The organism is Rheinheimera sp. 1928-s (assembly GCF_029269265.1).
Classification (GTDB): Bacteria; Pseudomonadota; Gammaproteobacteria; order Enterobacterales; family Alteromonadaceae; genus Pararheinheimera.
Window position 1 is genome coordinate 518,116 of the sequence record NZ_JARIXP010000003.1, and the last position, 57,671, is coordinate 575,786.

Sequence of the window (57,671 nt, forward strand, 5' to 3'; positions counted from 1 at the left end):
ATCTATATATATGATCCAAGCAGCAGGGAACATACCAGACTAGCCAGTCTGCCTTTTCCACTGATCCTGCTTGGGTTAGATTGGAGCAACGATCAGTCCAGTCTGATTTTGCCCGGTGGTGATGGCATATTGCAGCTAAAGGTGGCAGATAAAACAAAGAGCCTGTTGAAGTTTCCTGAAGGCGTTATCGTAGGCGAGTTAACTCTGCTTGCTGAAGATCAGGCCTATATCTCCAGCTTCACTGCAGGCAGCGCCTCGCAAAATGCGATGCAACTTATTAAAATTGAACAGCCTTTCAACGCGGCGAAGCGGAAAATCACCGTGCTCAGTGATACCGAGGGTAGCACGGCAGATTTGGCGGTATCCCCTATAGATAGCAGCAGCTATGCTTTTTCTGCCAATTGGACAGGCAGTTGGCAGCTATGGATGAACAACAAGGGGCAAAATGTTCAATTGACTGAACTTACGCCTGATGACAAACGGCTTAGCGGTATCAATTGGTCAGGTGATGGTCGCTATATAGCCTTTAATAAACAGGGCAATTTGCATTTATACGATACGCAGCGCCAGCAATTGATCAACAAACTGGAAAGTAATGATGTTGGTCAGGCGGTTTGGCTACCGGATAATAGCGGTTTGGTGCTAACCCGGCTGCAAGGCAATAGCCAGAATCTATGGCAACTGGATTTAGTCAGCAACGAGTTAACTCAATTGACGTTTTCAGCCGGAACTTTTGCACAGTTCGATGCCCAAGGCCAATTGCACTATCACCGTGATGGCAAGCTGTTACGTTATGTTGATGGCGGTAAAAATGACATCGAACTCAAGACCAACGCAGACACTAACTTTATGGCGCTTTGGTTGTTGCAGGGTCAGAAGCAATACCGTTTTGGTATGCTAGGGCATCTGGAACTGCATGATATAGTCACAGGCGAAACACAAAGCAGCCAACTGCCTTATCAGTTATTGGCAATACACCCTGATCCACATAATCCAGACCAGCTTTACGCCACAGTCTTTGTCACGCCAGAGCTGGCGCTGGAATTTATTCAGTGGAAACCCAAGCGCTGATACTTATCTTTCTTAAAGGGCTGTAGCTATTGCATGCAGCCACACATCCTGGGCTTTTTAGTGTCTAATTGTGATTGTTGTGTCGTTTAACGATACCTGGTGACAAGCCAGTAGAAAAGCCTAGCATAGGGTATTACTCATTACGCAAAGCTTTGATCGGATCACCCAACAACACCCTTCGCAATGGCACAAAGCTACACAGCAGGGTGGCAAAGGCCAGCAGCAGCAAAACCGCAAAAACCAGCCGCCAGTCAGCTTGATACATTAGCTCAGGCTGAATCCGGCTTATTCCTGTTACAAAATAAAAGCAAGAAAACCCCAGTAGCAGCGCCGCCGCCAGCGGTTGGACTAGCTTTAGCAAGTTATCACGTAGCAACTGATTGATACTGGCCCCCATCGCCATCTCTACACCCAACTGATAGCGACGTGCCTGCACCAGATAGCTAACAATACCTGCCACTCCAGCCAGCACAGTGAGTAAACTCATCAGGGCCAAGATGGCCGATAACGCAGCAGCCAAGCGGTGGGCCAGTGAAAAATGGGCAAATGCGGCCTTTAACGTGGTCAACTCCTGCAAATCCAGCCTTGGGTCTTGCTGTCGCAACAGCTCCAGCACGGCGGTATCAGTCAGTACGGCTCCCGGGCTTAGCTTCAGCAAATAACTGTATTCACGACGGCCATTGTTTTCAACCGGGTAAAACACTTCATCAACTTCAAAATCGGGGGCTCCAGGAAAGTTAGTATTAGCCACCACGCCTATAATTTGCCGCTGTATGCTGTTGTCACTCAAAGCTATGCTTTGCCCCAAAGCGGGTTTTCCGTTCAATCGGGCGATGCGATCAGCCAAGCGCTGGTTTACGATCACAGGATGATGCTCCAGCCCGACCTGCTCAGCGCTAAAGTCCTGCCCCGAAAGCTCTAATCCATACAATTGAAAGTATCCTGGCAACACTCCAATTTGTCGTGCTGCAGAGATCACCTCTCCTTGTGTATTACTGATCCTGTCCTGATTGCGTACCCTTGGTACCCTTGGTTCAGAAACAGGCGTCACCTGTTGCACTTGTGGTAAGGCGGCCAGACTTTGCAATAATGCTCGATGGTAATTTTGTTGCTGCTCACTATTGTCTACATCTGCATAATTCACCGTCAAAGACCAAAGGTCTGTGGAATTCAATCCGGTTGGACGACTAGCTTCAGACCAGGCAGCTGCAAATACGTGTACAGTTGCCAGCAATACCAACAGAGATAACAACAACTGCACACCAATTAAACTGTGAGCTGTTCCCTGACGCAGCTGTTTCCCAGCGCCTTTACCACTGCTTTGCAAACTAGCCATTAGCTGCCTCTCCCGCACTCCGCTGAGCTCAATCCAGCTAAACAGCAACGCAATACCCAGCAACACTAGGATGGTGAGAAATAACATAAAACCATCTATCCGCAGTACGCTAAGCCGCGGTAGTTGCTCTGCAGCAACCTCGGTAATCACACCAAAGCTCAACGATGTCAGTAACAGTGAAACTATGCCTGCGCCGGCTAACAAAGTCGCATTATGGCGAAACACCTGATAAAACATTTGTTTTTTACTAGCACCAAAGGCATAGCAGACTGCCAGTGGCTGCAACCGCTTTACTGCTCTAGCCAATTGCATACTACATAAATTGACCAAAGCAATCAGGGTGAGTAGTGATACACCGGCCAACAGCATCAATACCAGACGACCAGAATCGCCCTGAATTTGCTGACGTAACGGCACTGCCTTGCCGCTATAATCAAACATATGCTGTAAATCCGGATGACGTTCGGCCGACGCCTGCTTCATTAGTTTCGAGACTTCAGTAGTGGCTTGTTGCTGGTTCACACCGGTTTTTAAGCGGCCCAAAGCGGAAAAGTTTGCGTTGTAGCCGTCAATGCCACGAATATTAACTGTCTCATCCATATCCAAAGGTAGCCAGATCGCTTGATGAGCTTCATGAAAGCCAGGTAATTCCAACTCCTGCTTAAGTACCCCGATTACCGTAAATTGACGCTGATTGAGCTGAATACTCTGTCCGACAATATCACTGCGGCCTTGATAATACTGTTGCCATACCGCCTGACTTAGTATCGCCGAGGGTTGCTTATTCCCCACCTGTTCCTGCTCATTAAATAGCCTGCCTACTAATGGTTCAACCCCCATAACTTCAAAAATATTATGGGCCCCCAAAAGCACCTGAACCTCGGGCCGCTGCGGTAAATCTACCAGTTGGTACTCTGTTTGAAGGCCAAAATATACGGCCATCTGTTCCAGCAACTGACTTTTTTGCTGCAAATCAAACAATCCCTGAATATGAGTTTGTTGATGCAAGGCTCCCTGATAATTCAACTCGCCACCTATATAATAAAGTTCAGTATCTTTTTTATAAGGTAGAGACGCAAAGAAGGTGATGTTAACCAGACTCAACACACTAAACAGTAAAGTTAGAGTGAACACCAGGCTCAGTACCACAGTGATATAGTATTGCCGGGCATGGTAGATAGTACGCCAGATCATTTGCCAATTCATGCAACCTGCTCCAGCTGTTCTGCCGAAACTACCTGGCCATCCAGTAAATGAATTTGCCGATGTGCCATAGTGGCATAACGCGGGTCATGCGTGACCAGACAAATGGTGGTTCCCTGAGCATGCAATTCGGCCAGCAAAGCCATCACCGCATCGCCATTTTTTGAATCAAGGTTACCGGTTGGCTCGTCGACCAGCATAATACCCGAATCAGCGGCAAGAGCCCGAGCTATGGACACCCGCTGCTGTTGTCCGCCTGACAATTGATTGGGGAAAAGAGCAGCTTTATCGGATAAGCCAACTTTTTCCAGACACTGTAGCGCCCTTGCCTGACGCTGTTTGAGGCTATCCCCTCGATATTTGAGCGGCAAGGCGACATTATCCAGCACAGTGTATTCGTCTATCAGGTTAAAAGCCTGGAATACAAAACCAATGCGGCGACTACGCATCTGTGCCCGCTGCTCGGCGTTCATATCAGAGACCAGTAAGCCGTCGATATAGTATTCACCGCTATCGGCGGTATCAAGTAAACCTAAAATATTCAATAAGGTCGATTTGCCGCAACCAGACGGACCACAAATAGCGACATATTCGCCTTCATGCACACTAAAACTAACACCGTTAAGCACTGTTTGCTGCTGCTGACCAGATTGAAAGCTTTTTTTAAGGTGTTTGACTTTAAGTACATCGGTTTTCATCATTTCAATCCTTATTGAGTCAATTTTAGTTGCGCAACAGAGTTTTCAATCTGAAGGTCACTGACAATAATACGGTCACCGGGCGCCAAGCCCGATATCACTTCGATTTGCTGACCAGAGGCCTTGCCAAACTGCACAGGCACCTTAGTTGCAACTTGAAAAGTATCTACCTTAAATAACTCTATTTCCGCATCCTCAGCCACTCCAACTGGCCGGTCGACAAAGTTTACCTGCCCACGGCTTTGTCCACGGATCCGGGCATCCACCATCTGCATAGGGCGGATATCCGCACTTAAATTTTCCGGTAATAGAATATCTACCTGAACTGCACCATCTACGACCACCGGATCAATCCGCAATACCTGCCCGGTCACAATGCCATGCCGGGTATCCACTTCGGCACCAGCTCCTGGCTGTAATAAACGTACTTGCATTTGTGGTACTTTCACTTCCGCGATAAGCGGCGATAAGCTGCCAACCAGTGCCAGTTCTTCACCAATATTTACACTCTGTCCCAAACTGACAGGTAAGCGTTGTAACACGCCAGCAAGCCCTGCTCGCACCACAAGCAGCTGCTGTTGGTAAGTGGCATTACTAAACTCAGCTTCAGCTTGTTGAATTTCTTCTTGCAGGATCAGCAAATGTTCCTGATGCACTTCTTGCAAGGTATCAAACTTTTGTTGCTCTAATTGGTAACGTTCTTTCAGTTGCTCAGCTTTGGCTCTACTGCGTCTGGCATCCATTGCCGAAATAATACCTGCGTCAGCCAGCGGCGCTTCAGCCTCGACTTGTAGCCCAGCAAGTTCAGCTTCAGATTTAAATTCGGACAAACGTGAACGCTGATCCAATAGTTCGCGTTGCTGTTCCAATGACAGTTTACGACCGTTGGTTTTTTTATTGTGAACATTGGCCATAGCCTGTTGCACAGCTATTTCCAGTGTCGGGTTTTTTAACGTCAGAATAATGCTATCAGGCTCAACGACCGCACCAGGGCGCAACTTGATTTCATCCACCGTCGCTGCGCTGCTGGCAGTGATCATACGTTGGTTCTGCGACTGCAAAATGCCATAGCCAGTAACCCTTTGGGTAAAGTCGCCGCTTTGTACTGTAGCAATGCTGACAGACGACAAACTCATGTATTGCATGCCTCCAGCAAAACCAATACTCCAACCGCTGATTAAAAGCAGTACCGATATCAGCCCAATGGCACTATAAACCAGTGTGCTCAGATTTTTTTTCATAATTCATCCTATCTTCATGCTCTTGCCATAGTGGCAATCAACTCGGTTAAATCAATAACCCGATCTGCCGCCGCAATAGTCTCTTTGCGGTGCGCAACACTGATACGCGTCATGTTTTTTTGTTTCAGGTACTGATTTACACGTTGTTCGCTCACGCTATCCAGATGGCTAGTAGCTTCATCCAAGAATAAAATTCTGGGTTGGGTATAAAATGCACGAGCCAACAGGATGCGCTGTTTTTGCCCGCCAGATAGCGCACTTCCCAGATCCCCCACCTGAGTATGTAAGCCCATGGGCATAGCCTGTATTTCATCCCAGATTGCAGCACCTTTAAGAGCTTCTTTCACTAACTCAAGATTGGGGGAAGGCTCAAAAAAAGTGATGTTTTCCAGTAAAGAACCGTTGAGCAGTTGGTCATTTTGCATCACTGTTGCACAGCATTGGCGAAATTGGCGGAACCCTAATGATTTAACTGGCATGCCATCCAGCAACAAGTCGCCTTGCTGTGGCTGTATTAATCCAGTCATGATTTTTAACAGTGTGGATTTACCTAAACCTGAGCGCCCAATTATCGCAACGGACTCACCAGCCTCCACCCTAAAACTGAGCGCCTGATACAGCCAGGGGGTACTGTCGCTGTAACGAAAATGCAGATTTCGCACTTCCAGAGCACCAATTATCTGTTCTGATTTCAGCGCTACTCTGACTTGATCCTGTTCCGGCACCTGCATAACGATATCGGACATACGACGCAAATAGGTGCCCGCAATCCGAAAACGGAAGATGTTATCAACTAAAGACTGGGCACTATCAGCAAATTGCTGGCGGTAGGCCAAATAGGCCAGAAACATACCCAGGCTAAGCGCTCCTTCAATAATAAAAGAGGCGCTAATCATCACAATAATCAAATATTCAATTCGGCCAAGTGCGTTCTGGGTAACATCACTGGCAATGGTGACTTTCTCTCGTTGGATACTGGAATTTAGTGTATCGGCATAAAGGTTCATCCAACTTGATAGACGGTTATTTTCTTTCGCAAAGCTTTTTATCGGCATAATGGCCCGAATAGTTTCAATAAAATGGCTATTTTCCTTGGCGTGTTTACTAAGCTGCTGCTCCAGGTGCTCATTTTCTTTGTTGGTCAGGAAAAATCTAATCAAATACAGTGCAACCAGAAAGCCAACCGAAACCAGTGCGAGAGTCTTGTTGTAGTAAAACATGATGGTCAGAGTTGTGATGCTCAATAGTCCATCGACTATAGCCGTAATAAAGCCTCTGCTAATCATGCGCTGAACTTCATTAAATGCTTCGAATCTGGACTTGATATCCCCTACATGGCGACTTTCAAAAAAACTGAGCGGCAAATGCAAAAGATGGCGTTGAATATTGGCTTTGACCTGAAAGCTCAGGTTCTTATCCAAATACATTATGGCGGCCGAACGAATAACCTGGGCCAACACAGACAACATCAACACCAATGAAAAACCGATAAAAACCGACCAGAGCATACTGGTTTGGCCTGAGTTAATCCCTTTATCTATAACAACCCGAATGTAATAGGGAGATATCAGTAATAACCCCTGCAACAACAGCGCAATGACCAGAATTTTTCCGAGCGATGCCCACAAGCCATCCACTTTACCTATAAAGTGGCGCAGCGGTATACGAATCCGTTCATCTTTGCGCGCAAAATCACTCGATGGGACCAGTTCAATGACTATACCAGTGAAGGATTCAGAGACCTGATTCCAATCCAGATTTAAGCGTCCTTTTGCCGGATCATGAATAGTGATCCCTTTGCTGCTCACTTTCGCAAGCGTGACAAAGTGATTAAAGTTCCAGTGCAGAATTGCCGGCTTTTTGACTTTTGCCAGTTGCCCGAGATCAAGTTTCAGTACTCGTGCAGACAGGCCTAATTCATCGGCAATATTAACGATTTGTTTTACCGTAACCCCATGTAAACCAGCTGGGTATTTCTGCCGCATAGCGAGCATATTCGTTTTAAATCCATGGTAGCAAGCCACCATGGCAATACAGGTAATTCCACACTCAGCCACTTCACTTTGCAGATAAACTGGCAGTTGCTGGCTTCTGAATTGAATATAATCAGAAATAAGCATAACTAGCCCTCCTTGATCAGTGCAAAGAAGTTATTACGCTTCACATTGAGCTCAAGCCGAACGTCTGCGGATGGATGAAGCACGCTAGGCTCATAAGGTAGCTGAAGCTGTATCCCCACATTAATTCTGCCTTGCTGAAAAGGTCCGATAACAGAGTGAACTTTTCCCCTGGCCCACAGTGACCCGGCCCGCAGATTTACAACTTGCCCGGGTTGTATCTGATTAGGCTTAGTTCCTGTTAACGAGAAAAAAAACAAATGATCGTCATTAATTCGCAATACTTTGGCAATGGTTTGAAAAGCCAGGGCAGTAGAGCCTGAGTTCACCATCGCAAAGTAGGTACCAGACTCACTACTTTTTAACAAATCAACTTGCTCAAGCTGGCTTTTAGAATCGAAAGAGCGTACTTGCACTATCACTTGTTCACGATTTATGCGACTGCCATCCATATTCAAATGACGTTCCACAACCACAGGTACAGGAGAAACAATAGGAAAATAGTTTGATTCATGAGCTTCCAAGTTTAACTGCTCACGACTGACAAAGGGAAAGACCAAAGCGAAAAAAATCAGCAGACCAAAAGCAATAAACATAATGACTATCGACTTATCCAGCATATGTGACTGCTGAATAACAGATTTGCCAAACTCTTGCGTTTGGTACTGATGGCGCAATGCCTCTTTACGAAATAATTTCAGATAAGACATCATAAGCCTTCTAATGCATTCAATACCGCCACGTTTGGGCCAATCATTGACATCATCAGCCATTCGGTGACCCACTCAGACATTACAACTGTCTGAGTGCGCAAAGCATTTATGTTGTGACTAAAATTTTGCAGGTTCATCATTCAGTTCAATGTAAACATCGTCCGGATTCAGCAACCCCCCCACAATCTTATCCAGCTCATCCAAAGCAGTGACTTCAATGAAGCCTTCTGCTGTGACGGTTGCGGCTAGAGGCTCGTCCAAAGCTATATAATTTTTCATGCTGCACCTCGTATACAAGTTTTGCCAGTCAGACTATGGATGCGAACCACTAGATATCACCATCACTGCGCTGTTCTTTTTTTATCACCAAAAAATAACCATGAAAAATCATATAGTATTCATGTAGTTATGAATGAGTTGTTGCCTGTTTGCGCTACCTGTTTTTTGCATACTGTTAGTCAGATGAAAATTCACAGTCCGCTCTGTAATACTGAGAATCCGGCTGATTTCCCATGAGGTTTTGCCATGAGCAGCCCAGTGAATACATTCAAGCTCACGAGGAGTCAGACGTACTTCAACGTCAGATTCTTTTTCATTTAAACGTCGATAAGTGTCGTAAACGTAAGTGGCTACAATTTGCCAAAACCAACCCAGTTTCTCGGCAAACTTTGGCTCAACGTTTTGACTGGTAAACCCCAGAATCAGACATGCATGATCTGGACGGGAAGTGACAATAGGGATCAGCAGGCTGGCTTGTGGCAACGTTACTTTGGTCAATTTCTTTGAGCCGGACCAGGATGGTTTATAACAATGCAGGCATACCTGTTTAAGTGCTGGTAAGGTAAGCTTTTGTTTGAGTCCATCTGGCAATGATCCTATATAGGCGGTGCTGTCTCGATGAACAATAAAGCAACACCAGTCTATATGAGGCAGTTCTGAGAATTGAATCAAATAACGTTCTAACTGGATCAGTGTTTCTACCTGATCCAGTTCAGCCAAAGTTTGCTCAAAGAAACTCATAGCGCCTCCCTGAACCATTAATCAATTTCACAGCTACTGGTCAATTTACACCAGGACAATGGCGAAACAGTTTCACTCTCAGACTTACTCTCAGCCATCAATGCTGAAGGAAATATGAGTACGAGCGCAATGATAATAACTTTCATGAAATTCCCCTTTAATAGTAGTTAAGTCAGGGAAATTTTGAATGGGAAACCGTGCGGGTGAAATAACGAGAATCTAATTTTACTGTGGTTAATTTATCACTACTTTATAAGGTAACCGGATAAATCAATGCCACTAAGACTTGTCATTCGTGTCCCTCTACTACTGTAAAGCACACGACTCCCATTTTGATTAATCGCAAAACGAGGTCGCATTTTTTCGTAAGGAAAACTGGCTTGACGAAACTCGCCACTGACAAAATCCAGTTGATTTAACCACGTAGATACAAAATCAAAATCGCTCCAAATCAAGGACTGATTTTTGACATACCAGCGACTAATAAATTCGGTATTAATGCTATATCCGAGAGCATGAACCTGACGAAACCCGGTGTCTAACTGATGTAACGCACCGTTTTCAGTCACAGCAATAAAGCCATGGCTGTATTCTCTGGCAGACCTATAGCCTATCGCGAGTCTTTTGCTACGCTGACTAGCACGGTCAAATTGATGCAATTCCCAATCTCCCACGATCAATTGGCCAAAATAGACACTTTGACCATCCGATGAAAACGCAGCCTGGCTGTCCAGAAGACTTTTCGATGAAGATACGATCTCCACAGAACTTTTGGATACATTCACCACTAGCAGTTGCTCTCCCACATGTAATAACAAGATCCCCTGTTCAGGATGAATATCCAGTAACTCGAGCTTCTTATGGGTGCTAAAAAGAGTTTCTTTATTACCACTGCTTTGATCATACTTCACCAGCATACGTTTATTCTGATCACTGACAACTGCATAATAGATATGGTCATGTTCAGCATAACTCATCATGAGCGTCCCACTGACGGCGTTAACAATCCGTCCTTCGGACAATTCAGGGGTAAGAATCAGCTCACGAAATACTGGCTCAACAGCATCTGAATTACGCAGTAAATACAGTCTGTTATCTGAATTGGCAATTGAGAAATCCGTAATCAGATCTTCGCCCTGCTCCAACAAAATCTGTTCACTGCCCGACGATAAGCTAACGACACTAAGTTGCTGTTCATCCAGTTTCATCAACGAATTACCGTTCAGCCATTCCAATCGACCAACACGGGCCTGTGTGGCTTTTGAATACACTGTACGCTGCGATCTTACCTCTTGAATTTCCAGCCAATATTCCTGACCACTGCGCAAAATAGCACTTGCTAGCCACTGACCATCCGGGGAATGTACTGAATGATAAATGTGATCCAGAGCGCTGCTGCGAGCTTGCACCCGTTCTAAAGTATTTGACTGACTTTGCCAGCGGTATAGCATGGCTGTTCCTTGCTCTGCGTCCATTGCATTAATAAACCACTCTCCCTGTTGTTGACCAGGGCTTACCCGGAAAATCATGAAAAAGTTGACAAGAGGCTGTTCGCTTACAACGCGCTTATTCTCATCGAGCACTAAAAGATAGACCGAAGAGTTGCCCACCACTTCATCGACAACAAAAAGTGAGTTGTCATTATTAAACTCCAGCATTGATGGTTGCTGTGCACTGGTAGACAAAAGGTGAATATCTTTGGTTTTGCGGTTTTTCAGATAAATTTGCCAAGGTTCACTCTGGTTTAAACGACCAATAAAAGCAAGGTATCGCCCATCCGGAGAGACTGTCAGCCCCTTTTTCTCGCCAGATATGGTCGTAATCACCTGACTGGGTAGATGCCAAAGCTCAGAAATATCAGATTCAGGTTTTCCTCTTGGAGAAACAAACAATAAGAGAAGGATCAAAACACCAAAAACAACAAAGCAAGCTATAGTGAGGATTTTGGCGGGCTGAAAAGCAATAGGCTCGAGCTGTTCCGGCCTTGCGGTATAACCACCTGACACTTCAGCCATCCCCTCTATCATAGTAGTAGCGATCAACTTCGGATGTTCTGGGCTGACAAAATCCGTATATTCACTGATATAGCAAACCAACTTATAGCCACGTTTTGACAGTGATTTAATGTATTTGGGGTCAGCGACATTCGTATCGTCAAATAGGTTTCTGAGTTTTTTGATCGTTCCTCTGACAGCAGTATCACTGACTACACGACCAGACCAGACATGTTCATGTAATTCCTGCAGGCTGATGTAACGATCCCGATGCAAATACAAGTAAGCAAGCAGCTCCAATACCTGAGGTTCGGCTTCTAACTCTTTTTCGCCAGAAAACAAAAAGTTGCTACTGGTATCGAAAATAAACTCACCAAGAATAACCTTAGACATACACCCAAAATAGCCACAAAAAACCTAATGGCATTATTGTCTGTAAAAACTTACAGGGCAAGGGAATTATCCGTAGTAGGTAAAATTGTAAAAGTTTAGTTTATATTCAGAGTTTTACGTCGTTTAGGGCGGTCTGCTACATAGCTTAGAAAACGGCGGTGAAACAGAGTAAGGCAAAGGAGTTGCCTGTTTTCTAGCTGATTGCTGGTTAGTTAGCTTGTGCACACTGCCGTAACCAAGCCGACTGAGCTACAAGCATTTGTTGGATGGTTTCTTTATAACGGTAGGCATGCCGTTCTTTATTCAGTAATAACAACTTGGCAGGCACGTGATGCGCTTGTAATGCCTGAAACATCATTTCAGATTGTAATGGAGCTGTACCAGGGTTTTCATCAGCCAAACCGTGGATCAGCAATACAGGGGTTTTTATCTTATCCGCATGGAAAAATGGGGATAGTTGCTGATACAAATCAGGTACCTGCCACAAGGTTCGTTTTTCTCCCTGAAAACCCAAAGGCGTCAGCGATCGATTGTAAGCACCACTTCGTGCTATTGCACAGCGAAAATTAGTACGTTCTGTCAGCAAGCTTAAAACACTAAAAGCACCATAAGAGTGTCCCATCAATACCAGCCGGGTAGTATCAATACGGCCAGTCTGTTCCAGGGTTTTAATCAAAGACGACATGTTCAGTTGCTGCTGCTGCATAAAAGTATCATTTGGTTCTTGCCCGTCCTGGCGGACTATAGGGATCTGACTTGCATCCACAACCGCATAGCCATCTAGTAGTGCAATCTGAGGTCCTTGCGGATCAAGAAGCTGAAATCCAAAGTGTTGTGATGGTTTTGCTTGTTGCTGATGACTATGATACTCACGAGGGTATAGCCAAATCACTGCGGGTAACAACTCATCATTCTGCTTTTTCGGCAGATACAGCTGACTGTACAACTGCACACCGTCACCACGTTTAAATTCCAGTAATACAGGCTTTGGCGCTGAAACCAAATCATCGGAATGCCAATCATATAAAGGTTTTTCGTCGTCGTTGTTATGGTGTATTTGCAAAGATGGAGCTCTCTCAGGCGTCTCGGCAACAAGCATCAGCCATTCTTTCTCGCCCGTTATTCTGAGATAAACGGGTGTTCTTTGTTGATCAGTGCTGTCGTTTTTAAAAGCAACGCTCTGTTCAGACGCCTTTATGCCTTGCCTGACCACATAAACCCCATCCCCCCAGCGATGCTGGCCCTCAGCTTGAAAATACACCTCCTGCCGCTGATTACTGATGAGTTCAATTCTTCCATCCGGTAACAACTGGGTAAGCAGATCGCCGGGGAATTCAGCAAGATTGGTGTAATCGTATTGAGTCAATAGACTTTCTTTCTGCTCTGCTGTGTTAAGTTGCAGGCTCCAGTACCTAAGTTGCTTTTGACCTGCATGAAAATCGCTATACACAAGCCGACCTTCCTTTGTCAGATAGAATTGATGTAAACGCCAGTTTGTTTTAAAAAGTTCTGTTGCTCCTTTTGTAAATGGAGCTTCAAAAGACATCACGGCATCACGATATCTTGCATCAACTTTATTCCCCTGCGGTTCAACGCTCTCCACCCAAATCACTGTAGCAGGTTGATCCGGCCGCCACTGCACAAGACGAGCGCCTTCGGCGGCAGCATCTGGCTCCCTTGCCCGCTGTCGATCCGTCAGCAGCTTTGGCAAGACTGCTTTTACCTCTCCGGTTAAAATGTCGACAACCTGATACTCTCGAGCCAACCGATTGATGCGGATCCCAGGTTGTACTTCATCCGCAAGATGCTGAACCAGTAGATACCGCCCATTCGGGGAAACACTGATGGCCTCCAATAAAAGCTTTGACGTCAAGGAGCGTACTTCCCCATTTTTATGCAGCAGAACAGCTTGTTGACTCAGCAACGCTTTAAAGTTCTGTCGGGCTAACTCCGTATCAAGTGTATTTCGATAGATCCGCGTCTGAACTGACTGACTCTCCGAACTTTGCAGCGTAGCAGCTGGCGGTTTTGCTGCATTGATAGAAAGCATGCGGCTGTGCCGAAGAATGATGCTCTGGCTATCAGGCATCCATACGATGGAAGGAGAATCTAATTGTCCTGATACCCCAATATCCGACCAAGGCTCAAGCTTTTGCTGAGATATATCAAAGCGCCAGATATCCAGCACTTTGTCACTCACGCCAATTAAAGCAAAGCTTTCAGAGTCGGGGGCCCAACGCACATCACGAACTGTCTGCTCTGGCAGTGACAAGTCTTTGCTATGACCGGTACTGATATGAATTAATTGTACTGTGTTGATTAGAGTGTTGCTGGCTTCCAAGGGTCGATCCAGGTAAAACTCTCGGCCTAAGAACTCTATTCGCTCCGAATTACTTTCGTCGTTAATGGATGGGTACTTGTTACCATTTGCCAGAACAAGCCACTGTCGATCCGGCGATAACCGCATCAAATCTGGTCCGACACTTTTCATCAGGCGCTGGTAATCAAATAGCAACTGATCTGATGTCTGGCCGGCCTCTTCTTGCGCTGTTAGAGGCAAGACACTGAGGGCTATACATACAAACAAAATATGGCAGGTAATCATCTGCACATCGGGCCATCTAAGTGGCATTTATGCCTCCAATAACACAGGTCGTTATCTCCAGCTCTAAAGTAGTTCAATGGATACCTGTTCTGGTTATCAGGCCAAACCTCAGCTTGAGCCCCTAGTTTCTTTAAGTGTTAATGATGCAAAGGACCCATATATTTATCATTGAACGAGGCAGGGCTGCTCGCGCCCTGCCTTTTAACCTGAACCCAGCATAATTAACTCGCTTAAAAACGAACTATGTTCTGACCGAATACACAAATGTCTTAGGACCAGCTGGTGCTTTGTCTAGCCACAGCGAGCTATAGCCAGACAAAACAACACAGAGAGGTAAAAAAAGATGCAAATTCAGTGACGCAGCCTATTCCGAATTCAGATTTTCCAGCAAAATGCCTTACTCAATCTGCTGGTTTTCTTTATAGCTGCCACAAGCGAAACCGATACATTCTGAATCGTCAGCCTGCTCTGGATTCGTACCACCTGATATTTCATCCAGCAACTCAGGTGAAACCTCATCTGGAGTAGCAGAAGCTTTCTTTTTAGTCAGATCTTTAAATTCAGTCATATTTAACCTCATAAATAAATTGATACTTGGTTTTTTATTAAACCAGTTGGACCACGTTCCGCAGAAACTCTGCGACTTGTCTTTACAACAAGATGTTTAACAACGACTCAGAAAACTATCTGCGTGTTTAACTGAGCCAGATTTTGTTATAGGATTGTTTGTGTCATGCAAAAACATTACGAAACAACCAGCATATCTTCTCTGGTTTTTATATATGCTTCTGCCACACTGGCTCTGAATCTTTTCCCGTATCCATCACAATAGTTAGAATGCAAAGTACCGGTCTTTTCTGACGCATAAACGGCACAACCGCCGCCACAATGCAGAGCATAACGACATTGTGAGCAAACAGAATTTGATACAACACTTCTTGAGCGCCAATTTTTTTCCTGCTCATTGAAAAACATTAACCCGGCATATTTATCAACAGTACCAATTCGAATGTTTTTATCTCCTGTTTTTTCCCAACAGGCATAAATGTCCGCAAGTGCATCAAAAAGATACATTCTGTCATGTGCTGCGCAGTAATTAGTCTTAATACCTGAGGATGCTTTCTCTGGATTCTTAAATATACCTATGGCTTGATTTCTCATTTTGTCGCCATCAACTGAAAACAATGCGGTCTGCGGATGCTGGACGCGCATCGTCTCCATTTCTTTATTTAGCTTTAATGTAGTCATACATTGCTCTTTATCAGTATTGTCATTAAGAGCATGTATGGGTGCCAGATAAGCACCAAAATTGGCTTTTTCATGCCATTTTTTAGAATGAATGAAAGAAGATAATTCAGGTAAATCATTAATGTTTCCGTAGTCAACATTGACACGAACATTAATAAAAACCCCTTTTGACAAGGCTAAATCAATATTACTGGCAATTTTAGCGAAACTTCCTGAACCATCCGGATAGATCCGCCTTTTATCATGCTCTTCAGGTTTACCATCTAAAGTAATCTGAATTTCGCTGATGCCATCCTTACCTAGCAAATCATGGTAAAACTCAAGTTCAGTGCCGTTGCTTGTTGCTGAAAAGCTGGCCGAACTCAGTGTTTTCGCTTTATCCATAATGTAACTAATGATGTCACGGTTCGCTTTTAAAAGCGGCTCACCACCAAAGAACGAGATATGCCTGTGCTGTCTTTCTTCCGATAATTCAAAACCATGTTTTTCTTCAATCAGCGGCATACTGGCAAAGATACGATCCACTGTTTCCTTATCCATCAACTTCAAGAATTTTTTAAAGCTCGGTTCTTTTCTCATGTGATCCTGAAAGCAATATGGGCAGCGCAGATTGCAATCATAGGTGGGCATAAAAAGGTAACGAGGCATATTCATAGATGATTTACGCCGCTTTACCTCAACATAACGTTTAAAGAAGGCCAACTCCTCATCGCTTGTTCTTTTTGTTAAAAAACCATAGTGCACAAGCTGCTGAAAGGTTTCGTCTGTCGGTTTTTCTGGCTCGCCCTGGAACTCAAAATCATCTTGCCACTCTCCGTACAACGGGCGAGGCGGGCGCTTAAGTTCAAGTTTCCTTAGGTATGCAGCCACCTTTTTAGATACCAATATTCTATGCCCCAGATAACCATGAACAAGAATCATAGCCTCATCGTTATCCGGCAAGTCGACATAAATAGTGTATTGGCTTGTTCGATGAGCACTCAATGATGGACCATATGAAGGCTGTTCCTTTAAAACTGCACCATCAGCCGGCAGATCGTTTTGGTCAGATAATCTAAAAATCTGAATGACATTTTCCATGCTGCACCTACTTGAACTATTTTCTAATACAAGACGGATAGAGTGTTTTGTTTATTAAACAAGTCACTCCGTCCTGACCTTTGCTATATTCTGACCTTTGCCATTTACCTAAAAAAACAACACACAGATTTCACATAATCGGCACAAAGTTCCATTAACCACAAGATTTATAGTTTTTCGGTTGATCGTCAACCTGCAAAATATGACAGGTAATCGGCTTAGTACCTCCAGGCTCCATTGACTGCGTCCGCTTTCAATACTATCGAGTCGACAATTAGAAAAGTGATGGAGATAGGCTAGGCACTGTGGATTTAAGCTGCAGCTTTAAAGGATTGGCTTACCTGCTACTTTCTACAGGTTTTGACTTTGGAAAATTTGGTTAGACTGATATTTATGTCTAAATACCAACAATCCGGAGTCGCCATGAGAATTCTTATTTGTACTTTTGACAGTTTTGGCTTTCTTTACCCGATGATAGGACTGGCCAATAGTTTCAAACGACTCGGATATGACATCCATTTTATTGGCAGTAAAAGCATCAAAGAGATTGTTCTTGGACAAGGAATCCGATGGATAGAGCATGATAAAGAAAATAAAGATGCATTTTTAATTAAACGCTTTGGTGATCTTGAGGATATTTCAAACCAGATCAAGTATGTTGAATATGCAGTTTCAAATTTTAGCTATGATTTAGTTGTAACCTCTCCTTTATCTTTTGGCACAATTCTGGCGGCTGAAAGATATGGCCTGCGTGTTGTTACTCTTGGTTTTTTTTCATATTTATGGGTCAACGATGTAAATATATTTAGTCTTCCTAAAAAGATTCATGACCACTGTAAGTGGCGTACGACAGATATGTTTAATACTTATATGAAATCAAGGGCTAGTCTTGGCTTTCAAAAAGTAAACCATGATTTATCTCGTATTCCGTTTACAGGTGATTTGATGCTTCAGAGAAGCGTTCCTGGTCTAATGAGCAAAATAGGGGGTATACCTGAAAAAACTGTTGCCTTTGGTTCTTGTATATGGGAACCAGAAGCAGTGAGTGATACGGAAGAAATGTTAGAAAATTGGCTTAACCTTCCTAAGAATAGAGATCGAAAAGTATTGTATGTAAATCAAGGACGAACTTTCTATATGAAAGGATTCTGGAGTTTGATCAAGTCAATATTTGGCGCTTCCGACTACTTAGTGATAGCTGATGTGAACAGGATGGATGGCTTTGTTGGTGAAGTACCAGACAACTTTTTTCTGGCTAACCATATACCCATCAGAGCGGTAGTTTCTCATGCAAGTTTATTTATCTCAGCTGGGCATACAACGTCAGTCCTTGCCGCACTTGAAAATGCCATTCCCATGCTTTTATTTCCTAGTGGAGGAGAAACAGTAGATAACTCGTTTTATTGTGAAAAAATTGGAGTGGCTACTGTCTTTAATGAAGACTCTTACAATGAGCAGCAAATCTCTGAGACAGTAGATCGCATTATAAAGGAACAAAAATTCAGCGATGCCTGTAGACAAATGAGTAATGAATTTGGTCTCTACAAAGGGGATTCTTATCGCTCTGGATTAATAAAATCAGCAGCATTGCGGCTGTCTGGTAATTTATATGCTCCTTAACCCTAGACGTAACGGAGAGCTTTATTTTTACAGCGAGTTTTAGAGTCAACCCGCAGGTACTGTGAGGTGACAATTTCAATAGTAAGTTATGTGCAGATGGCTTCGGCCTTTAGTTAATTTCACCACATAAAAAAGCCACCCGCAGGTGGCTTTTTTCTATGCAGTAATCCGCTTATTTTTTGCGAAGTTTCTGAATTAAACGTAACTGGGCAATAGCTTCAGCCAGTTGAGCTGCCGCTTCTGCGTAGTTGAAGTCAGCGCCTGCGTGTTGCATCGCTTCTTCCGCACGTTTCTGAGAGGCTAATGCAGCCTGCTCGTCCAGATCTTCAGCCCGTACCGCAATGTCGGCAAGCACTGTGATGCTGTGAGGCTGAACTTCCAGCACACCACCAGCAACATAAATCAGATGCTCTTCGCCAAACTGTTTGACGATACGAACCATACCAGGCTTGATTCCAGTAAGAAGCGGAATGTGACCAGGTAAAATACCTAACTCACCTTCACTGCCTGTTACCTGAATGGATTCCACCAGACCAGAAAAAATCCGCTCTTCGGCGCTTACCACATCCAGTTGTACTGTCATTGCCATATCGCTCTCCTAAAGCTGTAGTTGATTACAGCTTCTTCGCTTTTTCGATGGCTTCGTCGATAGAACCAACCATGTAGAAGGCTTGTTCTGGCATGTGATCGAACTCACCGTCCAGAATACCTTTGAAACCACGGATAGTTTCTTTCAACGGAACGTATTTACCTGGAGAACCAGTGAATACTTCTGCAACGAAGAATGGCTGAGACAGGAAACGTTGGATTTTACGTGCACGGTAAACCACAGTTCTGTCTTCATCAGACAATTCGTCCATACCTAAGATGGCGATGATGTCTTTTAATTCTTTGTAACGTTGCAGCACTGACTGCACGCCACGGGCTGTATCGTAGTGTTCTTTACCGATCACTAACGGGTCCAGCTGACGTGAAGTAGAGTCCAGTGGATCGATGGCCGGGTAAATACCCAGTGAAGCGATGTTACGAGACAATACAACTGTCGCATCTAAGTGAGAGAACGTAGTAGCTGGTGACGGGTCAGTTAAGTCGTCCGCTGGTACGTAAACCGCTTGTACAGATGTGATAGAACCAGTTTTGGTTGAAGTGATACGCTCTTGCAGTACACCCATCTCTTCGGCCAGCGTTGGCTGGTAACCTACTGCAGATGGCATACGGCCTAACAGAGCAGATACTTCAGTACCGGCCAGTGTGTAACGGTAGATGTTGTCCACGAAGAACAGCACGTCACGGCCTTCGTCACGGAACTTCTCGGCCATAGTCAGACCTGTTAAAGCTACACGTAAACGGTTGCCTGGCGGCTCGTTCATCTGGCCATACACCAGTGATACTTTGTCCAGTACGTTTGAATCATTCATTTCGTGATAGAAGTCGTTACCTTCACGAGTACGCTCACCTACACCGGCGAATACAGAGTAACCACTGTGCTCGATTGCGATGTTACGGATCAGTTCCATCATGTTTACGGTTTTACCAACACCGGCACCACCGAACAGACCAACTTTACCGCCTTTAGCAAACGGACATACCAGGTCGATAACCTTGATGCCTGTTTCTAACAGAGCGTTTGAAGCGGCTTGATCTTCGTAGCTTGGTGCGGCACGGTGGATAGGCATACGCTCATCTTCACCGATAGGACCTGCTTCGTCGATTGGCTCGCCTAACACGTTCATGATACGACCTAAAGTCGCTTTACCTACTGGTACGTGGATGGCTTTGCCAGTGTTAGCCACTTCAGCGCCACGACGTAAACCGTCAGTTGAACCTAACGCGATAGTACGTACAGTACCGCCGCCTAACTGCTGTTGTACTTCAAGTACTAAACCAGCCAGGTCGCCGCTTGTTACGTTTAACGCGTCATAGATACCAGGTACCGATTCTTGTGGAAAGTCGATATCCACAACGGCGCCAATGATTTGGACTACCTTACCTTGACTCATGTTTAATCCTCTAATTTCTGTAACCTTAGCCTTAAACAGCAGCGGCCCCACCAACGATTTCGCTCAGTTCCTGGGTAATAGCTGCTTGACGTGCTTTGTTGTAAACCAACTTCAGGTCATCCATTAAGCTACCAGCGTTGTCTGTTGCGGCTTTCATCGCAACCATACGGGCAGCTTGTTCGCTGGCGCCGTTTTCAACTACACCCTGGTACACCTGAGACTCTACGTAGCGGTCCAGTAATTTATCTAAAATCACCTTTGGATCCGGTTCGTAAATGTAATCCCAGCTATGGCTTTTCGCTGCTACGTCTGCTTTTGGCAAAGGTAAGAGTTGTTCGATCACTGGCTCTTGTTTCATGGTATTTACAAACTTGTTGTAGACCAGGAACAAGCGGTCGATACGGCCTTCCTCGTATGCATTCAGCATTACGCGGACCGAACCAATCACATCAGCCAAACGTGGGGTGTCACCAGCACCAGATTGTTGCGCCAGCACTTTACCGCCAAAACGTTTAAAAAACGCTGTAGCTTTGTTGCCGATCACCGCAATTTGAGCCTGGGCTCCCTGCTCTTTCCAGCTTTTCATGTCCAGAGCAATACGTTTGAACTCATTGGTATTTAAGCCGCCGCAAAGGCCACGGTCTGTCGATATCACAATGTAGCCGACATTTTTTACCGGACGTTCCGTTAAATACGGATGACGGTATTCAATGCTGCCGTTTGCGATATTGCCGATCACTTTGCGCATACCTTCAGCGTATGGACGGCTATGTGCAACCCGCTCTTGCGCTCTGCGCATTTTGCTGACTGCTACCTTTTCCATTGCGCTGGTGATCTTACGAGTATTATTAATACTCCCGATCTTACTTTTTATCTCTTTTGCGCCGGCCATGACTTAATCTCCGAAAGTTTCAACGACCGGGTGCGGTTGCCCGCACCCGATATGTTTACCAAGTCTGAGTTGCTTTAAACTTCTCAATAGCGCCTTTTAATGTCGCTTCGATTTGGTCGTTGTAGTTACCGGTTTTGTTCAGATCAGCCATAAACGCTGCGTGCTCTGAGTGCATGTAAGCAATTAAAGCGGCTTCAAAATCAAGGATTTTGGCAACTTCGATGTCTTTCATGTAGCCTTTTTCGATAGCGAAAATAGACACACCCATGTCAGCCACGCCCATTGGCGCGTATTGTAACTGTTTCATCAGTTCAGTAACTTTCTGGCCGTGGTCTAACTGCGCACGAGTCGCGTCATCCAGGTCAGAAGCGAACTGAGCGAATGCCGCCAGTTCAGAGTACTGAGCTAAGGCTAAACGGATACCGCCACCCAGCTTTTTGATGATTTTTGTTTGAGCAGCACCACCAACACGGGATACCGAGATACCAGCGTTCACAGCTGGACGGATACCGGCGTTGAATAAACCAGATTCTAAGAAGATCTGACCGTCAGTGATCGAAATTACGTTGGTTGGAACGAACGCAGAAACGTCGCCAGCCTGAGTTTCGATAATTGGCAGTGCAGTTAATGAACCCGTTTTGCCTTTCACTTCACCGTTAGTTAAGCGCTCAACATAATGCTCGTTGACACGAGATGCACGCTCTAACAGACGGCTGTGGAGATAGAATACGTCACCTGGGTAAGCTTCGCGGCCTGGTGGACGACGTAACAACAGAGAGATTTGACGGTAAGCAACAGCTTGTTTAGACAAGTCATCGTATACGATCAGTGCATCTTCACCGCGGTCACGGAAGTATTCACCCATAGTACAACCAGAGTATGGCGCCAGGAACTGCAGTGCAGCGGCTTCAGAAGCTGAAGCAACCACAACGATAGTGTGGGCCAGAGCGTTATGCTCTTCCAGTTTACGTACTACGTTAGCGATAGTAGAAGCTTTCTGGCCTATAGCGACATAGATACATTTCACGCCAGAAGATTTCTGGTTGATGATGGCATCAATAGCTAAAGCCGTTTTACCTGTCTGACGGTCACCGATTAACAATTCACGCTGACCACGACCGATTGGGATCATGGAGTCAACTGACTTGTAACCAGTTTGCAGAGGTTGGTCTACTGAACGACGATCGATAACGCCAGGAGCGATTTTTTCTACTGGTGCAAAACCAGCAGCATCGATTGGGCCTTTACCGTCGATTGGCTCACCTAAAGTGTTAACCACACGGCCTAATAAGCCTGGGCCAACTGGTACTTCAAGGATACGGCCAGTAGATTTAACTTTTGTACCTTCACGCAGGTCCGCATATGGACCCATAACTACAGCACCTACTGAGTCGCGCTCAAGGTTTAATGCGATAGCGTAACGGTTGCCTGGAAGCTCAATCATCTCACCCTGCATACAATCAGCAAGGCCATTGATACGAATAATACCGTCTGTAACAGCGACGATAGTACCTTCGTTGCGAGCTTCACTGACAACCTCAAACTGCTCAATACGTTTTTTGATCAGTTCAGAAATTTCAGTGGAATTCAGTTGCATGCTCTAATCCCCAATTATGACTGCAGTGCAGTAGCTAAACGATGTAATTTGCCACGAACCGAGCCATCAATAACCATATCACCGGATTTGATAACCATACCGCCAACGACGGCCGGATCTACACTGCAGTTCAATTTTACTTTACGTGCTAAACGTTGCGATAAAGCTTCAACCAGTTTGGCTTGCTGAGCTGCGTCTAATCCGGTCGCGGAAACCACATCTACAGTGGCTTCTTTTTCATATTCAGCTTTTAACTGAATAAAGGCGTCGAAGACTTCAGGCAAAGCTAACAAACGGTGGTTTTCAGCCATGATCCGGATCAGGTTTTGGCCCGAACTATTCAGCTGTTCTGCGCATACTTTGATAAAAAAGTCAGCTTGCTTTTCTGAAGAACCTAAAGCGTGTAACCGTGAAGCTACTTCAGTGGTTTTTGCAACTTCAGCTGCGAAAAACAACATGGTAGCCCACGAATCCAATGCTTTTTGTTCTACAGCAACGTCAAAGGCTGCTTTAGCATAAGGACGAGCAACGATAGTCAGTTTAGACATGGCTCACCCTCATTAAAGTTCTGCGACCAGTTTTTCCAGGATGTCGCTGTGTGCAGCTGCATCAATAGAACGCTGAAGAATTTTTTCGGCGCCAGCTACAGCTAATACTGCAACCTGCTTGCGTAATTCTTCTCTGGCTTTAATACGTTCAGCGTCGATTTCGGCTTTAGCCTGAGCAAGAATTTTCTCGCGCTCTGACTGAGCTTTCACAGAAGCTTCATCAATAATTTGTTGTTCACGCTTTTTAGCTTGATCAATTAGTGCAGAAGCCTGTGTTTTGGCTTCAGCTAATTGCTGCTTAACCTTGTCCTGAACCAGACGTAAGTCTTGCTCAGCGCGGTCAGAGGCTGCTAAACCGTCAGCAATTTTTTGCTGACGAGCTTCTATAGCACCAATCAATGGTGGCCATACAAACTTCATGCAGAACAGCACGAACACTGCGAAGGCTATTAATTCTCCGAGTAGAGTGGCATTAAGATCCATGACCCCTCCTCCTATTAAAGTTGTTGTTCATTAAAAAACGTGTGTTTTGAATTACAGAACGAACAACAACACCATCGCGATACCAACACCGATCATTGCTACCGCATCGATCAGACCTGCAAGGATAAACATTTTAACTTGCAGTGAAGGAGCCAGCTCTGGTTGACGGGCACAAGCTTCTAAGAACTTACCACCCATGTTACCGAAACCAATTGCAGTGCCGATAGCACCAAAACCGATCAGCAGAGCAACAGCGATATATTTTAAACCTAATAATAGTTCCATTTTTTTCTCCAAAGTTTCAATTGTTAAAGGTAAAGCGAAATCTTCTAGTGATTGTCAGCACTGGCCATGCTCAGATAAACAATGGTCAGCATCATAAATACAAAAGCTTGTAACACGATAACCAGGATGTGGAATACAGCCCAGATAAAGTGCAGTGGTAACTGCATCAAACCAACAGCACCGATCAGGATAAAGATCAGCTCGCCAGCATACAGGTTACCGAACAGACGCAGTGCCAGCGAGAATGGCTTAGCTACTAATGCAATCAGTTCTAATAACAGGTTGAACGGTACCAATAAGGCTTGCACGAACACATTTGAAGCCTGGAAAGGGTGCAGAGTTAATTCTTTAATAAAACCTGTCACACCTTTAATTCTGATCGAGTAACCAATCATCAGTAAAAATACGCCAATAGCCAGAGCTGCGGTCAGATTGATATCTGTGGTTGGTACTATCTTCATGTACACGTCGTGAGAGTCGACACCAAAACCAGCTTCACCGACATAACCGGCAAATGCAGGAAGGAAATCAACAGGGATTAAGTCCATCAGGTTCATTAAGAACACCCAAACGAAAATCGTCAGGGCTAGCGGAGCAATAAGTTTGCTTTTGCCGTGGTAAGTGTCTTTCACGTTGTTGGCTACAAATTCAACAACCATTTCGATAAAACACTGGAATTTACCTGGTACGCCTACAGTGGCTTTGTTCGCTGCTCTTTTGAATAAAAACAAAAAAAGCAAACCTAAACCAATAGACCATGCCAAGGTATCAATGTGCCATGTCCAGAAGCCAGCCTCACTACATGCTTTGTTAAACGCGACACTGCCATCGACAGTACACATTTTTGCATTAGTAAGGTGGTGCTGAATATGACCGGTGAGAGTAATCTCTTCGCCTGCTGCCATTTTTAGTCCCAATAGTTAATGTTTAAAAAAGAAACCTGTACAAAAGTGCAGCATCACTACGATCACGTAGGTCAACAAAAAAGGGGCGGCTTCAATGGCCGAACCGCTTAAAACAGCTGCAAATAATAAAATACTGATCATCGTTTTCAGGGATACGGCCTTTTGCATCATCTGCCTGGCCAATTCTTGATTTTGTGATGCATCCACTTTAAACGATAAAAAAACAAATACTACATTAGCAATAACAGCAATAAGTCCGCCTTTTAAGGCTGACTTCGCTTCGAGCTCGCCAAAATAAAAGAAACAAGCGGCGATCAAAAACGTCAGAGCCAGCTGAAAAACAACAAATTTATAGGCTTGCTTCTTATTCTGTTCGTGTGAAGCCATTGTAATTTGTTCAGTCTGAACCATCTGTAAACCACGGTTAAAATGCCGTCGCAAGTATACTTATCTGCCTTTTTTTTGCAAGAAAAAGCGGGCTTAGCCTAACTTTTGTCTGAGATAGTGAAAAATTACAGCTTAGGATTCAGAATCCTCTGACTGTAATTTGCTCAGTATGCCTTCCAGCTCATCTAAGCTGCTGTATGAAATCACCAGATTGCCTTTGCCTTTTTTGTTGTAATTAATCTCAACAGGGGCGGCAAAACGTTCACTTAAGCGTTGCTCCAGAGAACTGACATCCGGATCTTTTACTTTAGGAGTAACTTCAGGGGCAGGTTCAAGCAGTCGGCGCACCAGATTTTCAGTATCACGCACTGTCATCTGCTTTGCAGCAACCAAACGGCCTGCATCAGATTGCGCCAGGCCATCCAGTGCTAATAAAGCACGGGCATGACCCATTTCGATATCACCATGTTCCAGTAATAACTTCACATCGTCATTCAACTGATTCAGGCGTAATAAATTAGTCACACTAGCGCGTGATTTGCCAACAGCATCGGCCACTTGCTGATGTGTCAGTTCAAATTCTGACAATAAACGCTGCAACGCTATGGCTTCTTCCATTGCATTCAGATCTTCGCGCTGAATGTTTTCAATCAGGGCAATAGCAACAGCGGCTTCGTCTGGTACGTCTTTGATAATACAAGGAATAACATCTAATTGAGCCAACTGGCTTGCACGCCAGCGCCGTTCACCAGCGATGATTTCATAGGATTCTTCACCCACCTGACGAACCACTATCGGCTGAATAATACCTTGAGAGCGAATAGAACTGGCTAAGTCTTCCAGCGCATCCTGCGACATATCTTTACGCGGCTGGTATTTACCCGGCTTAAGCCATTCAATCGGCAGTTTTTGCAATTCGCTTTGCTGCGCTGAAGAAAAGTTGGCGTCATTCTGTTGATCAGACACAGGTTTAGTAGTGAGTAAAGCGTCTAAGCCCCGGCCTAAGCCACGTTTTTTTACCGACATCTTCAGTTGTATTCCTTGTCTATTAGGCGCTTTTCAATTAGGCGGAAATGGAGGTTTTTACCGTTTTTTTATCGGCGCGGCGTAAAATTTCGCCAGCCAAGGCCAGATAGGCTTTAGCCCCTGTTGAACCTTTGTCGTAATACATCACCGGAGTACCAAAACTTGGTGCTTCCGCCAGTCGCACGTTACGTGGGATCACGGCGCGGTAGACTTTATCGCCAAAATGTTGCTTCAGCTGTTCAGACACATCATTGGCCAGACGGTTCCGCGGGTCGTACATGGTACGCAAAATACCTTCGATTTTCAGATCGGCATTGACCACAGACGTCAGCTGATTGATGGTGTCCATCAGGGCGGTTAGGCCTTCCAGCGCATAGTATTCACATTGCATAGGCACCAGCACAGAATCGGCGGCGGCCATGGCATTCACCGTCAGCATGTTCAGTGCTGGCGGGCAATCAATAAAAATAAAATCGTACTGTTGGCGGGCATCTTTTAGCGCATTACGTAAACGCAATTCGCGGGCAAACACATTCAGTAAACGCACTTCGGCCGCTGTCACATCAGAATTTGCTGCAATCAGATGGTAACCGCCAGCCGTTTCTTTCACCACTACTTCGGCAAAAGGTTTTTCTTCCACCAACAACTCATAAGCACTGGCATGCACGGCGTACTTGTCGACGCCGCTGCCCATAGTGGCGTTGCCTTGTGGGTCTAAATCAATCAGCAGCACCTTGCGTTTGGTTGCGGCCATAGAGGCAGCCAGATTGACCGCTGTGGTTGTTTTGCCCACACCACCTTTCTGGTTTGCAATAGCTATGACTTTTCCCACAAGGACCCCAATAAATTTTTGATTAAGTTAGATTTTCTCCAACACTACCAGATAACGTTCGGCGTTCAGTGTTGGCACCTGTAACGGATGACTGCCGACAACTTTAACAAAATTCGGCAAAGCTGCAATTTCTTCTTGAGCTAAAGCGCCTTTCATGGCTAAAAACTGGCCATCGGCCGCTGGCAAATGCTGACACCAGTTCACCATATCAGTCATTGAAGCAAAAGCCCGGCTCAGCACCGCATCATACCCTGTTTCAGGTTGATGATCTTCCACCCGACTCTGAATAGCTTCAAAGTTCTGTAGTTTCAGCTGCAATTTGACGTGATTTAAAAAACGAATACGTTTGCCAAGGCTATCCAGCAGGTAAAATTGCTTGTCAGGCAAAGCGATCGCCAGTGGGATACCAGGTAAACCAGGGCCTGTGCCAACGTCGATAATACGTTGTCCAGTGACAAAAGGCGCCACAGCCAGGCTGTCCATAATGTGTTTCACCAGCATTTCTTCCGGATCACGCACTGAGGTCAGGTTATAAGCACTGTTCCATTTATCCAGCAGCTGGACATAAGCCACAAGCTGTTGCAGTTGGTGTTCAGATAAAACCAAGCTGGTCTGTGCGACCAGCTTTTTTAATTTTTCCAGCATGATGATCCCAATGCTTAAGCAGATTTGCGCAGTAAACCCTGTTTTTTCAGGTAGACCAGCAATAACGAAATAGCGGCAGGCGTAATACCGGAAATACGCGAAGCCTGACCCATGGTTTCAGGTTGCACCTGATTCAGTTTCAGTATCACTTCGTTGGATAAACCTTTCACCGCTTTGTAATCAAAGCCTGCAGGCAAACGAGTGTTTTCGTTACGCTCTTGTCTGGAGATCTCATCCTGCTGACGATTGATATAACCTTCGTACTTGATTTGAATTTCAACTTGTTCGGCAGCTGCAGGATCAGCTAATCCTGGGCCTACCAGATCAATTTTCATCAGATCCTGATAATTCACTTCAGGACGACGGATCAATTCTTCTAAGCTGGCTTCTTTGCTCAACGGTGTTTTCACCAACAGGTTCACTTCAGCTAAAGCCGCATGTTGTGGGTGGATCCACTGCTGTTTTAAACGCTGACGTTCCAATTCAATTTGTTCAATTTTCAGGTTAAACGCAGCCCAACGATCGTCGTCGACCAAACCTAACTCACGGCCTTTGGCAGTCAAACGAATATCGGCATTGTCTTCGCGTAACATCAGACGGTATTCAGCACGGCTGGTGAACATGCGGTACGGCTCTTTCGTACCCATAGTGGTCAAGTCGTCAATCAGAACTCCGACATAGGCCTGATCACGGCTTGGAGTCCAGGATTCTTTGTCCTGAGCAGACAGCGCAGCGTTCATACCGGCCATCAAGCCCTGAGCACCTGCTTCTTCGTAGCCTGTGGTGCCGTTGATTTGGCCTGCAAAAAACAAGCCTTTGATAAACTTGGTTTCCAATGAAGTTTTTAAATCCCGTGGATCAAAAAAGTCATATTCAATGGCATAACCAGGTCGGGTAATATGGGCATTTTCCAGACCTTTGATGGAACGAACCAGGTTTAACTGCACGTCAAAAGGCAAGCTGGTAGATATCCCGTTTGGATACAACTCGTGTGTGGTTAAACCTTCAGGTTCAATAAAGATCTGGTGTTTATCTTTGTCAGCAAAACGGGTGATCTTGTCTTCAATCGAAGGGCAATAGCGTGGGCCTATGCCTTCAATCACACCAGTGTACATAGGCGATCGGTCTAAACCATTACGAATAATATCGTGGGTTTGTTCGTTGGTGTAAGTGATATGACAAGGGATCTGCGTCGGTTGATCCTTGTGGGATCCCATAAACGAAAATACCGGAGTAGGGTTATCACCAGGCTGAGCCTGCATCACTGAGAAATCAACGGTTCTGGCATCGATACGAGGTGGAGTACCGGTTTTTAAACGGCCGACACGGAAAGGCAATTCACGTAAACGTCGTGCCAGAGCTATGGATGGCGGATCGCCAGCACGGCCACCGCTGTAATTCTGTAAACCAATATGGATCTGGCCACCGAGGAAAGTACCTACTGTCAGCACCACTGATTTAGCTTTAAATTTCAAACCCATTTGGGTCACTACACCACAGACCTGATCGTTTTCTACGATCAAATCATCACAGGCTTGCTGAAAGATCTTCAGGTTTGGCTGGTTTTCAAGTACTAAACGCACAGCTGCGCGATAGAGCTGACGGTCAGCCTGAGCGCGGGTTGCACGTACAGCAGGGCCTTTAGAACTGTTTAAAGTTCTGAATTGGATCCCAGCACGATCCGTGGCTTTCGCCATAACGCCACCAAGGGCATCAATTTCTTTTACCAGATGGCCTTTACCAATGCCACCAATGGCTGGATTACAGGACATCTGACCTAAAGTCTCAACGTTGTGAGTCAGCAATAAAGTTTGCATTCCCATGCGGGCCGCAGCAAGCGCAGCCTCTGTGCCGGCGTGACCACCACCAACAACGATGACATCAAATGTTTCCTGATAAAGCATATAGGCCTCGAACTCAAAACCAGTTCTGTAAAAAGGGCGCGTATTGTAACTGGATCTGAGGCTTTGGGAAACGATTAAAACTCGATCACGATCCTCAAAGGATCACTAATAATATATAAGGATCTTTAAAGAGATCTTTTTATTATGTTTACTACTATACAGAGCCTTTTCTGTGGGTAACCCTTGATCTGTTTTGAAGATCAATCAGTTAAGAAGGATCGGATCCTGTGATCAACACAAGATCCTGGGTCGAACAAGCGGTGTTTAACTAGCACTTTTATACACAGGGCATAAAACCTGATTTGTTACACAGAGGATAACTTCAGCTTTTACATAAGTTATAACTATACTTATACACATTAAACTTAAAAATCAGTTAAAACTGTGGATAACAATGTGTAACTGGATCATAAGTATGATCCTCTCTATATAGAAGTGGATCATGATCGGGTTATAAAGAGAAAAGGCCCTTTGTTTATGGGCCTTTGAGTAAAGAGTTGTAAAAGATCCTATTCTGTATAACTAAAGACAGTTTAAGGCAGGCTTTTGATAAATTGAGGCAGCCAGACTAAAGCTTGATCTTCAGGCAGTTCAGCCGTTAAAACATCGATATCTAATCCTGGTAACAATAATCTGCCGCCTAAAGAGCCAAAAAGGTCAGAGATTTTTTTACCAGCCAGACAAAAAGTATCGTAACTGGAATCACCTAAAGTGATCACTGCGTAGGAAACTGTGGTAAGATCTGTTCGATCTTGTGCTAATTGATCCACAAAAGGTTGGATATTATCGGGCAGATCCCCTGCGCCATACGTCGAAGTGACGACTAACCAGATACTATTTCTGGTTATCAGTGTTAAATCAGGGGTGAGATGAAGTTTTACTTCATAACCCGCTTTTTCCAAAGTTTCAGCTACTTGTTCTGCTGCATATTCCGCAGCGCCCATTTGGCTGCCCACAAGGATCTCAATCATACTGCATCCTATTGTCAGTGAAATGATTGGCTATACTACTGGAATTAAAACGTGCAAAGCGAATGCTTCTTGCACCTTTTTGGGTATTTTTACTGCAAAGCAGGCTCAGTAAATCTACGATAGCACAAACCGTTCGCCTGCGTGTTATTGAGGTTTATACAATATATGTCCGAGTCCATGTCTTTTTCCCAGCTAGCGCTGCCGGAACCTATTCTTCGTGCAGTTTTAGAACTTGGTTATGAACATCCGTCTCCAATTCAGGAAGCGGCTATTCCTAAGTTACTAGCTGGTGAAGACTTGCTAGGCCAAGCCCAAACAGGCACAGGTAAAACAGCTGCATTTGCACTGCCTTTATTAGCCCGTTTAGATCCGGCCCAAAATGATCCACAAATTTTAGTGTTGGCTCCTACTCGCGAACTGGCTATCCAGGTTGCAGAAGCGTTCCAGGCTTATGCCCGTTATATGCCAGCTTTCCATGTACTGCCTTTATACGGCGGTCAAAACTACACCACTCAGTTAAAAGCACTGAAACGTGGTTCTCAAGTTATTGTTGGTACGCCAGGTCGTATCATGGACCACTTAGATCGTGGCACTTTAGTGCTCGATAAACTGCGTGCCATAGTATTGGACGAAGCCGACGAAATGTTGCGTATGGGTTTTATCGATGATGTGCAAACTATCATGGATGCAACTCCGCCAGGCCGTCAGGTAGCCATGTTCTCCGCTACTATGCCAAACCAGATCCGCGCTATTGCTCAGAAGCATTTGAAAAATGCTCATGAAGTGAAAATCGAATCAAAAACCTCCACAGTTGAACGTATTCAACAGCGTTACGTGATGCTGGACAATAATCAGAAGCTGGACGCGTTGACCCGTATTCTGGAAGGCGAAGAATATGATGCAAGCATCATTTTCGTTCGTACCAAAAGTGCAACTGAAGAAATTGCTGAAAAACTGGGTGCCCGTGGTTATGCAGTTGCCTGCTTAAACGGTGATATGAACCAGGCTCACCGCGAACTGACTATCCGTCGCTTAAAATCGGATCAGTTGGACGTGATTGTAGCAACAGATGTTGCTGCCCGTGGTTTGGACGTAGAACGTATCAGTCTGGTTATTAACTATGACATTCCATACGATAGCGAAGCTTATGTACACCGTATAGGTCGTACTGGCCGTGCTGGTCGTGATGGTAAAGCTATCCTCTTTGTATCACCACGTGAGCGTCGTTTATTACGTACTATCGAACATGCAACCCGTCAGCCGATTGAAAAAATGTCGCTGCCAACAGGTCAGGTGATTGAACAGCGTCGTATCGAGTCTTTCCGTGCTCAGTTAGCTCAGACCATTGAAGCGAAAAACTTAAGCTTCTTCCAGGATCTGGTGAACGACTGGCGTGAAAAGTTAGAAACTACTGATACTGATATGGCCGCTGCCTTATTGTATCTGGCGCAGAAAGATTCTCCGTTAAACGTAGCGAACCAGTTCCCGGAAATCCGCGAGCCACATAGCCGTGACCGTGATGATCGTGCTCCATCTTCAGGCCGTGACAAATTTTCCCGCGGTGACAGACCAGAGCGTTCAGGTGACCGTCCTGAGCGTGGCGGTGATCGTCCACCACGTCAACGTCGTGAGTTAAAAGGTGATTACACCAATTATCGCATTGAAGTGGGTAAAGAACATGGCGTACGCGCTGGTGACATCGTTGGCGCTATAGCCAACGAAGCCAACATCGACAGCCAGTTCATCGGTAACATCAAACTGTTTGATCATTTCAGTACTGTAGAATTACCAGCCAATATCCCGGCTGAAACTATGCAGCACCTGAAAAAAGTCTATGTGCGTAAGCAAAAACTGAACATCAGCGTGGATACCGGCTCAACAGCTGGTGGTTCAACTTCTGGTTCAGCGCCAAGCTCAGCACCACGTCGTGAACGTACGGAAACAGGTTCAGGCCCGCGTCCAGGTGCAGCTCCACGTGCACCACGTAAGCCAAGAGATTAATCTCTGACTTGTAAAAAGACCGGCGAAAGCCGGTTTTTTTACAATTATAAACCTATAAAAACTTCTCCAGCGCCCATATTTAGCTTCAATAGCCAACTCTGGAGCCAGTTATGATTATTGCCTGTCCTCATTGTTCAACCTTAAACCGGGTTCAGCCGGAAAAGTTTGCCGATCAGCCTAAATGTGGTCAGTGCAAAGACGCGCTTTTTGCCGGAAAGCCCATAGAGCTAACCCAGCAGAATTTTGTCAATCAGATCCAAAAGTCAGAATTACCTGTGGTGGTGGATTTTTGGGCCAGCTGGTGTGGGCCTTGTCTGAATTTTGCGCCGGTATTTAATCAGGCTGCAGCAGAATTAGAGCCGCAATTTCGGTTTGCCAAAGTAAATACAGAGCAGCAGCAACAGCTGGCAGCACAGTTTCAAATTCGCTCCATTCCAACCTTGATGCTGTTTAAAGCAGGCAAGCTGGTTGCGCAACAATCAGGCGCTATGCCAAAACAAATGTTTTATCAGTGGTTACAGCAACATAGCTAAACATAGTATGGCTGCAGAGTTATAACCTGAGTTGGTCGCAAAAGTCTGGATTTGCCTGGCTGCAAAGTTCAGACTGATGCTCTATTTCCCGCTTTGTATTGAGCCAAATCTAAGGAAACACCATGACATCTAGTGTATTTCAGCTGACCAGCCCGGACATCAGCGAAGGCCATTTTATGGCAAAGACCTTTGAATTTAATGGTTTTGGTTGTGACGGCCCGAATTTATCGCCAGCGTTAAACTGGCAGAATGCGCCAGCTGGCACACAGAGTTTTGCTATTACGGTTTTTGATCCGGATGCACCTACAGGTTCAGGTTTCTGGCACTGGCTGGTTCTGGATATTCCGGCCAGTGTGACTTCGTTGACTCAGGGCGCTGGCAATGGTCAGTTACCAACAGGCTGCCGCTGTTTTAACAATGATTATGGCATTAAAGAATTTGGTGGTGCTTGCCCACCTGAAGGCCATGGCATGCATCGTTATCAGTTTACCGTTTGGGCTTTACCTGAAACCACTTTAGCTGTGCCTGATGGTGCCAGCGCTGCTGTGGTAGGTTTTATGTTGAATGCAACTGCTATTGGTAAAGCCACTTTAACCGCTACTTATGCGCGCTAAATAACGATTGTATCTAAGGCCTGCAGAAGCTGGCCTTTTTAGTTGAAGCGGGAAGTTATGGATCTTTGGGTACTGATGTTATTTATTCTGGCGGGTGTAGCTGGTGGCTTATTGCTTGGCTTAATAGGCGTCGGCATGGCTTTGGTAACAGTGCCTTTTTTAACTTTTATGTTGCCATCTTTAGGTTTTAGCGCAGAAGTTTCCCCTGTCATAGCTCTTGGCAGTTCGATGCTGATTGCCGCTATAGGTTCTGTTTCTTCACTGCGGGTGCATCAGCAAAAGGGCACTATTAACTGGGAGTTGATCCGGTTGATGTTACCAGCCAGTCTGTTTGGCGTTGTTGCAGGTTCCTTGCTGGTCACCCGCTTGCCGGCCTTGTGGCTGCAGTGCATTTTTGCTGCTTTTTTGTTGTATGTGGCTTTTTCAATGCTTAAACCTGCTTCTCCAAAAGCGACACAACCGCAACAGCCACCTTCAAATCAACTATTGCGCTGGTTTCCTGCAGTAGTTGGAGCCACAGGTAGTTTTATCGGTGCTGGTGGTGGTGTCTTGATGGTGCCATTTTTAGGCCGTTTTATGGCGATGCCCAAAGCTGTGGCCAGTTCAGTGGCTGTCGGTTTTCCTGTGACAGTATTTGGCGCTATTTCTTATATGCTGCAAACAGCTCCAGTCAATCATCCGGATCTGATAGGCGCAGTGTATTGGCCAGCTGTACTGGGAATGAGTATAGGTTCTGTGGTGGCCGCTCCGCTTGGTGTGCAGCTTGCGACCAAAGTGCCAGCTGCCTTGTTGAAAAAATTATTTGCCTGCGTATTACTCTTGATAGCGCTGAAGATGCTGCTGTCTTTTTAAAAATTTCTGGCTAAGGAAGCCTGTGTATGTCTGATCCTGGAGCGCGCCGCATTCTGTTGGCTGGTTTTTTTAGTCAGTTGTTGTGTTTGGGCATAGCACGTTTTGCCTACACTCCGCTTATTCCTTTAATGTCCGATTCAGGTCTTACTGAAGCTTTGGCTGGTTATTTAGCTGCGGTGAACTATCTGGGGTATTTTGCCGGTGCTTTGCTGGCAGTGCGACTGAAAAACTGGCAATGGAAGTTTTATGCTTACCGTACAGGTTTGGTTTTCGCTGTGATCAGTACACTAGCCACTGCTTATAGTTCAGATCCGGTATTTTGGGGCTTGTGGCGCTTTCTGGCGGGTTTAAGTTCGGCTGCTTCGATGTTATTGGCCTCAGGTCTTATTTTGCAGCAGCTGGCTGCACGTGGCGCTAAAGCTGAACTGGGTTTGCATTTTGCAGGCTTAGGATTGGGCATAGCTTTAGTGGCTTTATTAGTAGAGCTGTTTAGCGCTGTCACTTTGAGTTGGGATCAACAATGGCTGGCTTTAGGCGTGCTTGGATTGGTGCTGATAGTTCCGGCATGGCGCTGGTTGCCACCACCACAGCTGCCGTTGTCCAGTAACAACACAGATGCAACACCTTTAGCCTTGCCCCGTAGTTTCCTTTGGCCCTTATTTTTGATGTATTTCTGCGCCGGCTATGGCTATGTGGTCACTATCACTTTTATTGTCGCTATGGCGAGTCAGAATGCAGAACTGACAGGTTTTGGTAACTGGGCATTTTTCGCTTTAGGTCTAGGTGCTGCACCAGCAGCGCTAATCTGGGATCGGGTCGCGCGACTATCAGGTTATTTAGTTAGTTTACGTTGGGCTTTACTGCTAAACGCCTTGGCTATTGTGTTGCCTGTGCTTTGGAGTCAGAGCCTGGTGTTATTCTTCAGTGCCTTTTTATTTGGCATCAGCTTTGTCGGTTGTGTCAGCTTAATGCTAACGATGGCAGGGCGCTTATTACCAGCAAAACCAGCTCAACTGATGGGCAAGATGACGCTTTGTTATGGCACTGCACAGGTGCTGGCTCCTGCAATCAGCGGTTATTTAGCCAAACAAAGCGGCAGTTTTGATTCAGGCTTACTACTGGCCAGTGTGATTACCTTATGTGGGGCGGGAGTACTGACGCTGCTTATCCGCCGCACAGCCAGTGATCATCTGGCCATGCGGGGTGGCAGCTAGAATTGAGTTACTTACCTATACAGAACGAGCTGAAAATCCTGCCCAATAAATCATCCGAACTAAATTCGCCGGTGATTTCATTCAGGTGTTGCTGAGTCAGGCGTAGTTCTTCTGCTAACAGCTCGCCCGCTAGGTGGTTATGCAACTGAGCATCACCTATGGCTAAATGCTCTGCAGCGCGTTCCAGCGCGTCTAAATGACGGCGGCGGGCGATAAAGCTGCCTTCGGTATTGGCGTCAAAGCCCATGCAGGCTTTTAAGTGATCACGTAGCTGTTCTATACCGGAATTGGTTTTGGCCGAGATATGAAAGACCGGATAGTCTCCGTCCTGGCTGGCACCCGTCGTTTCGCCTGTTAAGTCGGCTTTATTGCGAATCACTGTTAAGCCCAGGTCTTTAGGTAAACGTGACATAAAGTCTGGCCAGATCTCGGCTGGGCTGGTGGCGTTCGTAGTAGTGCCGTCGACCATAAAAAGTACGCGGTCTGCTTGTTCTATTTCCTGCCAGGCGCGTTCTATGCCTATTTGTTCCACTTTGTCTGTCGCTTCACGTAAACCAGCAGTGTCGATGATATGCAAAGGCATACCGTCGATATGAATATGCTCACGCAGTACATCACGGGTGGTACCTGCTATTTCTGTCACTATGGCGGCTTCACGACCTGCTAAAGCGTTTAATAAGCTGGATTTGCCCGCATTAGGCCGGCCAGCAATCACCACGCGCATACCTTCACGTAATATGCTGCCTTGTGTGGCTTGTTTCTGGATTCCTGCCAGATCAGAAATAATGTCGGCTAAGTCACCTGCTACTTTGCCGTCAGATAAAAAGTCGATTTCTTCATCCGGAAAGTCGATAGCGGCTTCGACGTAAATTCGAAGGTAAATCACTTTTTCGACCAGGTCGTGAATTTTGCGCGAGAACTCACCCTGCAACGAATGCATCGCTGAACGGGCTGCTTGTTCGGAGCTTGCGTCAATTAAGTCGGCTATGGCTTCGGCTTGGGTTAAATCTAATTTATCGTTTAAAAATGCCCGTTCGGAAAACTCGCCCGGGCGGGCTATCCGCACATCTTTCATTTCCAGCACACGGCGTAGCAGCATGTCCAAAAGCACTGGACCACCGTGACCTTGCAGTTCCAGCACATCTTCACCGGTAAAGGAGTTAGGGCCAGGGAAATACAAGGCTATGCCCTGATCCAGAGTTTGTTTTTGAGCATCTAAAAACGGCAGGTATTCAGCAGTACGAGGTTTAGGTACTTTGCCCAGAATGGCAGAAGCCACTGCAGATACGGCAGGGCCTGATACCCTGATTATTCCTACACCGGCACGACCTGTGGCTGTGGCCTGAGCTGCAATAGTGTCTGTGCTGTACATAAAACCTCGTCTTAAGAAACCAAATGTTCAAATGTAGAAAAACAAAAAGGCCTGAGAACAGGCCTTTAAAGTGTAGCTCAGGAGCATCAGGCCTTAGTGTATAAGCCTTTCTTCTCCATACCACGGTAGATATACAGCATCTGGGCTAAAGAAATCAGGTTGCTGACTAACCAGTACAGTACCAGACCACTAGGGAACCACAGGAAGAATACTGAGAATACCACTGGCATCCACAGCATAATTTTTTGCTGCATAGGATCTGTGACTGTCATAGGCGTCAGTTTTTGCATCACAAACATACTGATACCAAACAGCACTGGTAATACGTAGTATGGGTCTTGGGTGGATAAATCCTGGATCCATAACATAAACGGAGCCTGACGTAATTCCACACTCTCAACGAACACCCAGTACAGCGCCAGGAAGATCGGCATTTGCACCAGCATAGGCAAGCAGCCACCCATAGGGTTTACTTTTTCTTTGCGGTACAGTTCCATCATGGCAGGGCCCATTTTTGAGCGGTCGTCTTTATAACGGGCTTGCAGTTCGTCAATTTTTGGCTTCAGATTACGCATCTTGGCCATAGATTCGTACTGCACTTTGGTCAGCGGGTACATCGCACCTTTCACCAGCAGGGTGATCATAATAATGGCGACCCCCCAGTTGCTGACAAAACTTTGAATAAAGGTCAGTAACCAGAATAATGGCTGAGAGATAAAAAATAAGAAGCCGTAGTCCACTGTCAGATCCAGGCCATCCGCAATAGCTGCTAAGTTATCCTGATTTTTGGGGCCAGCATAAAAAGTAGAAGCTATAGTCAGGTTTTCGCCTGCAGCAATAGTTAATTCAGGGCCTTTGACGCCAACTACACCATTGCCATTATTCACTAAGCTGTATAACTGGTTGTCTGCAGTTTTTTCCGGAACCCAGGCTGCAACAAAATAGTGCTCCAGCATAGCCACCCAACCACCTTTAGTGGATTTAGCCAGGTTGGTTTCCTGCATATCTTCAAAATCGTATTTTTCATAACGTTTTTCAGAAGTAGAGAACGCCGCACCACGGTAAATAGGCATCATCATATTGCTGCCTTCGCCGTTATCAATGGTTTGCACCAGATGTTGATAAGGCTGAACCAGCTTAGTGCCTGTTGTGGTATTTTTCAGCAGATATTCTACCCGGACATCATATTTGCCAGCGGTAAAGGTGTAGCGTTTTTCAATCTCTAAGCCGTTGTGGCTAAAGGTTAAAGGCACTACCACTTGCTGTTCGCCATTGGCAAGCGTGTAACTGGTTTGGGCCACGCTGTAGACAGGACGACCGCTGTTGCGTTTGTCATCCGGGCCATCGGCCAATAAGCCTGACTGAGCCACATACTCAAAACCATTGAGCTTACGCATCAGCTGATAAGGCTGGTCGCTGTCTTTGGTTAAAGTAAAAGCAGGCAAGGTTAAGTCAACAATATCGCCACCTCTGGTGTCGATTTGCACTTTTAATACATCAGTGCTGACAGTGATCACTTGCTGAGCTGCAACAGCGGCTGCAGGTTGAGCTGAGGTGCCTGAACTGCTTAATTGCAAATCCGCTGAACCAGCAGAACTGGTTGTGCTTTGTTCAGTAACAGGAGTTACTGGTTTAGGCGCGTGATCGGTTTGCCATGCTTGCCATAACAATAAGCTAACGAAGGCGAGGGCTATCACTAATAAACTGCGTTGAGAATCCATCTGTTAGTTAGTCTCTTTCTGCTTTTGTGGAACCGGGTCTTCACCACCGGGATGTAGGGGGTGACATTTTAATAAACGTTTTGTAGTTAACCAACCACCTTTTACGGCACCAAAGCGTTCTATGGCTTCAATAGCGTAATGAGAACAGGTGGGATAAAACCGGCAACTGGGTCCAAATAACGGACTGATCAACTTCTGATAACCACGTACAGTGGAAATTAGCAGTCTTGCACCAGTGTTTTGTATTGGCGAGCTATTTTGCCCCATAACTTATCCAGTTGCTTGTGCAATTCTTCATTGGGCGTGTTGCTGATATCACCTTTTACCATCAAAACTAAATCAACAGGCGGTAGTTCATGTTGGTGTAGCCGAAAGCTATCCCGTGAACATCGTTTGATGCGGTTTCGATGCGTGGCTAATTTAACACGTTTTTTGGCAATAGTCAGACCAAGTCTTGGATGAGTAGACTGAGTAGGTTTACACAATATGGTAAAGAGAGGAGAAGAAACCCTGAAAGGATTTTGGAAGACATTGTCGAATTCGCGGGGAGTTAACAGACGTAACTCCCTGCTGAATGTATAGCTGACCACGCAGCGCTTACGAATCTGACTAGACTGTTAAGCGCTTGCGGCCTTTAGCACGACGACGTGCAATCACTTGGCGGCCATTTTTAGTAGCCATGCGAGCACGGAAGCCGTGGACGCGAGCACGTTTTAAAACGCTAGGTTGAAATGTTCTTTTCATAACTTCGTCCGTCCGGTCGATATTTACTAAGGGTCTGTGTTTTAGTAAAAACCAAAACGCAGCGATTAAAAAAGAGCGCGAATTCTAAGCGGGTCGGCAGCTGTTGTCAATGCAGATCCTTGTGTTTCTGCTGATCTGATCATTATTTTTTATCGATCTTTAAAAGTTGTCCACAAGGCTAGTGGTTCAACTGGGATAAAATGTGAGTTGTTTTAAAAAGTTTGTGTTTTTGGACCACTTTGGTCTTATATTTTGCTTGCATATCAGTAAATAGAATAAGATGTTTATTTCTATATAAAACAAGTGGTTATATATTGTTTTCGCCGCTCGTCGCATTTTTGCAAAAGTCAATATTGAACTTGTGGATAAGATCATATGATAATGCTGCTCTTTTCACTTACGCCCGCCTAACTAAATAATAATTATTAGGGGCTTTTGGAGATATGGTGTATCAGTCCGTTTGGAAAAATTGCCTCGAAGCGCTCCAGGCCGAGCTACCAGCTCGTGATTTTGGAACCTGGATCCGTCCATTACAAGCTGACAGCTCGCATGACGCACTGACTTTGTATGCGCCTAACCGCTTTGTGTTGGATTGGGTGCGTGACAAATACCTGAACCGGATCAATGAACTGATCCAGGGCTACTGTGGCGATCATGCGCCACGTTTACGCTTTGATGTAGGTTCAACCCAAAAGCCTTTAGCCGCCCCTGTGAATCAATTGCCACGCATTGCACCAGCTGCAGCTCCGGTGGCTGCTATGCCTGAGCCAGCACCTAAAACTATAGTGAACAGCAACGTCAATGCGAAACACAACTTCGATAACTTTGTAGAAGGTAAATCGAACCAGTTAGCGCGCGCTGCTGCCAAGCAAGTGGCCGATAATCCGGGCACTGCGTATAACCCGCTGTTTTTATATGGCGGTACAGGCTTAGGTAAAACTCACTTATTGCATGCGGTAGGTAACGGCATTCTGGCGAAAAACCCAAATGCTAAAGTCATCTATATGCACTCAGAACGTTTTGTGCAGGATATGGTAAAAGCCTTACAAAACAATGCGATAGAAGAGTTTAAACGCTATTACCGTTCTGTGGACGCGCTGCTTATCGATGATATTCAGTTCTTCGCGAAAAAAGACCGTTCCCAGGAAGAGTTTTTCCATACCTTTAATGCTTTGCTTGAAGGTAACCAGCAGATCATTTTAACTAGCGATCGTTATCCAAAAGAAATCGACGGCGTGGAAGAGCGCTTAAAAAGTCGTTTCGGTTGGGGTTTAACTATCGCCATCGAACCACCAGAGCTGGAAACCCGGGTCGCGATCCTGATGCGTAAAGCGCAGGAGATCAATATTCGTCTGCCGGAAGAAGTCGCATTTTTTGTCGCTAAACGTCTTCGCTCTAATGTGCGTGAATTAGAAGGGGCGTTAAACCGTATTTCTGCCAATGCTAACTTTACTGGCCGTCCTATTACCATCGACTTTGTGCGCGAAGCATTACGCGATATGCTGGCGTTACAAGACAAGTTGGTGACGATTGAAAATATTCAGAAAACTGTGGCCGAGTATTACAAAATACGGGTGGCGGATTTATTGTCTAAACGTCGCAGTCGTTCAGTCGCCCGTCCTCGTCAAATGGCGATGGCGTTGGCGAAAGAACTAACCAACCACAGCTTACCGGAAATCGGTGATGCTTTTGGTGGCCGTGACCACACCACAGTTTTGCATGCGTGTCGTAAAATCGAATCGTTAAAAGAAGAGACGCATGAAATTAAAGAAGATTTTCAAAACTTAATTCGAACATTGTCTTCATAATAGGGAATGGTGATGCAATTTACTATTGAACGCGACGCTCTGCTCAAACCCTTACAAATGGTGTCAGGTGCTATTGAACGGCGCCATACTTTACCTATTTTGTCGAATGTATTGATTGAAGCGCGCGAAGACGGTCAGCTCATTCTGACCGGTACCGATTTAGAAATCGAACTGGTGGCCATGTCACCTATCCAGCAACTGATCAGCCCTGGCCGTATTACTGTGCCGGCGAAAAAGATTCTGGATATTTGCCGCAGCTTGCCCGATACCTCTTTATTAAGCGTTACAGTGCAAGGTGATAACTGTGTGGTCAGCACAGGCAAAAGTAAATTTACTTTGTCGACCTTAAGCGCCAACGATTATCCAAATTTAGAAAGCTGGCAAGGTGAGGTCGACTTACAGTTGCCACGTAATCAGTTGCGTCATTTGTTAGACGACACGGCATTTTCTATGGCAAACCAGGATGTGCGTTATTACCTGAACGGTTTGTTATTTGAAGTAGATAACGGCACTTTACGCTCTGTCGCAACAGACGGTCACCGTCTGGCCATGAGTTCTATCGAACTGGCAGCTACGGCCGGTCATCAAAAACAAATCATTATTCCGCGCAAAGGTGTGCTGGAAGTAATGCGTTTATTAATAGCCGATGATCAGCTGGTGACTTTAAGTTTAGGTCAAAACCATATTCGTTTAACCGACACTCAGTTCAGCTTCAGCTGTAAATTGATTGACGGCCGTTTCCCTGATTATCGCCGTGTATTGCCACGCAACAGCACTAAGCTGGTGACAGCACACCGTGATGTCTTAAAGGATTCCTGTGTTCGCGCTTCTATTTTATCGAACGAAAAATACCGTGGTGTGCGTTTTACTTTGAGTTCAGGCGAGCTGCAAATTGTGGCGAATAACCCTGAGCACGAACAAGCGGAAGAAAGCATCGAAGTGGAATACCAGGGCGATACGCTGGAAATTGGTTTTAACGTGGGCTACTTGCTCGACGTACTGAATACTTTATCAACCGACCTGGTAGTGCTGCATTTAAGTGACGGTAACTCCAGTGCGCTGATTGAAGGTGTCGCAGCTAAGTCAGGCGCCATGTACGTTGTGATGCCAATGCGTTTATAGTGAATGGCATTAAATACGCTTAGAATTCAGCAGTTTCGCAACATTGCCGAAGCTCAATTAGAGTTTCGTTCCGGGATAAACCTGATTTATGGCGAAAATGGCAGCGGCAAAACAAGTTTGCTCGAGGCCATTTATTATTTGGCGCATGGCCGTTCTTTTCGCAGCAGCAGACCAGAAAAACTGATCCGCTATGAACAACCGGCATTTTTACTGAATGCCAAAGTTGAAATGGCGCAGCAGATATTAAATCTCGGCTTGCAGCGCGAACGCGAAGGCGAGCTGCGGATGCGGTTAAACGGGGAAGACCTGAACCGTGTCTCTGAACTGGCGCAATTGCTGCCGGTTCAATTAATTACCCCAGAGAGCTTTAAGCTTTTATTGGGTGGCCCAAAAGAAAGGCGACAGTTTTTCGATATGGGATTGTTTCACGTGGAACACTGTTTCTATTCCTTGTGGAGCAAATTGCAGCGTGTACTGAAACATCGCAATGCGTTGTTAAAAACACAAAAGCGCTATAACGATGAGTATGCCTACTGGGACCAAAATTTGGCCAGTTTGGCATTTGAATTACAGGCGTTACGCCAGCGTTATATTTCGGCTTTAGATGCGGCGGTGCAGCCTTTGTTGACAGACGCGCCCTGGGCTTCGGGTTTAACCATGCAGTTGTATTCAGGCTGGCCCGAGCGTATCGAAACCCCGGAGCAATTGCAGCAATTATTGCAGCAAAATTTTCTGCAGGATTTGCGCTTAGGACATTGTCAGTTTGGCCCACAAAAGGCGGATTTAAAGCTGAAAGTAGCGGGCCAGGCGGTAGAAGAAGTGTTGTCGCGTGGACAACTTAAAGTATTACTCTTTGCGCTGAAAGTTGCGCAAAGTAACGTGATTTATAACTACGGTCATAAAAAGCCAGTGTTATTAATTGATGATTTGGCCTCGGAATTAGACGATAATTCCAAGCGTCATATATTTAGTTTTTTAAACACCATTAACTCGCAGGTTTTTATTTCAGCGATTAATACTGATCAGGTTCTGCCAGCAATACCGGATGTGAATCCAGCATTGTTTCACGTGGAACACGGACAGATAACAATACGGACAGAATGAAGATGGCCGAAGAACATATTTACGACTCGTCGAGTATCAAAGTATTAAAAGGCCTGGATGCCGTACGTAAAAGACCCGGTATGTATATCGGTGATACGGACGACGGCTCAGGCTTACACCACATGGTATTCGAAGTCGTCGACAACTCCATCGATGAAGCCTTAGCTGGCCACTGTACTGATGTATGGGTCACTATCCATACCGACAACTCAGTATCAGTACGCGACAACGGTCGTGGTATTCCTACAGATATGCACGAAGAGGGCGTATCTGCAGCTGAAGTCATCATGACGGTATTACACGCCGGTGGTAAATTCGATGATAACTCCTACAAAGTATCAGGTGGTTTGCACGGTGTAGGTGTCTCTGTAGTAAACGCTTTATCTGACAAGTTAGAGCTGACCATTCGCCGTAAGCAAAAAGTGCATTCGCAAATCTACCGTTTAGGTGTGCCGGACGCGCCTTTAGCTGTAGTAGGTGAAACTGAAGGCACTGGTACTTCTATTCGTTTCTGGCCAAGCCCAACTATTTTCAGCGATATCAATTACCACTACGATATTCTGGCCAAACGTTTACGCGAATTGTCATTCCTGAACTCTGGTGTCAGCATTATTCTGACCGACGAACGTGATGACAAAACCGATCACTTTAAATACGAAGGTGGTATCGAAGCTTTTGTGCAGTACTTAAACCGCACAAAAACTCCGGTTCACCAGAAAGCCTTTTACTTCACCTCACACCGTGAAGAAGATGGTATTTCTGTAGAAGTAGCAATGCAGTGGAACGATTCCTTCCAGGAAGGTATTTACTGTTTCACCAACAACATTCCACAACGGGATGGTGGTGCTCACTTAGCAGGTTTTCGCTCGGCGTTAACCCGGGTGTTAAACACTTATATTGAGCACGAAGGCTACGCTAAAAAGATGAAAGTTTCGGCCACAGGCGACGACGCCCGTGAAGGTTTAACTGCTGTGATCAGTGTTAAAGTGCCGGACCCTAAGTTCAGTTCTCAGACCAAAGACAAGCTGGTATCCAGCGAAGTGAAGTCTGCAGTTGAAAGTGCGATGCACGAAAAGCTGAACGAATACCTGTTAGAAAACCCGGGTGAAGCCCGCATCATTGTTGGCAAAATTGTCGACGCAGCTCGTGCCCGTGAAGCCGCCCGTAAAGCCCGTGAAATGACTCGCCGTAAAGGTGCGTTAGATATCGCTGGTTTACCAGGTAAATTGGCCGACTGTCAGGAAAAAGATCCAGCATTATCAGAACTTTACCTGGTAGAGGGTGACTCTGCGGGTGGTTCTGCCAAGCAGGGCCGTAACCGCAAAAACCAGGCTATTCTGCCGTTAAAAGGTAAAATCCTGAACGTAGAAAAAGCCCGTTTCGACAAGATGATTTCCTCTCAGGAAGTAGGCACGCTGATCACAGCTTTAGGTTGTGGTATTGGCCGTGACGAATACAATCCGGACAAAACCCGTTACCATAGCATCATCCTGATGACGGATGCTGACGTTGATGGTTCTCACATCCGTACTCTGTTACTGACATTCTTCTACCGTCAAACACCTGAGCTGATTGAACGTGGTTATATCTATATTGCTCAGCCGCCTTTATACAAAGTGAAAAAAGGTAAGCAAGAACAATACATTAAAGACGATCCGGCTTTAACTGAATACTTAACTACACTGGCGCTGGATGAAGCGACTCTGCATGTCAATGCAGACGCTCCTGGCATTGGTGGCATGCAGCTGGAAACTTTGGTGCAGCTATATCATAAAGTGTCAGCTACTATCACTCGTTTAAGCCGTAAGATCCCATCTAACTTACTGAACGAACTGGTGTATGTGCCTGCGCTTACGCCTGAGCTGTGCAAAGACGCTGCTTTAGCTGAAAGCTGGGCCAAGAACATAGTCACCCGTTTGCAAGAGCGTGAAGGTGATGGTTCCAGCTATACCTACGCAGTGGTAGAAGACCGCGAACGTCATCTGTTTATACCAAAAGTCATTATCCGTCAGCACGGTATCGACAACGAATACCTGCTGCATTACGACTTTATCACTTCAGTGGATTATGGCCGTATTGTTGAATTAGGCAGCGCTATAGCTGACCTGATTGAAGAAGGTGGTTATGTTCGCCGTGGTGAGAAAATCAAGCCAATAGAAAGCTTTGTTGAAGGGCTTGAATGGCTGATGGCTGAATCCAAACGTGGTTTATATATTCAGCGCTATAAAGGACTGGGTGAGATGAACCCTGAACAGTTATGGGAAACCACCATGGATCCAAATACTCGCCGCATGCTGCGCGTGACTATTGAAGACGCCATTGGTGCAGACCAGCTATTTAGCACCCTGATGGGTGACGACGTAGAACCTCGCCGTAACTTTATCGAAGAAAACGCGCTGCGGGTTGCAAACCTGGACGTGTAACCAGTTGTTTAGTTTTATGCATAATTAGTGTTTCAATAAATTTGCAAATAGACTTTTTGAAAAGCTATCTATCAAGGATAGCTTTTTTTTTGTCTAAGAATTATTTCTATGTATAGAGCGACTCTATTTCGTTAATCAAGCTGTTAGAAATAAAAGTATATAAATAGAAAGGTAAAAAGATGATAAAAAAACAAGCATTAAGTGAAAAGCTGCGATAGAGTACTATTTAAGGTACGGAGCAAAGCTTTTACATTTAGAGTTTAAGCCCATATATCATCTTTGTAGGCCTAGCTTTAGGCTTCATATTCTTTGTGGACATAATCTTAAACATGGAGAGTTATTTTTTTGGATGCTCTAATATTCATTGATACAAACATCTTTCTGGATTTCTACAGAATAAAGAATTCAGAAGTGAGTATGTCTTATCTGAAGTTGATTGAAGAACACAGAAACCGAATAATTACGGGTTCGCAAGTTGAAATGGAATACAAAAAAAACAGACAGACGGTGTTCCAAGACTCTCAGTTAAAATTTAAAAACCCAGATTGGAATACTTTGAGTGTACCCGCTTTGATAGCCGAAGGCCAAGAAGCAAAACGGCTTTCGGAACTTCGAAATGAAGTAGGTAAACAACAATCAGAAATAAATGAGATGATTGAAAAAATATTCAAACATCCACGTTTACATGATCCCGTATATAAATCGTTAGAGAGTTTGTTTTCATCCAAAAGCAAATACAATTTAGCTACTGAGGACTCTAAACACAGCGTCATTTATGAACTTGCGCTCAAAAGATTTAATATGGGATATCCTCCCAGAAAGAAAACTGACACGTCTATCGGAGACGCAATAAACTGGGAATGGATAGTTCAATGCGCTATCGAAAGCAGGAAAAATATTATTATCGTAACTCGAGACGGTGATTATGGCTCAATTGTTAAAGGGGAATCATTCATTAATGATTGGCTATATGAAGAGTTTAATAAAAGAGTCCCTAAAGGAATTGAACTAATACTGGAAAATCGATTGGCTAAAGCATTCAAATCAATAGATGCCGCGGTAAGTGACACGATGGTTGATGAAGAATCTAAAATGATCAAAGAGTTTAGGGATATAGATACAAGAGAATCATCTGATAGGGTGAGTGACAAAATAATAAATATCTTGAAAAGCTACGATTAAAAACGGAAATGACGTAGAAATGATGAAACCTTTATATGAAACAAGTTTAGGAAAGCTCATAGTTGGTGATTCTATTGAAATTGCCAAAGAACATTTATCGAAACATTACGGTAAAAAATTTCAGTTAATCATTACATCGCCACCTTTCCCACTGAACGCAAAAAAAAGATATGGTAATTTGCAAGGCCAAGAGTACTTAGAGTGGTTTAAAGCGTTGGGACCAATCTTCAGCGACTTACTTACGGATGATGGTTCATTAGTGATTGAGATTGGTAACTCATGGGAATCGGGACGACCGGTCCAGTCCCTCTTACATCTTGAATGTCTTTTCGGATTGGTGAACAATCCAACGTCAGATCTCCGCTTAATTCAAGAATTCATCTCATATAATCCCTCTAAGCTACCATCGCCCGCCCAATGGGTCACGGTCAATAGGTTACGAACTGTCGATAGTTATACCCATGTTTGGTGGATGGCAAAGTCAGATTTCCCAAAAGCGGATAATTCAAAAGTGCTACGACCTTACAGCAAAAGGATGAAAAAATTAATCGAATCGAAAACGTACAATTCTGGAAAAAGGCCATCTGAGCATGCGATTAGCCCAAACGCATTTACTAAAGATAATGGCGGCAGCATAGCGCACAATCTATTTGAATTTGAGGACATAGACGATAAAAGAGAAGTGAGATTACCTCACAACGTTCTTAGTTTCTCTAACACGAATTCAAATGACTATTTTCATAGGCGATGTAGAGAGGAAAGCATTCCATTGCATCCTGCAAGAATGCAGGCTGGATTGGTTAGCTTCTTTGTAGAGTTTCTAACAGATGAGGGAGATCTAGTTCTAGACCCTTTTTCTGGCAGCAATACGACAGGATATGTGGCGGAGAAATTGAATAGAAGATGGATATCAACAGAAATCAATCTGGACTATGCAACAAACTCAATAATTAGATTTGAAGATCCTGATTTGGAAGCATCCTTGAACATACTATAAAGGGAATTTATATGCTGGATAACAAGCTAAAAAATATATTAGATACCAACATATTTGAAAAAGGACGAGACGAAACCAACTTTGTCGGACATTTATTCTATCTTGATTATGAACGTGCAAAGCTGCTTGTCGCGGATGCTTGGAAACATAGAGCTCATGGTATACCACAGGGGACGTTTTTATTAGCATTCTATACTGGTGAGAAAGGGGTTGATGAAGTTTTACTACTCAGAGCGACCGGGCAAACTGGCCTTCCGAGTGATAGCATCGTTGTCTCCTCAATGATTGATTACTACAAGCAGGGTGATGACATTAGTGGAAGAGCTGGAGCGGAAAAAAAGAGTCAGCTTGATGATTTTACAAGGTATGAGTTCAGCTTTTCAGGGCTTGAATGCAGAATTCTAGGTTCATTCTACAAGACAACTGGCGGGAGAGAGGAGTTTGGTGCCGATATAGAAAATTTTTATTCTGCAAATAACTATAGAGTTTACAAAGCTTGTGGAGATGTTCTGCGGAAAATAGTTAACCAACGAGATCACAACATAATTCCAGGAAACGAAAACGAATCGAAGATTGGAGTGGTTCGTTATAGTTCAAGCCGAAGATTTCAATCTACAAATGACCAGCAAGTTGAAGTCTTTGTAAATGCTCAGGACTTCGTTGGGAAAAGAACCGCGCTGTTCGGTATGACTAGGACAGGAAAATCTAATACAGTAAAAAAAATAATCCAATCAACGGAGGATATTTCAAGAAAAAGCGTAACCACGACGCTTCCCGAATCTTCTGTTTCAACACCTCCATTCAATGCTGTGGGAGCTCCGGAATATCCTGTTGGTCAGATAATATTTGATGTCAACGGAGAATATGCGAATGCGAATCTCCAGGACGAGGGCACAGCTATATACGAACTGTATTCAAAAAAAGTAACTCGTTATAGTGTGATGGATAAAGAAGGGTTTAACGTTCTAAAAGTAAACTTTTTTAAGGAGATCGAAAATGGATTTGAACTCATTAAAAGTTATCTTTCTCAAAGAGAAGGAAGTGTCGATTATGTGACGAACTTTGCTGCGGTAGACCTATCTCCTCCAAATAATTATGGTAGTGACCGCTCAGCCAAAATTAGGTACGACCGTAAAGTAGCAGCTTATCTTTGTTGTCTCAAGAAAGCTGGTTTCAAGGTTCCGTCTGGACTAAAACCAACCTTTGTTGGTAATCAAGAGATAGATAGTCAAGTTATCTCCAACGGCGTAATTGAGCCTGCTAAGAATAATATCAGTTTTGATGAGGCCATACTTTGGTTTGAATGGGTATGGAAGAATTACGAGAATGAATACTTTAAAAAGTATAAGGAGGCTAAAGGAAAAGAGTGGGCAGATGATGATTTGAAGTCATTATTGGTTTTCTTATCAACATTTAAGAAACCTAACGAACAGACTTCTGTCAGCGGTTACAAAAAAATCAGAACTAATGAACTGCATGCATTGCACACGGAAAAATCGGATACTTCGTTTGAAGTAGAAATACCTAAGTTGTTACGTGCTGGAAACATTGTAATTATAGATATATCTCAAGGGTCTCCTGTTGTTCAGTCGCTTTTTTCTGAGCGGATATGTAAAGCGATATTCAATAACTCAATGGATCGTTTTGTTAGAAATCTACCTAATAACTTCATTCAATTCTATTTTGAGGAAGCTCATAATCTTTTTCCTAAAAAAGAAGAAAAAGACTTAAGCCAAATATATAACAGGCTCGCAAAGGAAGGTGCAAAGCTCCATCTTGGTATGACATACGCTACACAAGAGGTCAGTTCGATCAGTGCTAATATACTTAAAAATACGCAAAATTGGTTTATAGCTCACTTAAATAATGAAGATGAGTTAAAAGAGTTAAGAAAGTATTATGATTTTTCAGATTTCATCAGTTCTATTTTGAAATTTAGTGCGGGTAATGATAAAGGCTTCGTTCGTATGAAAACATATACAAATCCTTTTGTTGTGCCTATTCAAATAGATAAGTTTTTAGCGCAAGGATAGCAGCTATGCGACCAAATAAACCAGGGCAGAGCAATAGTTCAAGTTGGATATCTAAAGCAAACCATTCGCATATAATAAGGGACGAGTTCATACAGGATTTCTTGAAAGGATGTCGTTTCCCTGAAAAGCCGGGTGAAGATCTGCAAGAAACAAATCAGATAATCACTGATATAGTAGGAAAGGTTGATGGAACCAAGCACATTCTTACTGTTGATGGCAGTTACATAACTGTTGACGTCAAAAAGGAATACCCTTCTTCTACCGTCGCTTTTTTTCAGTTTGGCGCAATCCTATTTACTACTGATGACTTAAAAAACCTGTCCCAAGCTCCCTTTATCTTTCCTGAAGATATGAACAAGTTTCATAACTTGCAAAAAATTAAACTTGTCCTCCCAATAAAAAATGTAATCTCCTGTCATCAAAACTCCCTGAATCGATCTGTAAGGAAGGCAATCTATGAGTTCTTCATGAGAGATGTGTCAAACGATGTTACTTTGATGCAAACACTTGCTTGGATTATCTTTGAAGAATATACAGAAACGAAAAATGAAAGCTATACGTTATCTAGTAACCCTAACTTAGATTCTGAATTGGGAAATATAATTTTACGAAAATCCGAGATGAAAAAAGACTTCACGTTCGAGGTGGATGGAGACGTTATCTACTTAACAGATATATTTCGATTACATGAAGCAATTGATGAGGAGTTGGGAGCTGGAGGTATTCTTGGCTATGTCTCTCGACTCATTGAACAGATGATTTTGGTTCGTTATATAAAAGTTATTTATGGTCTAAAGTCTGATGCTTTGCGAGATTTTTGTTTTATTTCAAATGGCCCCCTGAGCTTTTCTGGACAAACGGCAAACATGCATAAACCGTTTAGGAAATTGTGTAATTTTATGCTTAAGAAGCATAATCTTTGCTTGTTTGGATTAGAAACCAAGGGCGCATTTATCGACCACGCATTGTCAATTTGCCAGATATCAGATTCTGGGTTTCGATTAGGAAAAGGTAAATGCCTTATTCTAAGCAACGATTACATATATAGTTATATAACACCTGGCGACTCCGCTTCTATGCATTATGGAAGCACTTCGTATTATGGAGGAAAGGTTATTGTTCATACGGACGATGGACAAGTGTTTGTTGTCAGTGTCCCTGTTGAAAATAAAGACGTTATTTTATCACCAACTCAACAGGACTATCCGAACTTAGACACCGTTGTGGGTGTTATTAAATTGTTAAAATGTGAGATGTATGAGGATACTATCGTTCCTGTTGCTCTAGCTAACAAATTGATTTCACTAACGAACCATCCGAGTCAAAAGATACTGGAGACCTTTGCTAAAAAGTTTGTATGAATTCTCTACGCCGATGTCGAATTGCTGTCCGTCCCGAAAATTCAGCATTTCCCTGTTTTTCTAGATGCAAGGGGAGATAGCTATATCCTATCTTAAAAAACCCATAAAAAACGCGGCTTAGCGCTACAGTTCAGCGGCGCAAATAGGTATACTTTTCAGTCATTTTTACCAGCAGGTCAGGCTAATGCAAAAGTACGATATGAAGACCTTCCAGGGGTTGATCCTGGCATTACAAGATTATTGGGCACGCCAGGGCTGCGTTATTGTTCAGCCGCTGGATATGGAAGTAGGGGCCGGTACTTTCCATCCTATGACTTTTTTACGTTCTTTGGGCCCTGAGCCGACTAACGTGGCTTATGTGCAGCCTTGCCGCCGTCCTACCGATGGCCGTTACGGTGAAAACCCAAACCGTCTGCAGCACTACTATCAGTTTCAGGTGATCTTAAAGCCGTCACCAGCCAATATTCAGGAGCTGTATTTAGGTTCCTTACGTGAACTGGGTATTGATACCCTGGTGCACGATATCCGTTTTGTCGAAGACAACTGGGAATCGCCAACGCTGGGCGCCTGGGGTCTGGGTTGGGAAGTGTGGCTAAACGGCATGGAAGTGACTCAGTTCACTTATTTCCAGCAAGTAGGTGGCTTAGAGTGCCGTCCTGTTACAGGCGAAATTACCTATGGTTTAGAGCGTCTGGCGATGTACATCCAGGGCGTCGACAGTATTTATGATCTGGTCTGGGCTGACGGTCCTTTAGGCCGTGTCACTTATGGTGATGTGTTCCACCAGAACGAAGTAGAGCAATCGACTTATAACTTTGAATATGCTGACGTACCAGCGCTGTTCACGTACTTCGATCAGTGTGAAGCCGAAAGCCAGAAGCTGATTGAAGCAGGTTTAGCTTTACCGGCTTATGAAAAAGTAATGAAAGCCTCTCATGCGTTTAACTTACTGGATGCCCGTCACGCCATTTCTGTGACCGAGCGTCAGCGTTATATTCTTCGGGTGCGCACCCTGGCTAAAGCCTGTGCTGAAGCCTATTTCGCTGCACGGGAAAAGTTAGGTTTTCCCCTATGTAGTGATAGCAAGCGCCGTAACCAGTCTAAGCAGGAGGCATAATGTCTGTGCAAGATTTTTTCGTAGAAATTGGTACCGAAGAGTTACCACCAAAGGCCTTAAAAACCTTAGCTACTGCCTTTAGCGACAATATTGTTGAAGAGCTGGCAAAACACAACTTAAACCATGGCGACGTTAGCTGGTATGCAGCACCTCGTCGTTTAGCCGTTCGTGTGAATCAACTGGCGTTGCAACAGCAAGACAAAGTAGTGGAAAAACGTGGCCCGGCTTTGGCTGCTGCTTTTGATGCCGATGGTCAGCCCACTAAAGCTGCTGCAGCCTGGGCTGCATCAAACGGTATTACTGCTGATCAGGCTGAACGTTTAGAAACGGACAAAGGCGCCTGGTTGATTCATAAAGCGCTGATTAAAGGCGAAAGCACAGCTTCTTTACTACCAGCTGTGATCAGCACTGCTTTAGCTAAGTTGCCCATTGCCAAGCCAATGCGCTGGGGCAATTCAACGGCTGAATTTATCCGCCCTGTGCACACTGTCACCTTGTTATTAGGTGACGATGTAGTGCCTGCTACTATTCTTGGCAAAGAGTCGGGACGTGTTAGCTATGGCCACCGTTTCCATGCACCAGCTTTAGTAGAAATCAAAAATGCCGATGCCTACTTAAGTACGCTGGAACAGTCTTATGTCATTGCCGACTTCGCTAAACGTAAAGCCATTATTGCTGAGAATGTAGCGGCTCAGGCTAAAGCCTTAAACGGCGTGGCACTGATGGATGATGCCTTGCTGGAAGAAGTAGCGTCATTGGTTGAATGGCCTGTTGTGCTGGTAGGTTCTTTTGAAGAGCGTTTCCTGCAGGTACCGGCTGAACCGTTAATCTCCACCATGAAAGACAACCAGAAGTATTTTCCGCTGGTTGATAATAATGGCAAGTTACTGAATAAATTCATCTTTGTGGCCAACATTGCCAGCAAAGACCCAAGTCAGATTATCTCTGGTAACGAAAAAGTCGTGCGCCCACGTTTATCTGACGCTCAGTTCTTTTTTGTTACAGATGCCAAAACCAAACTGGTTGATCGTCTGCCTGCCTTAAGCACCGTATTGTTCCAGCAAAAGCTGGGTACTTTATTAGAGAAATCAGAGCGTATCGCCAAAGTAGCAGCTTTTATTGCCGGCAAAATTGGTGCTGATGTCACACACGCCGAACGCGCTGGTTTGTTATCCAAAACTGACTTAATGACCAATATGGTTGGCGAGTTCCCTGAAGTGCAGGGCGTGATGGGTATGCATTATGCCCGTCTGGATGGCGAAGCCGAAGCAGTAGCTGTTGCCCTGAACGAGCAATATAAACCACGTTTTGCCGGTGACAGCCTGCCAAGCCAGCTCGAGGCTTGTGCTGTAGCTATCGCTGATAAAATGGATTCGCTGGTTGGTATCTTTGGTATAGGTCAGGCGCCAAAAGGCGACAAAGACCCGTTTGCCTTACGCCGTGCTGCCATTGGTGCGCTGCGTATTATGGTGGAAAAACAGTTACCACTGGATCTGATTGAACTGATTGAATTCAGCAAAACCACCTTTGGTGACAAGTTGACTCAAGCCAGCGTATCAGACGAAGTGCTGGACTTTATGCTTGGCCGTTTCCGCGCCTGGTACGAAGGCGAAGGTTTTGGTGTCGACGTCATTCAGGCTGTATTAGCCCGCCGTCCAACCAATCCGGCCGATTTCGACCGTCGTGTTAAAGCTGTAGCTGAATTCCGTAAACTGGATGCCGCTTTAGCTTTAGCTGCCGCCAATAAGCGGGTAGCGAATATTCTGGCCAAAGTGACAGAAGCTATTCCAGCCAGCATCAACAGCGCTCTGTTGAGCGAAGAAGCCGAACAAGCTCTGTATAAGGCCATAGTGGCCGAACAGGCTTATCAGGCCACTGTAAGCAGCTATGCTGAAGGTTTAAGCCACCTGGCCGCTATGCGCGATGTAGTAGACCAGTTCTTCGACAAAGTAATGGTGAACGCCGACGATGCCGCAGTACGCTTAAACCGTCAGGCCTTATTACAGCAATTACGTGAATTATTCCTGCGCGTAGCAGATATTTCTGTATTGCAGTGATAAGTCACATTAATTGCTAACTGATTGATAGTAATTGAAAAAGGAGCTTCGGCTCCTTTTTTGTTTTCGGCCCTAAACCACCTACTTCAGTAGGTGGTTATCATCCAAAAGGCTTTGCCTGAAACTCTGTTTGTATTTTTCTTATGAGCTATACCAAGCTGGGATTAGGCATCAAGTTCTTTGGCACAGACTAAATAAAAAAGTAACGGACGCTGCAGTTGCTCAGTTACTCGACAAAGGGCCCCTTTTAGGGGCTTAACACAAAGCCACCTTCTTCAGAAGGTGGATTCTTTACCGGTTGAGATAGTGACTATAAGAGTAGAGGCTTAGCTGCTTACTGATTTAACCACTTCCTAAACAACGCCGTTCTGGTTTTACTGCTGATGGCGGGTTCTTTATCGCAGCTGAGCACTACAGCCACTGATTCTTTGTTATAGGGCTCTACCTGCAAAATACTGCTGATATGCAGGATATCGCTGCGATTTAGCCGGAAGAATTCACTGGGGTCGAGCTGGCTTTCTATATCGCCTAAATTGGCTTCCGTCAGTATATGCACGCTGTTGTTTTTATCTGTGGCCAGTAATACGCCATTGGCGGCACGAATAAGCAGAATATCGGCGACTGGCAAAATAGATAAGCTTTGGCCTTTGCGTAATAAAAACCGCTTTTTATAAGCTGGCGCTGCAGCTACTACTGGTTGTTGTAACTTATGTTTTAGCTGTGCAAAGTTCAGCATAGCTTCGGCGAATCTGGGATAGGAAAAAGGCTTCAGTAAGTAATCCACTGCCTGATACTGAAACACCTGCATCCAGTACTGATCATAAGCTGTGGTGAAAAGCACAGGACAAGGCAAATCCAGCTGTTCTAATGCAGTAAAAACCTGGCCATCTGTCAGCTCTACATCGGAGAAGATTAAATCCAGTTGCACAGCTTTAGGACCTGCAGCGAAAAACTCCAGTACTTGAGCTACAGAACTTAGTTGAGCGACCACTTCGGCATCGGGCTGATGTCGTTTCAGAAAACCTGCCAGTTTTTCTGCCGCTAATTGCTCGTCTTCAATAATCAGTACTTTCATGGCTTATCCTTGCTTGTGCCGCTAATTCAAAAGCTATGCTGCAGCGGCACCGAAACTATAAATTCGTCGTTTTGTATCACGTCTATTGGCTTGCCAAGCAGGGCCAGGCAACGTTCGGACAAATTAGCTAAACCAGTGCCTGTGCCTGGCTGAGCAAAAGCCTTGGCTCGCAATGGGTGACGCACTATTAACTGACTTTGTTGCAGTTCTAGTTGAATCAACAAAGGCTGTTCGGCTGAAGCGCTGTTATGTTTCACTGCGTTTTCCAACAGCAGCTGCAGGCAGCAGGGCACTAACTGATAGTTGGTTTGTTGTTCCGGTTCTATACAGATCTTTAACTGAAAACTGGCCGGAAAGCGCTGTGCCAATAGCGCCATATACTGCTGTGCAAAAGCCAGCTCGTCTGCTAAAGGCACCAGCGTTTTATTGCTTTGTTGCAACTGGTAACGGTAAATATCGGCAAAATGGTCGAGAAACTGTTCGGCCTGGTCCGGGCTTTTATGAATAAGCACAGAGAGCACATTTAAGTTATTAAATAAAAAGTGCGGGTCCAGTTGTTGTTGCAGCAATTGCAGTTTGAACTGCTGGTTATGCTGCTTTGCCTGCAGAAGCTCCAGTTGTTGCTGTTGCTGACGTTTTAATGCCTGCCATAGCAGGTCTGCACCCGCTATTAAGCTATGCACCAGCAGATACATCAGGCCAACCCGCAGATACTGCTGCAGTACTAATGTCTGGCTAGTGGCTGTGTCTATTACCAGCTGTAGTCCTGTCATCAAACCAACAAAAATCAGCAAACTTAAGCCAAAGCTTTGGCTATAACGCTGCAGCAATGAAGCCGCAGCGCCTTTAGCCCAAAACACAGCATCTAACTTGCGGCTTAGCCACAGCGATAACGCTGCCTGCAAGCTCAGCCAGACAGGGGCATCTGCATGAAATTGTAGCTGTTGCCCAGGCGCTGTTTGCAGCAGCGCCAAATACAACATCAAGCCATAAGAGAACAACAATAACAGGGCAAAGGTTTTTAGCTGTTTCATTAGTTCACCTGTACTGCTTCAGGTAAACGCATCAGTTCGCTGCCATCTTCGGCATAAAACACCAATTGCGGTTGACCATCTGTGCCCACTGCCATTTCAATTCGTTTATTTCCTTGTGGATCATTAAGTTGCAGCATTGCCTTTTTATTTAATGTGCCATAAAAAGCCCGTCTGTTACCATGAATATCTGGGTGTAATTGCTCCAGCTCTTTAATGCGCGCTGAAGCTTTGGTGTCACCTTTTTCAGCTGCAAGCATCAGTTGCATATAGTCATCAATGGGGTATTGCGGTCTGTCTATCACGTTCAAGCCTGAAATCAGCATACCGTCTTGTTCAATATGCTGTAGCGCCAGGCTTTGGTCCTGATTGTAACGGTCAAAAGATAAATGCAGGCCATGCTCTACCTTGCCGTCTTTTTCAAAACCACGGAACACAAAACCGCCGTTTTCTGTACCTTCGTCATTGTAAAAAATCATGCCTGGACGCGGGCCCG

At 44.9% G+C, this 57,671-nt stretch carries 50 protein-coding genes (2 of these 50 only partly in view); 17 read left to right on the top strand and 33 right to left on the bottom strand.

What is annotated here, in order from left to right:
* Window positions 1-1,071 carry the 3' end of a winged helix-turn-helix domain-containing protein gene (locus P3C17_RS10030; protein WP_300929316.1) on the top strand. 1,083 nt of this gene lie to the left of the window's left edge, so only the last 1,071 of its 2,154 coding nucleotides appear in the window; its start codon lies off the left edge, out of view; its stop codon occupies window positions 1,069-1,071.
* A 133-nt stretch (window positions 1,072-1,204) separates the two neighbouring features.
* Here the strand turns inward: P3C17_RS10030 and P3C17_RS10035 are convergent, their stop codons facing one another.
* The 11 genes from P3C17_RS10035 to P3C17_RS10085 all read right to left on the bottom strand — a co-directional run bounded on the left by P3C17_RS10035 (window position 1,205) and on the right by P3C17_RS10085 (window position 16,719).
* Window positions 1,205-3,613 (bottom strand): ABC transporter permease, encoded by a 2,409-nt coding sequence (locus tag P3C17_RS10035; RefSeq protein ID WP_300929317.1) that lies wholly within the window; start codon window positions 3,611-3,613, stop codon window positions 1,205-1,207.
* Window positions 3,610-4,311: an ABC transporter ATP-binding protein gene (locus tag P3C17_RS10040; protein WP_222422598.1), complete on the bottom strand. Its 702-nt coding sequence runs from the start codon at window positions 4,309-4,311 to the stop codon at window positions 3,610-3,612. The genes P3C17_RS10035 and P3C17_RS10040 overlap by 4 nt, the downstream gene beginning before the upstream one ends.
* Window positions 4,312-4,319: 8 nt before the next feature.
* Window positions 4,320-5,549, bottom strand: a complete 1,230-nt coding sequence (locus P3C17_RS10045; protein WP_300929318.1) for an HlyD family efflux transporter periplasmic adaptor subunit — start codon at window positions 5,547-5,549, stop codon at window positions 4,320-4,322.
* 14 nt (window positions 5,550-5,563) lie between these two features.
* Entirely contained in the window at window positions 5,564-7,669 is a 2,106-nt protein-coding gene (locus P3C17_RS10050) for a peptidase domain-containing ABC transporter (protein WP_300929319.1), read from the bottom strand.
* A gap of 2 nt (window positions 7,670-7,671) precedes the next feature.
* Window positions 7,672-8,439, bottom strand: a complete 768-nt coding sequence (locus tag P3C17_RS10055) for a hypothetical protein (RefSeq protein WP_300929320.1) — start codon at window positions 8,437-8,439, stop codon at window positions 7,672-7,674.
* 57 nt (window positions 8,440-8,496) lie between these two features.
* Window positions 8,497-8,658 carry a hypothetical protein gene (locus tag P3C17_RS10060; protein ID WP_233080342.1) on the bottom strand — a complete coding sequence of 54 codons (162 nt, stop codon included), beginning with the start codon at window positions 8,656-8,658 and terminating at the stop codon, window positions 8,497-8,499.
* 108 nt (window positions 8,659-8,766) lie between these two features.
* Entirely contained in the window at window positions 8,767-9,399 is a 633-nt protein-coding gene (locus P3C17_RS10065) for a helix-turn-helix transcriptional regulator (RefSeq protein ID WP_300929321.1), read from the bottom strand.
* A gap of 245 nt (window positions 9,400-9,644) precedes the next feature.
* Window positions 9,645-11,786: a winged helix-turn-helix domain-containing protein gene (locus tag P3C17_RS10070; protein WP_300929322.1), complete on the bottom strand. Its 2,142-nt coding sequence runs from the start codon at window positions 11,784-11,786 to the stop codon at window positions 9,645-9,647.
* A 208-nt stretch (window positions 11,787-11,994) separates the two neighbouring features.
* A complete protein-coding gene (locus P3C17_RS10075; protein ID WP_300929323.1) occupies window positions 11,995-14,418 on the bottom strand; it encodes a prolyl oligopeptidase family serine peptidase in 2,424 nt (807 codons plus the stop codon).
* Window positions 14,419-14,788: 370 nt separating this feature from the next.
* Complete coding sequence (locus P3C17_RS10080) at window positions 14,789-14,959, bottom strand: hypothetical protein (protein ID WP_233080345.1); 171 nt, start codon at window positions 14,957-14,959, stop codon at window positions 14,789-14,791.
* Window positions 14,960-15,135: 176 nt separating this feature from the next.
* Window positions 15,136-16,719: a radical SAM protein gene (locus P3C17_RS10085; RefSeq protein WP_300929324.1), complete on the bottom strand. Its 1,584-nt coding sequence runs from the start codon at window positions 16,717-16,719 to the stop codon at window positions 15,136-15,138.
* Window positions 16,720-17,142: 423 nt separating this feature from the next.
* Between P3C17_RS10085 and P3C17_RS10090 the strand changes: the two genes are divergently transcribed.
* Window positions 17,143-18,339, top strand: coding sequence for a nucleotide disphospho-sugar-binding domain-containing protein (locus tag P3C17_RS10090; RefSeq protein WP_300929325.1), 1,197 nt, complete (start codon window positions 17,143-17,145; stop codon window positions 18,337-18,339).
* Between the two features lie 172 nt (window positions 18,340-18,511).
* Here P3C17_RS10090 and P3C17_RS10095 read toward each other — a convergent pair whose 3' ends face one another.
* From P3C17_RS10095 to mioC, 14 genes are all read right to left on the bottom strand, one after another.
* Window positions 18,512-18,928 carry a F0F1 ATP synthase subunit epsilon gene (locus tag P3C17_RS10095; RefSeq protein WP_233080348.1) on the bottom strand — a complete coding sequence of 139 codons (417 nt, stop codon included), beginning with the start codon at window positions 18,926-18,928 and terminating at the stop codon, window positions 18,512-18,514.
* A 25-nt stretch (window positions 18,929-18,953) separates the two neighbouring features.
* The gene (gene atpD / locus P3C17_RS10100; RefSeq protein WP_008897146.1) at window positions 18,954-20,339 is read right to left on the bottom strand and encodes a F0F1 ATP synthase subunit beta; all 1,386 of its coding nucleotides are present in this window, start codon (window positions 20,337-20,339) and stop codon (window positions 18,954-18,956) included.
* A 31-nt stretch (window positions 20,340-20,370) separates the two neighbouring features.
* Complete coding sequence (gene atpG / locus P3C17_RS10105; protein WP_300929326.1) at window positions 20,371-21,231, bottom strand: F0F1 ATP synthase subunit gamma; 861 nt, start codon at window positions 21,229-21,231, stop codon at window positions 20,371-20,373.
* A 55-nt stretch (window positions 21,232-21,286) separates the two neighbouring features.
* Window positions 21,287-22,828 (bottom strand): F0F1 ATP synthase subunit alpha, encoded by a 1,542-nt coding sequence (gene atpA, locus P3C17_RS10110; RefSeq protein WP_300929327.1) that lies wholly within the window; start codon window positions 22,826-22,828, stop codon window positions 21,287-21,289.
* A gap of 14 nt (window positions 22,829-22,842) precedes the next feature.
* Window positions 22,843-23,376, bottom strand: a complete 534-nt coding sequence (atpH, locus tag P3C17_RS10115) for a F0F1 ATP synthase subunit delta (protein ID WP_300929328.1) — start codon at window positions 23,374-23,376, stop codon at window positions 22,843-22,845.
* Window positions 23,377-23,388: 12 nt separating this feature from the next.
* Window positions 23,389-23,859 (bottom strand): F0F1 ATP synthase subunit B, encoded by a 471-nt coding sequence (gene atpF, locus P3C17_RS10120; protein ID WP_300929329.1) that lies wholly within the window; start codon window positions 23,857-23,859, stop codon window positions 23,389-23,391.
* A 51-nt stretch (window positions 23,860-23,910) separates the two neighbouring features.
* Window positions 23,911-24,144, bottom strand: a complete 234-nt coding sequence (atpE, locus tag P3C17_RS10125) for a F0F1 ATP synthase subunit C (protein WP_300929330.1) — start codon at window positions 24,142-24,144, stop codon at window positions 23,911-23,913.
* Window positions 24,145-24,188: 44 nt separating this feature from the next.
* A complete protein-coding gene (atpB, locus tag P3C17_RS10130) occupies window positions 24,189-25,049 on the bottom strand; it encodes a F0F1 ATP synthase subunit A (RefSeq protein WP_300929331.1) in 861 nt (286 codons plus the stop codon).
* A 15-nt stretch (window positions 25,050-25,064) separates the two neighbouring features.
* Complete coding sequence (locus tag P3C17_RS10135) at window positions 25,065-25,460, bottom strand: ATP synthase subunit I (protein ID WP_300929332.1); 396 nt, start codon at window positions 25,458-25,460, stop codon at window positions 25,065-25,067.
* Between the two features lie 108 nt (window positions 25,461-25,568).
* Window positions 25,569-26,462, bottom strand: coding sequence for a ParB/RepB/Spo0J family partition protein (locus P3C17_RS10140; protein ID WP_300929333.1), 894 nt, complete (start codon window positions 26,460-26,462; stop codon window positions 25,569-25,571).
* Window positions 26,463-26,499: 37 nt separating this feature from the next.
* Complete coding sequence (locus P3C17_RS10145) at window positions 26,500-27,294, bottom strand: ParA family protein (RefSeq protein WP_300929334.1); 795 nt, start codon at window positions 27,292-27,294, stop codon at window positions 26,500-26,502.
* A 27-nt stretch (window positions 27,295-27,321) separates the two neighbouring features.
* Entirely contained in the window at window positions 27,322-27,939 is a 618-nt protein-coding gene (gene rsmG / locus P3C17_RS10150) for a 16S rRNA (guanine(527)-N(7))-methyltransferase RsmG (RefSeq protein WP_300929335.1), read from the bottom strand.
* A gap of 14 nt (window positions 27,940-27,953) precedes the next feature.
* Window positions 27,954-29,843, bottom strand: a complete 1,890-nt coding sequence (mnmG, locus tag P3C17_RS10155) for a tRNA uridine-5-carboxymethylaminomethyl(34) synthesis enzyme MnmG (protein ID WP_300929336.1) — start codon at window positions 29,841-29,843, stop codon at window positions 27,954-27,956.
* 533 nt (window positions 29,844-30,376) lie between these two features.
* Window positions 30,377-30,814, bottom strand: coding sequence for an FMN-binding protein MioC (mioC, locus tag P3C17_RS10160; protein WP_300929337.1), 438 nt, complete (start codon window positions 30,812-30,814; stop codon window positions 30,377-30,379).
* Window positions 30,815-30,979: 165 nt separating this feature from the next.
* Between mioC and P3C17_RS10165 the strand changes: the two genes are divergently transcribed.
* The 5 genes from P3C17_RS10165 (at window position 30,980) to P3C17_RS10185 (ending at window position 36,028) form a co-directional block, all read left to right on the top strand.
* Window positions 30,980-32,815, top strand: coding sequence for a DEAD/DEAH box helicase (locus P3C17_RS10165; RefSeq protein WP_233080359.1), 1,836 nt, complete (start codon window positions 30,980-30,982; stop codon window positions 32,813-32,815).
* Window positions 32,816-32,913: 98 nt separating this feature from the next.
* Window positions 32,914-33,348 carry a thioredoxin TrxC gene (gene trxC, locus P3C17_RS10170; protein ID WP_300929379.1) on the top strand — a complete coding sequence of 145 codons (435 nt, stop codon included), beginning with the start codon at window positions 32,914-32,916 and terminating at the stop codon, window positions 33,346-33,348.
* A 122-nt stretch (window positions 33,349-33,470) separates the two neighbouring features.
* The gene (locus P3C17_RS10175) at window positions 33,471-33,962 is read left to right on the top strand and encodes a YbhB/YbcL family Raf kinase inhibitor-like protein (RefSeq protein WP_300929338.1); all 492 of its coding nucleotides are present in this window, start codon (window positions 33,471-33,473) and stop codon (window positions 33,960-33,962) included.
* A gap of 57 nt (window positions 33,963-34,019) precedes the next feature.
* Window positions 34,020-34,814: a sulfite exporter TauE/SafE family protein gene (locus P3C17_RS10180; protein WP_300929339.1), complete on the top strand. Its 795-nt coding sequence runs from the start codon at window positions 34,020-34,022 to the stop codon at window positions 34,812-34,814.
* Window positions 34,815-34,840: 26 nt separating this feature from the next.
* On the top strand, window positions 34,841-36,028 hold the full coding sequence (locus P3C17_RS10185; protein WP_300929340.1) for a YbfB/YjiJ family MFS transporter: 1,188 nt from the start codon (window positions 34,841-34,843) through the stop codon (window positions 36,026-36,028).
* Between the two features lie 7 nt (window positions 36,029-36,035).
* Here the strand turns inward: P3C17_RS10185 and mnmE are convergent, their stop codons facing one another.
* The 5 genes from mnmE to rpmH all read right to left on the bottom strand — a co-directional run bounded on the left by mnmE (window position 36,036) and on the right by rpmH (window position 39,865).
* Window positions 36,036-37,400 carry a tRNA uridine-5-carboxymethylaminomethyl(34) synthesis GTPase MnmE gene (gene mnmE / locus P3C17_RS10190; RefSeq protein WP_300929341.1) on the bottom strand — a complete coding sequence of 455 codons (1,365 nt, stop codon included), beginning with the start codon at window positions 37,398-37,400 and terminating at the stop codon, window positions 36,036-36,038.
* Between the two features lie 86 nt (window positions 37,401-37,486).
* A complete protein-coding gene (gene yidC / locus P3C17_RS10195) occupies window positions 37,487-39,121 on the bottom strand; it encodes a membrane protein insertase YidC (RefSeq protein WP_300929342.1) in 1,635 nt (544 codons plus the stop codon).
* 3 nt (window positions 39,122-39,124) lie between these two features.
* Window positions 39,125-39,388 (bottom strand): membrane protein insertion efficiency factor YidD, encoded by a 264-nt coding sequence (gene yidD, locus P3C17_RS10200; RefSeq protein WP_008897166.1) that lies wholly within the window; start codon window positions 39,386-39,388, stop codon window positions 39,125-39,127.
* Window positions 39,340-39,711 carry a ribonuclease P protein component gene (gene rnpA / locus P3C17_RS10205; protein WP_127026396.1) on the bottom strand — a complete coding sequence of 124 codons (372 nt, stop codon included), beginning with the start codon at window positions 39,709-39,711 and terminating at the stop codon, window positions 39,340-39,342. The genes yidD and rnpA overlap by 49 nt, the downstream gene beginning before the upstream one ends.
* A gap of 19 nt (window positions 39,712-39,730) precedes the next feature.
* Window positions 39,731-39,865, bottom strand: a complete 135-nt coding sequence (gene rpmH, locus P3C17_RS10210; RefSeq protein WP_008897167.1) for a 50S ribosomal protein L34 — start codon at window positions 39,863-39,865, stop codon at window positions 39,731-39,733.
* Between the two features lie 446 nt (window positions 39,866-40,311).
* On the opposite strand from rpmH, the gene dnaA reads away from it, so the two are divergent.
* From dnaA to glyS, 10 genes are all read left to right on the top strand, one after another.
* Window positions 40,312-41,673, top strand: coding sequence for a chromosomal replication initiator protein DnaA (gene dnaA, locus P3C17_RS10215; RefSeq protein ID WP_008897168.1), 1,362 nt, complete (start codon window positions 40,312-40,314; stop codon window positions 41,671-41,673).
* A gap of 12 nt (window positions 41,674-41,685) precedes the next feature.
* Window positions 41,686-42,795: a DNA polymerase III subunit beta gene (dnaN, locus tag P3C17_RS10220; RefSeq protein ID WP_300929343.1), complete on the top strand. Its 1,110-nt coding sequence runs from the start codon at window positions 41,686-41,688 to the stop codon at window positions 42,793-42,795.
* Window positions 42,796-42,798: 3 nt separating this feature from the next.
* Entirely contained in the window at window positions 42,799-43,899 is a 1,101-nt protein-coding gene (gene recF / locus P3C17_RS10225) for a DNA replication/repair protein RecF (RefSeq protein WP_300929344.1), read from the top strand.
* 2 nt (window positions 43,900-43,901) lie between these two features.
* Window positions 43,902-46,322, top strand: a complete 2,421-nt coding sequence (gene gyrB / locus P3C17_RS10230) for a DNA topoisomerase (ATP-hydrolyzing) subunit B (RefSeq protein ID WP_300929345.1) — start codon at window positions 43,902-43,904, stop codon at window positions 46,320-46,322.
* Window positions 46,323-46,667: 345 nt separating this feature from the next.
* A complete protein-coding gene (locus tag P3C17_RS10235) occupies window positions 46,668-47,504 on the top strand; it encodes a PIN domain-containing protein (protein ID WP_300929346.1) in 837 nt (278 codons plus the stop codon).
* Window positions 47,505-47,523: 19 nt separating this feature from the next.
* Window positions 47,524-48,501: a site-specific DNA-methyltransferase gene (locus P3C17_RS10240; protein ID WP_300929347.1), complete on the top strand. Its 978-nt coding sequence runs from the start codon at window positions 47,524-47,526 to the stop codon at window positions 48,499-48,501.
* Window positions 48,502-48,512: 11 nt separating this feature from the next.
* A complete protein-coding gene (locus P3C17_RS10245; RefSeq protein WP_300929348.1) occupies window positions 48,513-50,534 on the top strand; it encodes a DUF87 domain-containing protein in 2,022 nt (673 codons plus the stop codon).
* A 5-nt stretch (window positions 50,535-50,539) separates the two neighbouring features.
* Window positions 50,540-51,895 carry a hypothetical protein gene (locus P3C17_RS10250; protein ID WP_300929349.1) on the top strand — a complete coding sequence of 452 codons (1,356 nt, stop codon included), beginning with the start codon at window positions 50,540-50,542 and terminating at the stop codon, window positions 51,893-51,895.
* Between the two features lie 184 nt (window positions 51,896-52,079).
* Window positions 52,080-53,012, top strand: coding sequence for a glycine--tRNA ligase subunit alpha (gene glyQ, locus P3C17_RS10255; RefSeq protein ID WP_233010033.1), 933 nt, complete (start codon window positions 52,080-52,082; stop codon window positions 53,010-53,012).
* Window positions 53,012-55,069 (top strand): glycine--tRNA ligase subunit beta, encoded by a 2,058-nt coding sequence (gene glyS / locus P3C17_RS10260; protein ID WP_300929350.1) that lies wholly within the window; start codon window positions 53,012-53,014, stop codon window positions 55,067-55,069. Before glyQ ends, glyS begins: the two co-directional genes overlap by 1 nt.
* Window positions 55,070-55,403: 334 nt before the next feature.
* Here the strand turns inward: glyS and P3C17_RS10265 are convergent, their stop codons facing one another.
* The 3 genes in view from P3C17_RS10265 to P3C17_RS10275 are tightly spaced (at most 26 nt apart) and all read right to left on the bottom strand, a layout consistent with a single transcriptional unit that may run on beyond the window.
* Window positions 55,404-56,144 (bottom strand): LytTR family DNA-binding domain-containing protein, encoded by a 741-nt coding sequence (locus tag P3C17_RS10265; protein ID WP_300929351.1) that lies wholly within the window; start codon window positions 56,142-56,144, stop codon window positions 55,404-55,406.
* Between the two features lie 26 nt (window positions 56,145-56,170).
* Window positions 56,171-57,178, bottom strand: coding sequence for a histidine kinase (locus P3C17_RS10270; protein WP_300929352.1), 1,008 nt, complete (start codon window positions 57,176-57,178; stop codon window positions 56,171-56,173).
* A protein-coding gene (locus P3C17_RS10275) for a hypothetical protein (RefSeq protein ID WP_300929353.1) crosses the window boundary here: on the bottom strand, window positions 57,178-57,671 show its 3' portion. Its footprint extends 235 nt past the window's final position; only the last 494 of its 729 coding nucleotides appear in the window; its start codon lies beyond the right edge, outside the window — the gene reads right to left on this strand; the stop codon is at window positions 57,178-57,180. The genes P3C17_RS10270 and P3C17_RS10275 overlap by 1 nt, the downstream gene beginning before the upstream one ends.

What these genes read in the sequence shown, in the direction of transcription:
- P3C17_RS10035 (WP_300929317.1), bottom strand. Translation starts at nt 3,613, where the DNA reads ATGAATTGGCAAATGATCTGGCGTACTATCTACCATGCCCGGCAATAC.
- P3C17_RS10040 (WP_222422598.1), bottom strand. Translation starts at nt 4,311, where the DNA reads ATGATGAAAACCGATGTACTTAAAGTCAAACACCTTAAAAAAAGCTTT.
- P3C17_RS10045 (WP_300929318.1), bottom strand. Translation starts at nt 5,549, where the DNA reads ATGAAAAAAAATCTGAGCACACTGGTTTATAGTGCCATTGGGCTGATA.
- P3C17_RS10050 (WP_300929319.1), bottom strand. Translation starts at nt 7,669, where the DNA reads ATGCTTATTTCTGATTATATTCAATTCAGAAGCCAGCAACTGCCAGTT.
- P3C17_RS10055 (WP_300929320.1), bottom strand. Translation starts at nt 8,439, where the DNA reads ATGGCTGATGATGTCAATGATTGGCCCAAACGTGGCGGTATTGAATGC.
- P3C17_RS10060 (WP_233080342.1), bottom strand. Translation starts at nt 8,658, where the DNA reads ATGAAAAATTATATAGCTTTGGACGAGCCTCTAGCCGCAACCGTCACA.
- P3C17_RS10065 (WP_300929321.1), bottom strand. Translation starts at nt 9,399, where the DNA reads ATGAGTTTCTTTGAGCAAACTTTGGCTGAACTGGATCAGGTAGAAACA.
- P3C17_RS10070 (WP_300929322.1), bottom strand. Translation starts at nt 11,786, where the DNA reads ATGTCTAAGGTTATTCTTGGTGAGTTTATTTTCGATACCAGTAGCAAC.
- P3C17_RS10075 (WP_300929323.1), bottom strand. Translation starts at nt 14,418, where the DNA reads ATGCCACTTAGATGGCCCGATGTGCAGATGATTACCTGCCATATTTTG.
- P3C17_RS10080 (WP_233080345.1), bottom strand. Translation starts at nt 14,959, where the DNA reads ATGACTGAATTTAAAGATCTGACTAAAAAGAAAGCTTCTGCTACTCCA.
- P3C17_RS10085 (WP_300929324.1), bottom strand. Translation starts at nt 16,719, where the DNA reads ATGGAAAATGTCATTCAGATTTTTAGATTATCTGACCAAAACGATCTG.
- P3C17_RS10090 (WP_300929325.1), top strand. Translation starts at nt 17,143, where the DNA reads ATGAGAATTCTTATTTGTACTTTTGACAGTTTTGGCTTTCTTTACCCG.
- P3C17_RS10095 (WP_233080348.1), bottom strand. Translation starts at nt 18,928, where the DNA reads ATGGCAATGACAGTACAACTGGATGTGGTAAGCGCCGAAGAGCGGATT.
- atpD (WP_008897146.1), bottom strand. Translation starts at nt 20,339, where the DNA reads ATGAGTCAAGGTAAGGTAGTCCAAATCATTGGCGCCGTTGTGGATATC.
- atpG (WP_300929326.1), bottom strand. Translation starts at nt 21,231, where the DNA reads ATGGCCGGCGCAAAAGAGATAAAAAGTAAGATCGGGAGTATTAATAAT.
- atpA (WP_300929327.1), bottom strand. Translation starts at nt 22,828, where the DNA reads ATGCAACTGAATTCCACTGAAATTTCTGAACTGATCAAAAAACGTATT.
- atpH (WP_300929328.1), bottom strand. Translation starts at nt 23,376, where the DNA reads ATGTCTAAACTGACTATCGTTGCTCGTCCTTATGCTAAAGCAGCCTTT.
- atpF (WP_300929329.1), bottom strand. Translation starts at nt 23,859, where the DNA reads ATGGATCTTAATGCCACTCTACTCGGAGAATTAATAGCCTTCGCAGTG.
- atpE (WP_300929330.1), bottom strand. Translation starts at nt 24,144, where the DNA reads ATGGAACTATTATTAGGTTTAAAATATATCGCTGTTGCTCTGCTGATC.
- atpB (WP_300929331.1), bottom strand. Translation starts at nt 25,049, where the DNA reads ATGGCAGCAGGCGAAGAGATTACTCTCACCGGTCATATTCAGCACCAC.
- P3C17_RS10135 (WP_300929332.1), bottom strand. Translation starts at nt 25,460, where the DNA reads ATGGTTCAGACTGAACAAATTACAATGGCTTCACACGAACAGAATAAG.
- P3C17_RS10140 (WP_300929333.1), bottom strand. Translation starts at nt 26,462, where the DNA reads ATGTCGGTAAAAAAACGTGGCTTAGGCCGGGGCTTAGACGCTTTACTC.
- rsmG (WP_300929335.1), bottom strand. Translation starts at nt 27,939, where the DNA reads ATGCTGGAAAAATTAAAAAAGCTGGTCGCACAGACCAGCTTGGTTTTA.
- mnmG (WP_300929336.1), bottom strand. Translation starts at nt 29,843, where the DNA reads ATGCTTTATCAGGAAACATTTGATGTCATCGTTGTTGGTGGTGGTCAC.
- mioC (WP_300929337.1), bottom strand. Translation starts at nt 30,814, where the DNA reads ATGATTGAGATCCTTGTGGGCAGCCAAATGGGCGCTGCGGAATATGCA.
- P3C17_RS10165 (WP_233080359.1), top strand. Translation starts at nt 30,980, where the DNA reads ATGTCCGAGTCCATGTCTTTTTCCCAGCTAGCGCTGCCGGAACCTATT.
- P3C17_RS10175 (WP_300929338.1), top strand. Translation starts at nt 33,471, where the DNA reads ATGACATCTAGTGTATTTCAGCTGACCAGCCCGGACATCAGCGAAGGC.
- P3C17_RS10180 (WP_300929339.1), top strand. Translation starts at nt 34,020, where the DNA reads ATGGATCTTTGGGTACTGATGTTATTTATTCTGGCGGGTGTAGCTGGT.
- P3C17_RS10185 (WP_300929340.1), top strand. Translation starts at nt 34,841, where the DNA reads ATGTCTGATCCTGGAGCGCGCCGCATTCTGTTGGCTGGTTTTTTTAGT.
- mnmE (WP_300929341.1), bottom strand. Translation starts at nt 37,400, where the DNA reads ATGTACAGCACAGACACTATTGCAGCTCAGGCCACAGCCACAGGTCGT.
- yidC (WP_300929342.1), bottom strand. Translation starts at nt 39,121, where the DNA reads ATGGATTCTCAACGCAGTTTATTAGTGATAGCCCTCGCCTTCGTTAGC.
- yidD (WP_008897166.1), bottom strand. Translation starts at nt 39,388, where the DNA reads ATGGGGCAAAATAGCTCGCCAATACAAAACACTGGTGCAAGACTGCTA.
- rpmH (WP_008897167.1), bottom strand. Translation starts at nt 39,865, where the DNA reads ATGAAAAGAACATTTCAACCTAGCGTTTTAAAACGTGCTCGCGTCCAC.
- dnaN (WP_300929343.1), top strand. Translation starts at nt 41,686, where the DNA reads ATGCAATTTACTATTGAACGCGACGCTCTGCTCAAACCCTTACAAATG.
- recF (WP_300929344.1), top strand. Translation starts at nt 42,799, where the DNA reads ATGGCATTAAATACGCTTAGAATTCAGCAGTTTCGCAACATTGCCGAA.
- gyrB (WP_300929345.1), top strand. Translation starts at nt 43,902, where the DNA reads ATGGCCGAAGAACATATTTACGACTCGTCGAGTATCAAAGTATTAAAA.
- P3C17_RS10240 (WP_300929347.1), top strand. Translation starts at nt 47,524, where the DNA reads ATGATGAAACCTTTATATGAAACAAGTTTAGGAAAGCTCATAGTTGGT.
- P3C17_RS10245 (WP_300929348.1), top strand. Translation starts at nt 48,513, where the DNA reads ATGCTGGATAACAAGCTAAAAAATATATTAGATACCAACATATTTGAA.
- P3C17_RS10250 (WP_300929349.1), top strand. Translation starts at nt 50,540, where the DNA reads ATGCGACCAAATAAACCAGGGCAGAGCAATAGTTCAAGTTGGATATCT.
- glyQ (WP_233010033.1), top strand. Translation starts at nt 52,080, where the DNA reads ATGCAAAAGTACGATATGAAGACCTTCCAGGGGTTGATCCTGGCATTA.
- glyS (WP_300929350.1), top strand. Translation starts at nt 53,012, where the DNA reads ATGTCTGTGCAAGATTTTTTCGTAGAAATTGGTACCGAAGAGTTACCA.
- P3C17_RS10265 (WP_300929351.1), bottom strand. Translation starts at nt 56,144, where the DNA reads ATGAAAGTACTGATTATTGAAGACGAGCAATTAGCGGCAGAAAAACTG.
- P3C17_RS10270 (WP_300929352.1), bottom strand. Translation starts at nt 57,178, where the DNA reads ATGAAACAGCTAAAAACCTTTGCCCTGTTATTGTTGTTCTCTTATGGC.